This is a genomic window from Mesorhizobium sp. B3-1-7, from assembly GCF_006439385.1.
GTDB lineage: Bacteria > Pseudomonadota > Alphaproteobacteria > Rhizobiales > Rhizobiaceae > Mesorhizobium.
The window spans coordinates 1-57,671 of the sequence record NZ_VFTL01000006.1; the positions used below are offsets into that span (position 1 = coordinate 1).

The 57,671-nt window shown below is 64.7% G+C and carries 48 protein-coding genes (1 of these 48 running past the window's edge); 21 read left to right on the forward strand and 27 right to left on the reverse strand.

The window, feature by feature from the left end; translation table 11 throughout:
• A partial coding sequence (locus tag FJ417_RS06470; RefSeq protein ID WP_140782892.1) for an ISAs1 family transposase occupies nt 1-309 on the forward strand: 309 nt, incomplete at its 5' end.
• 37 nt (nt 310-346) lie between these two features.
• On the opposite strand, the gene FJ417_RS06475 is transcribed toward FJ417_RS06470, so the two are convergent.
• The 6 genes from FJ417_RS06475 to FJ417_RS06510 all read right to left on the reverse strand — a co-directional run bounded on the left by FJ417_RS06475 (nt 347) and on the right by FJ417_RS06510 (nt 9,325).
• Nucleotides 347-1,291: an ABC transporter permease gene (locus FJ417_RS06475; RefSeq protein WP_140659297.1), complete on the reverse strand. Its 945-nt coding sequence runs from the start codon at nt 1,289-1,291 to the stop codon at nt 347-349.
• Nucleotides 1,288-2,343: an ABC transporter permease gene (locus FJ417_RS06480; protein ID WP_140782893.1), complete on the reverse strand. Its 1,056-nt coding sequence runs from the start codon at nt 2,341-2,343 to the stop codon at nt 1,288-1,290. Before FJ417_RS06480 ends, FJ417_RS06475 begins: the two co-directional genes overlap by 4 nt.
• Nucleotides 2,343-3,863 (reverse strand): ABC transporter ATP-binding protein, encoded by a 1,521-nt coding sequence (locus tag FJ417_RS06485; protein ID WP_140782894.1) that lies wholly within the window; start codon nt 3,861-3,863, stop codon nt 2,343-2,345. The genes FJ417_RS06480 and FJ417_RS06485 overlap by 1 nt, the downstream gene beginning before the upstream one ends.
• A gap of 231 nt (nt 3,864-4,094) precedes the next feature.
• A complete protein-coding gene (locus FJ417_RS06495) occupies nt 4,095-5,120 on the reverse strand; it encodes a BMP family protein (protein ID WP_140782896.1) in 1,026 nt (341 codons plus the stop codon).
• A gap of 320 nt (nt 5,121-5,440) precedes the next feature.
• Nucleotides 5,441-7,516: a 3-hydroxyacyl-CoA dehydrogenase NAD-binding domain-containing protein gene (locus FJ417_RS06505; protein ID WP_140782897.1), complete on the reverse strand. Its 2,076-nt coding sequence runs from the start codon at nt 7,514-7,516 to the stop codon at nt 5,441-5,443.
• A gap of 96 nt (nt 7,517-7,612) precedes the next feature.
• Nucleotides 7,613-9,325: an MFS transporter gene (locus FJ417_RS06510; protein ID WP_140782898.1), complete on the reverse strand. Its 1,713-nt coding sequence runs from the start codon at nt 9,323-9,325 to the stop codon at nt 7,613-7,615.
• Nucleotides 9,326-9,405: 80 nt separating this feature from the next.
• Here FJ417_RS06510 and FJ417_RS06515 point away from each other — a divergent pair, with 80 nt between their 5' ends.
• Nucleotides 9,406-10,017 (forward strand): TetR/AcrR family transcriptional regulator, encoded by a 612-nt coding sequence (locus FJ417_RS06515; protein ID WP_181183161.1) that lies wholly within the window; start codon nt 9,406-9,408, stop codon nt 10,015-10,017.
• A 24-nt stretch (nt 10,018-10,041) separates the two neighbouring features.
• On the opposite strand, the gene FJ417_RS06520 is transcribed toward FJ417_RS06515, so the two are convergent.
• Together FJ417_RS06520 and FJ417_RS06525 are read right to left on the reverse strand one after the other, a co-directional pair.
• Nucleotides 10,042-10,632: a hypothetical protein gene (locus tag FJ417_RS06520; RefSeq protein WP_140782900.1), complete on the reverse strand. Its 591-nt coding sequence runs from the start codon at nt 10,630-10,632 to the stop codon at nt 10,042-10,044.
• A 44-nt stretch (nt 10,633-10,676) separates the two neighbouring features.
• On the reverse strand, nt 10,677-11,285 hold the full coding sequence (locus FJ417_RS06525; protein ID WP_140782901.1) for a TetR/AcrR family transcriptional regulator: 609 nt from the start codon (nt 11,283-11,285) through the stop codon (nt 10,677-10,679).
• Between the two features lie 78 nt (nt 11,286-11,363).
• On the opposite strand from FJ417_RS06525, the gene FJ417_RS06530 reads away from it, so the two are divergent.
• Both FJ417_RS06530 and FJ417_RS06540 read left to right on the forward strand, forming a co-directional pair.
• Entirely contained in the window at nt 11,364-12,647 is a 1,284-nt protein-coding gene (locus tag FJ417_RS06530) for an MFS transporter (RefSeq protein ID WP_140782902.1), read from the forward strand.
• A 296-nt stretch (nt 12,648-12,943) separates the two neighbouring features.
• Complete coding sequence (locus FJ417_RS06540) at nt 12,944-14,518, forward strand: alkaline phosphatase (protein ID WP_140782903.1); 1,575 nt, start codon at nt 12,944-12,946, stop codon at nt 14,516-14,518.
• 234 nt (nt 14,519-14,752) lie between these two features.
• Here FJ417_RS06540 and FJ417_RS06545 read toward each other — a convergent pair whose 3' ends face one another.
• On the reverse strand, nt 14,753-15,040 hold the full coding sequence (locus FJ417_RS06545) for a hypothetical protein (RefSeq protein WP_246687404.1): 288 nt from the start codon (nt 15,038-15,040) through the stop codon (nt 14,753-14,755).
• A gap of 195 nt (nt 15,041-15,235) precedes the next feature.
• On the opposite strand from FJ417_RS06545, the gene typA reads away from it, so the two are divergent.
• A complete protein-coding gene (gene typA, locus FJ417_RS06550; RefSeq protein ID WP_140782904.1) occupies nt 15,236-17,065 on the forward strand; it encodes a translational GTPase TypA in 1,830 nt (609 codons plus the stop codon).
• Nucleotides 17,066-17,236: 171 nt separating this feature from the next.
• Here typA and FJ417_RS06555 read toward each other — a convergent pair whose 3' ends face one another.
• Nucleotides 17,237-17,737, reverse strand: a complete 501-nt coding sequence (locus FJ417_RS06555) for a DUF1062 domain-containing protein (RefSeq protein WP_246687405.1) — start codon at nt 17,735-17,737, stop codon at nt 17,237-17,239.
• Between the two features lie 442 nt (nt 17,738-18,179).
• Here FJ417_RS06555 and FJ417_RS06560 point away from each other — a divergent pair, with 442 nt between their 5' ends.
• Entirely contained in the window at nt 18,180-18,794 is a 615-nt protein-coding gene (locus tag FJ417_RS06560; RefSeq protein ID WP_140704354.1) for a LysE family translocator, read from the forward strand.
• Nucleotides 18,795-18,857: 63 nt separating this feature from the next.
• Here the strand turns inward: FJ417_RS06560 and FJ417_RS06565 are convergent, their stop codons facing one another.
• Both FJ417_RS06565 and FJ417_RS06570 read right to left on the reverse strand, forming a co-directional pair.
• Nucleotides 18,858-19,181 carry a hypothetical protein gene (locus FJ417_RS06565; RefSeq protein ID WP_140782905.1) on the reverse strand — a complete coding sequence of 108 codons (324 nt, stop codon included), beginning with the start codon at nt 19,179-19,181 and terminating at the stop codon, nt 18,858-18,860.
• Between the two features lie 168 nt (nt 19,182-19,349).
• A complete protein-coding gene (locus FJ417_RS06570) occupies nt 19,350-19,913 on the reverse strand; it encodes a peroxidase-related enzyme (RefSeq protein WP_140647000.1) in 564 nt (187 codons plus the stop codon).
• A gap of 128 nt (nt 19,914-20,041) precedes the next feature.
• Between FJ417_RS06570 and FJ417_RS06575 the strand changes: the two genes are divergently transcribed.
• On the forward strand, nt 20,042-24,811 hold the full coding sequence (locus tag FJ417_RS06575) for an NAD-glutamate dehydrogenase (RefSeq protein ID WP_140782906.1): 4,770 nt from the start codon (nt 20,042-20,044) through the stop codon (nt 24,809-24,811).
• 415 nt (nt 24,812-25,226) lie between these two features.
• A complete protein-coding gene (locus FJ417_RS06580; protein WP_246687406.1) occupies nt 25,227-26,615 on the forward strand; it encodes an MFS transporter in 1,389 nt (462 codons plus the stop codon).
• Nucleotides 26,616-26,754: 139 nt separating this feature from the next.
• On the opposite strand, the gene purH is transcribed toward FJ417_RS06580, so the two are convergent.
• The 4 genes from purH to htpX all read right to left on the reverse strand — a co-directional run bounded on the left by purH (nt 26,755) and on the right by htpX (nt 32,764).
• On the reverse strand, nt 26,755-28,371 hold the full coding sequence (gene purH, locus FJ417_RS06585) for a bifunctional phosphoribosylaminoimidazolecarboxamide formyltransferase/IMP cyclohydrolase (RefSeq protein ID WP_140658958.1): 1,617 nt from the start codon (nt 28,369-28,371) through the stop codon (nt 26,755-26,757).
• A gap of 113 nt (nt 28,372-28,484) precedes the next feature.
• On the reverse strand, nt 28,485-30,209 hold the full coding sequence (locus FJ417_RS06590) for a heparinase II/III family protein (protein WP_140782907.1): 1,725 nt from the start codon (nt 30,207-30,209) through the stop codon (nt 28,485-28,487).
• A gap of 147 nt (nt 30,210-30,356) precedes the next feature.
• The gene (locus tag FJ417_RS06595) at nt 30,357-31,733 is read right to left on the reverse strand and encodes an RsmB/NOP family class I SAM-dependent RNA methyltransferase (protein WP_246687407.1); all 1,377 of its coding nucleotides are present in this window, start codon (nt 31,731-31,733) and stop codon (nt 30,357-30,359) included.
• Complete coding sequence (htpX, locus tag FJ417_RS06600) at nt 31,730-32,764, reverse strand: zinc metalloprotease HtpX (protein ID WP_140782909.1); 1,035 nt, start codon at nt 32,762-32,764, stop codon at nt 31,730-31,732. Before htpX ends, FJ417_RS06595 begins: the two co-directional genes overlap by 4 nt.
• A gap of 167 nt (nt 32,765-32,931) precedes the next feature.
• Between htpX and FJ417_RS06605 the strand changes: the two genes are divergently transcribed.
• Entirely contained in the window at nt 32,932-33,153 is a 222-nt protein-coding gene (locus tag FJ417_RS06605) for a DUF1674 domain-containing protein (RefSeq protein WP_140783013.1), read from the forward strand.
• Here the strand turns inward: FJ417_RS06605 and FJ417_RS06610 are convergent.
• Nucleotides 33,150-33,815 (reverse strand): HAD-IA family hydrolase, encoded by a 666-nt coding sequence (locus FJ417_RS06610; protein ID WP_140782910.1) that lies wholly within the window; start codon nt 33,813-33,815, stop codon nt 33,150-33,152. The two genes, FJ417_RS06605 and FJ417_RS06610, sit on opposite strands and share 4 nt — an antisense overlap.
• A gap of 268 nt (nt 33,816-34,083) precedes the next feature.
• Between FJ417_RS06610 and FJ417_RS06615 the strand changes: the two genes are divergently transcribed.
• The 3 genes from FJ417_RS06615 (at nt 34,084) to FJ417_RS06625 (ending at nt 38,344) form a co-directional block, all read left to right on the forward strand.
• On the forward strand, nt 34,084-34,953 hold the full coding sequence (locus tag FJ417_RS06615) for a transglutaminase family protein (protein WP_140782911.1): 870 nt from the start codon (nt 34,084-34,086) through the stop codon (nt 34,951-34,953).
• Between the two features lie 329 nt (nt 34,954-35,282).
• The gene (locus tag FJ417_RS06620; RefSeq protein ID WP_140782912.1) at nt 35,283-36,644 is read left to right on the forward strand and encodes a pilus assembly protein; all 1,362 of its coding nucleotides are present in this window, start codon (nt 35,283-35,285) and stop codon (nt 36,642-36,644) included.
• A 431-nt stretch (nt 36,645-37,075) separates the two neighbouring features.
• A complete protein-coding gene (locus FJ417_RS06625) occupies nt 37,076-38,344 on the forward strand; it encodes a cyclopropane-fatty-acyl-phospholipid synthase family protein (RefSeq protein WP_140782913.1) in 1,269 nt (422 codons plus the stop codon).
• A 12-nt stretch (nt 38,345-38,356) separates the two neighbouring features.
• Here the strand turns inward: FJ417_RS06625 and FJ417_RS06630 are convergent, their stop codons facing one another.
• Together FJ417_RS06630 and acs are read right to left on the reverse strand one after the other, a co-directional pair.
• Complete coding sequence (locus tag FJ417_RS06630) at nt 38,357-39,118, reverse strand: MOSC domain-containing protein (protein WP_140782914.1); 762 nt, start codon at nt 39,116-39,118, stop codon at nt 38,357-38,359.
• Nucleotides 39,118-41,073, reverse strand: a complete 1,956-nt coding sequence (gene acs / locus FJ417_RS06635) for an acetate--CoA ligase (RefSeq protein WP_140782915.1) — start codon at nt 41,071-41,073, stop codon at nt 39,118-39,120. Before acs ends, FJ417_RS06630 begins: the two co-directional genes overlap by 1 nt.
• Nucleotides 41,074-41,377: 304 nt before the next feature.
• On the opposite strand from acs, the gene FJ417_RS06640 reads away from it, so the two are divergent.
• Complete coding sequence (locus tag FJ417_RS06640; protein WP_140646989.1) at nt 41,378-41,650, forward strand: usg protein; 273 nt, start codon at nt 41,378-41,380, stop codon at nt 41,648-41,650.
• A gap of 298 nt (nt 41,651-41,948) precedes the next feature.
• Here the strand turns inward: FJ417_RS06640 and FJ417_RS06645 are convergent, their stop codons facing one another.
• Together FJ417_RS06645 and FJ417_RS06650 are read right to left on the reverse strand one after the other, a co-directional pair.
• Nucleotides 41,949-42,983: an aldo/keto reductase gene (locus FJ417_RS06645; protein WP_140782916.1), complete on the reverse strand. Its 1,035-nt coding sequence runs from the start codon at nt 42,981-42,983 to the stop codon at nt 41,949-41,951.
• A 40-nt stretch (nt 42,984-43,023) separates the two neighbouring features.
• Complete coding sequence (locus tag FJ417_RS06650; RefSeq protein ID WP_140782917.1) at nt 43,024-44,211, reverse strand: MFS transporter; 1,188 nt, start codon at nt 44,209-44,211, stop codon at nt 43,024-43,026.
• Between the two features lie 123 nt (nt 44,212-44,334).
• Between FJ417_RS06650 and FJ417_RS06655 the strand changes: the two genes are divergently transcribed.
• On the forward strand, nt 44,335-45,240 hold the full coding sequence (locus FJ417_RS06655) for a LysR family transcriptional regulator (RefSeq protein ID WP_140782918.1): 906 nt from the start codon (nt 44,335-44,337) through the stop codon (nt 45,238-45,240).
• Nucleotides 45,241-45,307: 67 nt separating this feature from the next.
• On the opposite strand, the gene FJ417_RS06660 is transcribed toward FJ417_RS06655, so the two are convergent.
• The 3 genes from FJ417_RS06660 to FJ417_RS06670 form a co-directional block, all read right to left on the reverse strand.
• Nucleotides 45,308-46,357, reverse strand: coding sequence for an aldo/keto reductase (locus tag FJ417_RS06660; RefSeq protein ID WP_140782919.1), 1,050 nt, complete (start codon nt 46,355-46,357; stop codon nt 45,308-45,310).
• Between the two features lie 134 nt (nt 46,358-46,491).
• A complete protein-coding gene (locus FJ417_RS06665; RefSeq protein WP_140782920.1) occupies nt 46,492-46,896 on the reverse strand; it encodes a hypothetical protein in 405 nt (134 codons plus the stop codon).
• Nucleotides 46,897-47,030: 134 nt separating this feature from the next.
• Entirely contained in the window at nt 47,031-47,693 is a 663-nt protein-coding gene (locus FJ417_RS06670; RefSeq protein ID WP_140782921.1) for a YggS family pyridoxal phosphate-dependent enzyme, read from the reverse strand.
• Nucleotides 47,694-47,983: 290 nt separating this feature from the next.
• Between FJ417_RS06670 and leuS the strand changes: the two genes are divergently transcribed.
• On the forward strand, nt 47,984-50,611 hold the full coding sequence (gene leuS, locus FJ417_RS06675) for a leucine--tRNA ligase (RefSeq protein WP_140782922.1): 2,628 nt from the start codon (nt 47,984-47,986) through the stop codon (nt 50,609-50,611).
• Nucleotides 50,598-51,179, forward strand: a complete 582-nt coding sequence (gene lptE / locus FJ417_RS06680; protein ID WP_140782923.1) for an LPS assembly lipoprotein LptE — start codon at nt 50,598-50,600, stop codon at nt 51,177-51,179. Before leuS ends, lptE begins: the two co-directional genes overlap by 14 nt.
• A 377-nt stretch (nt 51,180-51,556) precedes the next feature.
• On the opposite strand, the gene fsa is transcribed toward lptE, so the two are convergent.
• The gene (gene fsa / locus FJ417_RS06685) at nt 51,557-52,213 is read right to left on the reverse strand and encodes a fructose-6-phosphate aldolase (RefSeq protein WP_140646469.1); all 657 of its coding nucleotides are present in this window, start codon (nt 52,211-52,213) and stop codon (nt 51,557-51,559) included.
• A gap of 90 nt (nt 52,214-52,303) precedes the next feature.
• Here fsa and FJ417_RS06690 point away from each other — a divergent pair, with 90 nt between their 5' ends.
• Nucleotides 52,304-54,487 carry a primosomal protein N' gene (locus tag FJ417_RS06690; protein WP_140782924.1) on the forward strand — a complete coding sequence of 728 codons (2,184 nt, stop codon included), beginning with the start codon at nt 52,304-52,306 and terminating at the stop codon, nt 54,485-54,487.
• Between the two features lie 11 nt (nt 54,488-54,498).
• On the opposite strand, the gene FJ417_RS06695 is transcribed toward FJ417_RS06690, so the two are convergent.
• The gene (locus tag FJ417_RS06695; RefSeq protein ID WP_140782925.1) at nt 54,499-54,954 is read right to left on the reverse strand and encodes a type II toxin-antitoxin system VapC family toxin; all 456 of its coding nucleotides are present in this window, start codon (nt 54,952-54,954) and stop codon (nt 54,499-54,501) included.
• Nucleotides 54,951-55,193, reverse strand: a complete 243-nt coding sequence (locus tag FJ417_RS06700) for a type II toxin-antitoxin system Phd/YefM family antitoxin (protein ID WP_140646473.1) — start codon at nt 55,191-55,193, stop codon at nt 54,951-54,953. Before FJ417_RS06700 ends, FJ417_RS06695 begins: the two co-directional genes overlap by 4 nt.
• A gap of 65 nt (nt 55,194-55,258) precedes the next feature.
• On the opposite strand from FJ417_RS06700, the gene FJ417_RS06705 reads away from it, so the two are divergent.
• The 4 genes from FJ417_RS06705 to atpA form a co-directional block, all read left to right on the forward strand.
• Nucleotides 55,259-55,954, forward strand: a complete 696-nt coding sequence (locus FJ417_RS06705; RefSeq protein ID WP_140782926.1) for an aspartate/glutamate racemase family protein — start codon at nt 55,259-55,261, stop codon at nt 55,952-55,954.
• A 94-nt stretch (nt 55,955-56,048) separates the two neighbouring features.
• A complete protein-coding gene (locus FJ417_RS06710; RefSeq protein WP_140546140.1) occupies nt 56,049-56,444 on the forward strand; it encodes a DUF4345 family protein in 396 nt (131 codons plus the stop codon).
• A gap of 235 nt (nt 56,445-56,679) precedes the next feature.
• Nucleotides 56,680-57,240, forward strand: a complete 561-nt coding sequence (locus FJ417_RS06715) for a F0F1 ATP synthase subunit delta (protein WP_140658980.1) — start codon at nt 56,680-56,682, stop codon at nt 57,238-57,240.
• On the forward strand, nt 57,240-57,671 hold the 5' portion of the coding sequence (gene atpA, locus FJ417_RS06720; protein WP_140646477.1) for a F0F1 ATP synthase subunit alpha. Its footprint extends 1,098 nt past the window's final position; the window shows 432 of its 1,530 coding nt (coding positions 1-432); it begins with the start codon at nt 57,240-57,242; its stop codon lies off the right edge, out of view. Before FJ417_RS06715 ends, atpA begins: the two co-directional genes overlap by 1 nt.

Genomic DNA, 57,671 nt, shown 5'->3' on the forward strand with positions numbered 1-57,671 from the left:
GATCAGGCCAAGCCGTTGATGCGCCTGTTCATGGCCTCCACGCTCATGTCGCCTCAGCAGGCGCTCGACCTCACTAGAGCTCATTGGCAGATCGAGAACGGCCTGCATTGGATGCTCGATGTCCATCTTGATGAGGATCTCAGCCGTGCCCGCAAGGACAATGCTCCCGCCAACACAGCCCTTCTCAATCGCCTCGCTAGAAACATCCTTCAGGCCGCCGATGCTGCCAAAGTCCCCATCAGCCATCGCATCAAGAAATGCGCCTGGAACGACGACTATCTCATCAATGCGATCACTCATATGCGATAGCCCTGCTCCGGAGGGAGAGGAAAGGACGCCTGCTCCTCTACCGCTCTTCCCTCCGAAACGGCTTCAGCAGCGCCGATGGCGCCACGGCGTTGCGCGACATGACGGCCATGGCGACGATGGTGAAGATGAAGGGCAGCATCAGGAACGCTTCGTAGGGGACGTGGCCGAGGCCGCTCGCTTGCATCCTGAGCTGCAGCGCGTCGACGAATGCGAAGAGCAGCGCGGCGCCCGCCGAGCGCCAGGGATCCCAGCGGCCGAACACGACCAGCGCGATCGCCACCCAGCCACGGCCGGAGACGACGCCGAAGGTGAAGGCGTTGAACTGCGCCATGGTGAGGAAGGCGCCGGCAAGGCCCATCAGCGCGCCGCCGAGGATCACCGCCTGAAAGCGCGTGGCGATCACGCTGACGCCGGCCGAGTCCGCCGCGCGAGGGTTCTCGCCGACCATGCGCACGGAAAGCCCCCATGGCGTGCGGTAGAGCACGAAGGCAGCGAGCGGGACGGCGATGATGGCGAGATAAACGAGCGTGAACTGGTTGAACACCGCCGGGCCTAGAACCGGAATGTCGGAGAGCAGCGGGATAGCCACCGGCTTGAAGCCGGTAATGCTCGGCGGCACCGATTGCTGGCCGAAGATCAGCCGGTAGAGGAAATAGGCAAGGCCGGATGAGAACAATGTCACGCCGATGCCGCAGACATGTTGGCTGAGGCCCAATGCCACCGTGAACAGCGCATGCAGCGCGCCCATCAGCATGCCGGTCAACACCGCGACAAGCACGCCCAGCCACAGGCTGCCGCTCAGGCTGGCGGCGGTGAATCCCGCCATCGCCGACAGCAGCATGATGCCCTCGATGCCGAGATTGAGCACGCCGGCGCGCTCGGAAAACATTTCGCCGAGCGTAGCGAAGGCAAGCGGCGTGGCGATGCGGATGATGGCGGCGAGGAAGCCGACCTGGAAAATCTGCTCGAACACCGCGCTCATGTTTGCGCTCCCACGCGGCGGATGCGGTAGGCGGTGAAGAGCAGCGCCACAAGCATGGCAAGCAGCGCCGTGCCCTGGATGACGTCGCTGAGGAATGCGGGCACGCCGGTCGCGCGCGACATCGCCTCGGCGCCGGTCATGACAGCGGCAAGGAAGATCGCCGCCGGCACCACGCCGAGCGGATTGAGCCGGGCGAGCATCGCAACGACGATGCCCGAATAGCCATAACCCGGCGAGATGTCGCTCATCACCTGGAAGTGCACGCCGCCGACCTCGCCGACGCCGGCGAGCCCGGCGAGCGCGCCCGACAGCAGCGCCGTCGAGAGCAACACGCGCTGTACGTTGATGCCGCCATAGCGCGCGGCTTCCGGGTTTTCGCCGGTGACGCGGATGCGGAAGCCGAGCGTGGTGCGCGCGATCAGGAACCAGCACAGCGGTGCGGCGATCAACGCCACGACGACGCCGAGATGCAGGCGCGTGCCTTCGATCAGCACCGGAAAATTGGCCGCGTCCTCGATCGGCGGCGAGATCGGGTAGCCGCTGAACGTGTCCTTCCACGGTCCCTCGATCAGCGCCATCAGCGCGTAATAGATGACCGAGTTGAGCAGGAGCGAGCTCACCACGTCGTCGACCTTGAATCTTACGCGCAAAGTGGCGGGGACCAGCGCGACGAGCGCGCCTGCCGCGGCGCCCGCCAGCGCCATCAACAGCATGGCGAGATAGCCCGGCATCGGGATGGCGCCGACGAAGCAGCTTGCCACCGCGCCGGCGAGCAATTGGCCCTCGGCGCCGATGTTCCAGAATTTGGCGCGGAAGGCGATGGCCACGGCAAGGCCGGTGAAGATCATGGGTGCGGCGCGCACCAGGGTTTCCGTGATGGCGTAGCTGTCGCCGAGCGAGGCGGACAGCATGACGCCATAGGCTTCGACCACGCCGGCTCCGGCGATGGCAATCAGGCCGCTGCACAGGATGAGCGTCGCGGCGATGGCCAACAGCGGCAGCGCGAGATTGAACCAGGCGGGTGTCGAGGTGCGGGCTTCGAGGCGAAACATCAGGCCGCCTCCTCGGTGTGCCCGGCGCCGGTCATCATCAGGCCGAGCCTTGCGACGGTGGCATGCGCGCTGGGAAGCGTGCCGGCGATGCGGCCCTCATACATCACCGCGATGCGATCCGAGAGCATCAGCAATTCCTCGAGGTCCTCGCCGATGACGATGATGCCGCAGCCCTTGGCGCGCATGGCCAGGAACTTCTCGTGGATGAAGCGGGCGGCGCCGATATCGAGCCCGCGCGTCGGCTGCGAGACGATCAGCACTTTCGGGTCGAAGGCGAGCTCGCGGGCCAGCAGCGCCTTCTGCAGATTGCCGCCGGACAGCGCGCCGGCGCGCACCATCGGGCCGGGGCAGCGAATATCGTAGGCCTTGATCTGCGCTTCGGCGAAGGCACGGATCGCAGTTGGATTGAGCAGCCCCCTGCGGCTGAAGGCCTCGGTGCCGATGCGCGGCAGCACCATGGAATCGGCGAGTGGGAGGTTGGTGACGAGGCCGGTCGTCATCCGGTCTTCCGGTATGCGGCCGAGGCCGAGCGCCTGCAGCTCGCGCGGCGAAAACTGCGCAACCGTTTTGCCGGCTATCGTCATCGCTCCGGCCTTGGGCGCCAGCATGCCGGAAATCACATCGGCAAGCGCCCGCTGGCCGTTGCCGGAGACGCCGGCGATGCCCAGGATCTCGCCCGCGCGGACGAAAAGCGAGACGTCGCGCAGCGGCGTGCCGGCATGGCCGGAGGTGAAAATGCCGTCGAGCGTCAGCGCGGCGGCGCCGGGCGTCGAAGCCTCCTTGACCGGCGGCACGATTTCGTGGCCGCACATCAGCTTCGCCATTTCTGCCGATGTGGTGCTTGCCGGATGGTCGACGCGGCCGGCGACCTTGCCGTGGCGCAGCACCACGCAGCGATGGGTGAGGGCGCGAACTTCATTCAGCTTATGCGAGATGAAGATGATGCCGAGCCCTTGCGCCGCCATCGAGCGCAGGGCGGCGAACAGGCCATCGACCTCAGAAGGCGCCAGCACCGCCGTCGGTTCGTCGAGGATCAAAAGCCTGGCGCCGCGAAACAGTGCCTTGATGATCTCCAGCCGCTGCTGCTCGCCGACCGACAGCGCCGAGACCGGCAGGCTTGGGTCGAGGCTCAGCCCATACTGCCGGCTGATCTCTTCCAGGCGGGCAAGCCCGCGCGCACGGTCGATGCGGCCGGATTTGCCGGGAATGCCGATCAGGAGGTTTTCCAGCACCGTCAGCCGCGGCGCGAGGTGGAAATGCTGGTGCACCATGCCGATGCCGGCGGCGAGCGCATCGGCCGAATTGTGGATGGCGACGGGCCTGCCTTCGACCAGGATCTCGCCGGCGTCCGGCGCATAGGCGCCGAACAGCACGTTCATCAGCGTCGTCTTGCCGGCGCCGTTCTCGCCAAGCAGGCCGAGGATCTCGCCCGGCGCCACGCTGAGGTCGACGGCCTCGTTCGCCTTGACGGCGCCGAAGCTCTTGGTGATGCCGCGCATTTCGATGAGTGGGGCGGACAAGGGTGCTCCTGGATTTGCGATCCGGCCAACCATGGAGGGCAGCGCTGCACCCCCTCTCTGGCCGGCCGGCAATCTTCCCCTCACGGGGGAGATCAGATGTCACGGCGGCCTTCGCCAACTTTCAATGTTGAAAGATCGAGCGCCGTCGAGGGAACTGCCAATCTCCCCGCTCGAGGGGGAGATGTCCGGCAGGACAGAGAGGGGGGCCTAGCGCCGCCCCTCAACCAGGCATCAATCCGAAACCGGCGTGTTCTCGTCGACGTCGACGCGGAAATTGCCTTCGAGGATCTCGGCCTTCTTCTTCTCGACCAGGTCCTTCACCTCTGCCGGCAGCGTCTTGTCGAACTTGTGGAAGGGCGCGAGATAGGAGCCGCCCTTGGCCATGCGCGAGAAATCGCCATAGTCCTGCGCGGTGAAGACGCCGGCCTTGACCAGCTTGATCGCCTGCTCGACCGTCGGGTACATATCCCAAACCGGGCCGGTGATGACCGTATCCGGTCCGAGGCTCGACTGGTCGGACATGTTGGAGATGGCGAAAATCTTCTTCTCGACCGCCGCCTCGATGACGCCGAAGCGCTCGGCATAGATGACGTCGACGCCGGCATCGATCTGCGCCACGGCCGCTTCCTTGGCCTTGGGCGGATCGAAGAACGAGCCGATGAAAGCGACCTTCTTCTTGACGTTCGGATTGACCTCCTTGGCGCCGGCGAAGAAGGCGTTGACCAGCCGGTTGACTTCCGGAATGCCCATGGCCGCGACGGCGCCGACCGTGCCTGACTTCGACATTTTCCCGGCGATCATGCCGGAGAGATAGGCCGGTTCGTGGATCCAGTTGTCGAAGACGCCGAAATTGGGTTCGGCGGGCCCAGCGCCCGAGCCGAACAGCCACGCCGTCTTCGGGAATTGTTTTGCCGTGCGGCGCGATTCACGCTCGGCGGCGAAAGCGTCGCCCAGCACCAGCTGATAGCCGCCCTGCGCATATTCGCGCATCACGCGGCTGAAGTCGGCGGTCTGCACCTTTTCCGACCATTTGTATTCGATGCCCAGTTCCTTCTCGGCCTTCTGCAGGGCGACATGGATCTGATTATCCCACGGCTCCTCGATCGGCGTGGCGAAGATCGCCGCCACCTTCAGCTTCTTGTCCTTGGCGAAGGCCGCGCCGGGCAGCACGGTCGCCGCGAGGCCGAGCGCGCCGAGTTCCAGCACGTTGCGCCGCGACAGGCCGGCGCGTTGCGTCTTGCTACGTTCGTTTTCCATTGAAGTGCCCCTCTGTTCGACAGCCGTGTCGAGCCGGCCGTTCAAAAAAATGTCAGACGAGAGACTATGGAACGGTGGTTGAGATTTGTCCACATGGTCAAATTTGGCATGTCGCCCCCGCGTTCGTCATCCACGGGCGAAGCAAGGAGCGTAGCGACGCAGCGCCGACCCGAGGATCCATGCCGGAACGTTCGAGAGCCGCGACGGTGCAGAACAATCGACGGCTGTGCCACCGCCTGTTCTGGACCGTCGCATTCTTTGTCTGATGGAACGGCATGGATTCCAGGGTCTACGCTTCGCTTCGCCCTGGAATGACGAAGTTATGGGGCGTCGCCCGCACCTTCCCAAGCCCCCGTCTCGGCAAACTTTCTCAGCACCGGCGCCGGCTCGAAGATCGCCCTGCCGGTCCGCCCATGCCAATGCTCCAACCGCTCGACGATCTTCGCCGCGCCTTCAAGTCCGGCCCAGAACATCGGTCCGCCCTTGCCGATCGGGAAGCCGTAGCCGTTGACCCAGACGACATCGATATCGGACGCCCGCGCGGCGATGCCTTCCTCGAGGATCTTCGCGCCTTCGTTGACCAGCGGGTAAAGCGTGCGCTCGATGATCTCGTCGGCGCCGATCTGGCGCCGCGCTATGCTCAGTTCTTCCGCCTTGGCGCGGATCAACGCCTCGACCTCCGGATCGGCAACCGGCTCCCGCGCGCCGCTCTTATAGCGGTACCAGCCACGCCCGGTCTTCTGGCCGAAATGGCTCTGCTCGCACAGCGTATCGGCGATCACCGCCGTCTGGCCGCGCGCCTTGCGGTTGCGCCAGCCGATGTCGAGGCCGGCGAGGTCGCCCATCTGGAACGGCCCCATCGGCCAGCCGAAATCGGTGAACGCCTTGTCGACCTGAGCGGGCGTTGCACCTTCGAGCAACAGCGCTTCGTTCTCCGCGCCGCGCGCGGCCAGCATGCGGTTGCCGACAAAACCATGGCAGACGCCGACGACCACCGCCACCTTGCCGATGCGCCGGGCGAGATCGGTGACCGTCGCCAGCACGTCGGGCGCGGTCTTTTCGGCCCGCACGATCTCCAGGAGCTTCATGACGTTTGCCGGCGAAAAGAAATGCATGCCGAGCATGTCCCCTGGACGCGAGGTCGAGGCGGCGATTTCGTTCACGTCGAGATAGGAGGTGTTGGTGGCGAGGATGGCGCCGGGCCTGGCGATGGCGTCAAGCCTGCCGAACACCTCCTTCTTCACCGCCATATCCTCGAACACGGCCTCGATGATCAGATCGCAATGGGCAAGGTCGGCATAGTCGGTGCTGCCCTTGAACAGTCCGAGTCGCTTCTGCTTGGCCTCGTCCGTCAACGAGCCGCGGCTGACCGAAACGGCATAGTTCTTGTCGATCGTCGCCAGCCCGCGCCGCAGCGCTTCCTCGCTGGTCTCGACCAAAGTCACCGGAAGACCGCCATTGGCGAAAGCCATGGCAATTCCGCCGCCCATGGTGCCGGCGCCGATAATGCCGACGCGTTCGATCCGGCGCTTCCGCAGATCCTTGCCGGGAATCTTGGCCGCCTCGCGCTCGGCGAAGAACAGATGCCGCTGCGCCCGCGACTGGTCGCCGGAAACGAGTTTCAGGAATAGTTGCCGCTCGGCCGCAAGCGCCTCGTCGAACGGCAAGGTGATCGCGTTGCGCACGGCTTCGGCGCAGGCAAGCGGCGCTTCAAGCCCGCGGGCCTTCCTGGCCAGTTCCGCCCTCTGGGCGTCGAAGGCGGCGAGATCGGTCCCGGCAAGGCGGTCGTTGCGGTCGCGCACCGGTGTGAACGGGCCGCCCCACTCGACCATTTCGCCGGCGAAACGAATGGCCTGAACAATCAGATCGCCATCGAAAGCCGCATCCACCAATCCGGTGGCCTTGGCTTCGTCGGCCGAAACCGGCGTTCCGGAAACGATCATGCCAAGCGCTTTCACAGCACCCACAAGTCGTGGGAGTCGTACGGTGCCGCCGCCGCCCGGCAAAAGGCCGAGCTTCACTTCGGGCAGGCCGAGCTTGGCGCCCTTGTCGGCGACGCGGAAATGGCAGCCCAATGCCAGTTCCAGCCCGCCGCCGAGCGCGGTGCCGTGGATCGCAGCGACCGTCGGCTTGGCGATGGTTTCAAGCAAGGCGATGATGGCGCGTAGTTCCGGCTGCTGGACCGGCTTGCCGAATTCGGTGATGTCGGCGCCGGCGACAAAGGTGCGCCCGGCGCAGGCGATGACGATCGCGCTTGCGGCGGGATCGTCGCGCAAAGCGGCGAGTGCCTCGTGGAGCGGCTTGCGGACGTGAAAGCTCAGCGCATTGACCGGCGGGTTGTCGATGGTGACCACCGCCACGCCGTTTTCGTTCGCGACGCTGACAAAACTGGACAAGCGGAACCTCCCGAGGCCTGCTGCAATCGCGCAAGGGTTTACTAGGCAGCGACCCGAATGGAAACCCGATGCAGCGCTGGCCTAACGCTTGACCGTTTAACGTCGACTTGCTGCCTCGGCGGCCAGATTCTCTGAAAATTCCGCCTCGGCGCCGCGGCCGCCGCGCCAGGAGGCGATGGCGGCGACCAGATAGAGGATCGCCGAGAAGGTGAAGGCGAAGACCAGCCCGTGCTTGAACGGCCCCGACATCAGCTCGGGGAAGAACTGATTGCCGGTCAGTGTCGCGGCGTTGGCCGGCGGCAAAGCGTGGAGCACGTCGGCCGGGATCAGTTCGCCCATCGGGTTGTAGCCGAGGAAGGCGGCGAACAGGCTGGCGACCGGCGGCATGTTGGCGACCTGGTGCGCGATCGCCTCCGGCACATGTTGCGCCAGAAGGCCGGCTTCCATCGTCGCCGGCAGGCTGGCGGCGAGGCCGGCCAGCATCAGGCTGAAGAACAGGCCGATCGACAGCACCTGCCCGGCATTGGTGGTGGTGGCGCGCATGCCCGACGCCTGGCCGCGCTCGCGCGCCGGCACCGAATTCATGATCTGCGTCGAGTTCGGCGCCACGAAAAGGCCGGAGCCGAGGCCGTTGAGGAAGAGCAGGCCGGCAAAGGCGGTGTAGGAGAAGTCGGCGGGCAGCAGCATCAGCGCGACGAAGCTGGCCGCGCCCGCGACCATGCCGCCAACGGCGAAAGGCACGCCGCCGATGCGGTCGGAGAAATAGCCCGAGATCGGCCCGGCGATCAGGAAACCGATTGTGAGCGGCAGCATGAAGATCGCCGACCAGAGCGGGGTCTGCTCGAAGGAATAGCCGTGCAGCGGCAGCCAGATGCCTTGCAGCCAGACGATCAGCATGAATTGCAGGCCGCCTCGCGCGATGCCCGACGCAAGATTGGCGACGTTGCCATAGGCGAAGCCCGGAATGCGGAACAGCGACAGGTCGAGCATCGGCTTGGCGACACGGCTCTCGATGACGACGAAAGCGATCAGCGAAGCGATGCCGACGGCAAAGAGCGTCAGCACTTTCGGGCTGGTCCAGGCCATCACCTGGTCGCCATAGGGCTGCAGGCCATAGGTGATGGCGGTGAGGATCATGACCAGGCCGAGGCCGAAGCTGATATTGCCGAGCCAATCGATTGTGTGGCTGGAGCGGTTCGGCGCGTCGTGCAGCTTGAGATAGGCCCAGATGGTGCCGACAAGCCCGAACGGCACGTTGATCCAGAACACCAGCCGCCAGTCGGTGTCGGCGAGCAGTCCGCCGATCAAAAGGCCGATGAACTGGCCGCCGATCGCCGCCACGACATTGATGCCGAGCGCGAAGCCGCGTTCGTTCTCGGGGAAGGCGTCGGTGAGCAGCGCCGTGGAATTGGCCATGATCAGCGCGCCGCCGATGCCCTGGACGATGCGGACGCCGATCAGATACATGGCGGCGAAATCGCCTTGTCCCGGCAGCAGGCTGAGCGCGATGGAGGCGGCGGTGAAGATGGCGAAGCCGAGATTGTACATCTTCGCCCGGCCGAACTGATCGCCCAGCCGGCCGAAGGCGACGACCAGCACGGCGGTGGCGATCATGTAGCCGATGATCGCCCAGAGCAGGTAATTGATGTTGCCGGGGTCGAGCGCCTTGAGGCCGATGCCGCGAAACACCGCCGGCAGGCTTATCAAAAGGATCGAGCCATTGATGGCTGCGGCCAGCATGCCGAGCGTGGTGTTGCTCAGAACCATCCATTTGTGGCTCTGTGGGCGGTCCTGCCTTGCGATGGTCATGGCGTTCAGATCCGGCGCTGCTGGCGCGTCGAGGGCCGGCAGGCTATATATGAGGATAGTCTCAGGTTTGGAATATGAGGATGGCCTCGGAAAAATCAAGCGTAACTGTGCCGCAGCCGCGCGCCCCGCAGCAAAAAAGAGGCCGTGACCGCGTCGCCGCGCTGATGGCGGCGGCCTCGGAGCTGTTCGTCGAGAAGGGTTTCGACGCGACGACCATGACCGAGATCGCCGCCAAGGCGGGCGCCGCCATCGGCACGCTCTATCTTTTCTTCCCGACCAAGCAGGCGGTGGCGCAGGCAATCCTCGCCCAGAATGCCGAGGCGCTTTCGGCCGAACTCGACGACCTGCGCGACCGGACGCAGGGGATGAGCGCGGCGGCGATCGCCGACCAGCTGTTCGCGCGGCTCGGGAACTTCATGGCCGGGCATCCGGCCTATTCGGCGCTGCTCGACCTGCCGGGTGACGACGGCTGGCGGCGCGCCATGCGAGGGCACCGTCGCAGCCAGATCGCGACGCTGTTCGCCGCGGCCGATCCGCCGCTGCCGGCAGGACAGGCCGAAAGGCTGGCGGTGATCGTGCCGCAGCTGATGCGCATTCCGCTGACGCTGATCGGCGAGAAGCGGCTGCGCGATGGCGTGCTGGAGGAATTGCGGCTGATGCTGAGCCGGCATCTGGAGGTCGGGAAAGGCTGACCAAGCCCTCAGCCCGAGTTGGGGTCAGTTGTCCACCCGGCCGAACGCGGGCACGTCGCCGATCACTTCGCGCTTGTCCTTGCGGCAGGCGAAGGTCTTCGCCTTGTCGTCGGCGAGCTTGCGCGCCTGGTCGTTGGCCTGCGGGTTGCCGGTGGCTAGAACCAGGCCGACGGTGCAGCCCTGATGTTCTTCCGGTTGCGCCACCTTGGCGACGACCAGCACGTCGGTCGATTTCTTCTCGTCCTGCGGGTCGCTGATCGAACGGCGGTGGATGGCGGCGAAGGGAATGGCGACATCGCCATTGGTTTCGATGCGCCACTCGACCTTCGGGCCCGAGCCGTTGAAGGCGGTGAAGCTCTCCCAGACCGCGGTCATGTCGTCGGATGGAAAGCCGTAATAGAGAGACTCTCGCGCGTCGTCGTAGCCGATCAGCACCGGGTAGCCGCGATAGCCCGAGCAGACGAGGCTCGCCCAGTCGCCGTCGCCTTCCGCGGCCTGGGCATAGGTCACGCAGTCCTTCTTCCAGTCGAGATCGGTGTAGGCGCTGGAGATTTCGCCGGCCTGGACCGTTTGGCAGAAACCGGCGAGGGCAAGCGGGATCAGAAGAGCACGCATGGCTGACAACTCCGTTCGAGTTGCCGAAAGCGTAGCTTCAATTGCTATTTCTTCAAGCTGGCTTCGATCAGGAGGTCGGCGTTGCGGGCGACGGCGGCCGCCGGTCCGCCCAGGCCAAACAGCTGGCCGCTGATATAGGCGCCCTCGATGAGGAGCAGCAGCCCGTCGCCCAGCGTATCGGAATCGGGCGCGCCCATCGCGGCCGCCATGGCACGCAGGCGCCGGCGCAACTCCATTTTGTTGTTCTCGCTCACCACCCGCGCGGGATGCCCGCGCTCGGGATATTCGACCGCCGCGTTGGTCATGCCGCAGCCGCGATAATCCGGCTTTTGGGTGCGTTTGCCGACCCGGGTCAGGAAAGCGATGATCTGCGCGCGCGGCTTGCCTGGATGCGCGTCGACGGCCTCGTCGAAGCGCTCCCAGAACTCAAGGTCGTATTTGCGCAGATAGGAGGCGGCAAGCTCGTCCTTGGACGGGAAGCTGCGGTAGAGGCTCGGCTTGGTGACGCCGGCGCGCTTGACGATCTCGTCGACGCCGATCGCCCGGATGCCCTCGCGATAAAACAGGTCGCGCGCGACGTCCAGGATCTTGTCCGCCGCCCTGGGAGCGGGGGCATCGCTCAACGACGCTTCAATTTTATTGTCCGATGGCATGCAAACAACTCGCTTGACAATGTTACTGACCGGTACGTATTTATGGCTTCATCCCATTGCAACGTACCGGTCAGTAACATGATAGCCCAGTCCCGCCCGTTTGGCCAGCGCTACGCTTTCGTCGTCGTTGCCGTCATCTTCTTCTGCCTTTTGATCGCGGCCGGGCTTCGCTCCGCGCCGTCGGTGATGATGGTGCCGCTGGAAGAAAGCTTCGGCTGGCGCCGTGACGTGACCTCCTGGGCCGCCAGCGTCGGCATCCTGCTCTACGGCCTGACCGGGCCGTTCGCCGCGGCGCTGATGGAGCGCATTGGGCTGCGCCGCACGCTGCTCGGCGCGCTAGTGGTGATGTCCGGATCGACCGCGCTCAGCCTGTTGATGACTGAGCCCTGGCATCTTTTCCTCACCTGGGGCGTGTTTTCCGGCATCGGTTCGGGCGCGGTGGCGAGCGTGCTGGGCGCCACCATCGTCAACCGCTGGTTCAAGACCAATCGCGGCCTGATGATGGGGCTGATGTCGGCCTCCAGCGCTACCGGCATGCTTATCTTCCTTCCGGTGATCGCCTCGCTGGCGCAGAGCGGCGGCTGGAAGCCGGTGGCGATCGCCGTGGCGATCGCGACGGCGGCGCTGATCCCGTTCGTCCTGCTGCTGGTGCCCGAGCGCCCCGCTTCGATCGGCCAGGTGCGCTACGGCGCCGATGCCGATGACGTGCCGCCGGTGTCGCCCGCATCGCAAGGCAATTTCCTGGCGCATACGCTGAACACGCTGCGCCGGGCTGCCGGCACCCGGGTGTTCTGGTATCTGTTCGCCACCTTCTTCGTTTGCGGTTTCACCACCAACGGCCTCGTCGGCACGCATCTCATCGCCTTCTGCGGCGACATGGGCATCGGCGAGGTGCAGGCTGCCGGACTGCTGTCGATGATGGGCATTTTCGACCTGATCGGCACGACGCTGTCCGGCTGGCTCACCGATCGCTTCGATCCGCGCAAGCTGCTCGGCGTCTATTACGCGGTGCGCGGGCTGTCGCTGATCTACCTGCCTTATTCGGGCTTCTCGGCGACCAGCCTGGTCATCTTCGCCGTGCTCTACGGGCTCGACTGGATCGCCACCGTGCCGCCGACGCTGAGGCTTGCGAACGAGGCGTTCGGCGATCGCAGCGGACCGATCGTGTTCGGCTGGATTGTCGCCGGCCACCAGGTGGGCGCCGCGGCGGCCGCCGCCTTTGGCGGCACGATGCGCGAGCTGCAGGGCAATTACGAGCTGGCGTTCCTGATTGCCGGCATGACCGGCATTGCGGCGGCGTGCATCTCGTTGCTGATCAACACCGACAGGCCGGCTTTCGAGCCAGAGGCGCAGATGGTCTAAGCTGCCAATCTCCCCCCTTGTGGGGGAGATGCCCGGCAGGGCAGAGGGGGGCGCTGTCCCGCCGAGCTATCCAGTTGAAATCATGTCCAATTAGGCCGTTGGGTATAGGCTCAGCGAGTAAACGCTGAGAAGTTGGCGATCCTTCGCGCCCCCCTCTGGCCTGCCGGCCATCTCCCCCACGAGGGGGGAGATCAGCAGTTCTGTTCACTGTTATCAAAACTTCATGGTTCCGAAATGCGCCTGAAACATTGAGGCGAGAGCTTGGCGGTCCCGTTCAACGCCATCCGGAGACAGCCATGAACAAGCTTTCGTTGACCCGCCGCGCTTTCGTCACCTCGGCCAGCGCCTTCGGCCTTGTCGGCGCCTCCGGTCTCGCGCTGCCTTATTATTCCCGCGCCAGCCAGCGCCCGGCCTTCACGCATGGCGTCCAGTCCGGCGACGTCGACGCCACCTCCGGCATGGTGTGGACCCGCACCGACCGTCCGGCGCGCGTCATGTATGAGGTGTCGACCACCGAAAGCTTCGCCAATGCGACCCGGCTCGCGCCGCTTGATACCTCGCCGGCCAGCGATTTCACGGTGAAGCGGCTGCTCACCGATCTCGCCTCCGACCAGGATATCTTCTATCGCATGACTGCTGCCGACCTCTCCGACATCAATGCCGTCTCCGAGCCGATCGTCGGTCGCTTCCGCACCGCGCCGTCTTCTAAGCGCGATGTGCGCTTCGCCTGGTCGGGCGACACGGCCGGCCAGGGCTGGGGCATCGACGAGACCGGCATGAAGACCTATTCGACCATCGCCAAGCACACGCCGGACTTCTTCCTGCATTCCGGCGATACGATCTATGCCGACGGTGCCTTGAAGGACGAGGTCGACCTGCCCGGCGGCGGCAAGTGGAAGAACGTCGTCATGCTCGACGGCAAGCGCAAGGTCGCCGAGACGCTGGACGAGTACCGCGACCAGTGGAAATACAACATGATGGACAAGCATGTGCTTGGCCTGTCGGCCATCTGTCCGACCTTCTACCAGTGGGACGACCACGAGGTGCTCAACAACTGGTCGGATTCGAAGGACCTGACCGCCGACGACCGTTACAAGGAAAAGTCGATCCATGTGCTGGCGGCCCGGGCGGCGCGTGCCTTCCATGAGATGACGACCATCCGCTACGAGCCGTCGGAGCCAGGCCGCGTCTACCGCAAGATCTCGCATGGGCCGCTGCTCGACGTGTTCTTCCTCGACATGCGCTCCTATCGCGGCCCGAACGGCCCCGACATGGAAGAAACGCTGACGCCGAAGTCGCGCATGATCGGCGAGGAGCAGTCCAAGTGGCTGAAGCGCGAGCTGGCCAATTCCAGGGCGACCTGGAAGGTCATCGCCGCCGACATGCCGCTCAGCCTCGTCGTCTGGGACGATGCGGCCAAGAAGGTCGGTTTCGAGGCCGTCAGCAATAACGACAATGGCGCGCCGAAGGGCCGCGAGCTCGAATTCGCCGACGTGCTGCGCTTCATCAAGAATGCCGGCATCACCAACACGGTGTGGCTGACCGCGGACGTGCATTACACCGCGGCGCATTACTACAACCCCGACAAGGCGCAGTTCCAGGATTTCAATCCGTTCTGGGAATTCGTCTCCGGCCCGATCCATGCCGGCACCTTCGGCCCCAACGACCTCGACATGACCTTCGGGCCGGAGTTGAAATTCATCAAGGCGCCGACCGCCGAACAGGGCCAGAACCTGCCGCCGTCGGCCGGGCTGCAGTTCTTCGGCCTGGTCGATATTTCGGGCGCGACCGAACAGCTCACCGTGCGGCTGATGGATCGCGACGACAACGAGCTTTACAAGGTGACGCTCGATCCGGTGCGGTCCGCGTAAGGTCCTGGAGAAAATTGGTAAGGTTGGCGGGACAGCGCCCCCCTCTGCCCTACCGGGCATCTCCCCCACAAGGGGGGAGATTGGCCGTCACCTCGACCTTCGCCAATCTCCAACGTTGCAGGAATGAGCGAGGCGCCGAAGCTGCTAATCTCCCCCCTTGTGGGGGAGATGGCCGGCAGGCCAGAGGGGGGCGCGAAGGATCGCGACGTTAGCCGCGTTATGGCAAAGGCGAAATCAATCCGGATAGCAAGCCCGCGGAACGTTCGGCCAGACCGCGGTGTCGCAGTTGGCATCCTTCTGGCGCTGCTTGAAGGCGGCGCTGACCGGGCCGGTGACGATCGGGTCGACGCCGTCGGGAGCGTCGGCGAACATCTGCTGTACGGTCCTGGCGTCGGGCGGGGCGATCGGGTCGGCTTCCTGCAGGGCGGCCGCCGACTGCGCGGCGCCTGCCGCTACAAGCACGCCAAGCGCCGCCCACACAAAAACCGGACGCAATCTGGGCATATGATCGGTCATGAACATCGAACTGTCCGGCCCCTCAAAGGTTCCGCCTTGGTTAACAGAATCATTTGACACCAAGACGTTTAAGAATCAGTGACCATCTATTTGGGGTCGTGCCTCCCCTTTCGCAATTGCGAAAAACCTTGTATGAGCCGCGCAACCGAAAAAGGCGGCGCTTTTGGGCCTGCTGCCTGCAACGTTCCCGAGACCAGAAAAATGAACCTCCGCAATATCGCGATCATCGCGCACGTCGACCATGGCAAGACCACGCTGGTCGACCAGCTTCTGAAACAGTCCGGCGCCTTCCGCGACAACCAGCGCGTCGCCGAGCGCGCCATGGATTCCAACGACCTCGAAAAGGAACGCGGCATCACCATCCTGGCCAAGGCGACCTCGGTCGACTGGCACGGCACCCGCATCAACATTGTCGACACGCCCGGACACGCCGATTTTGGCGGCGAGGTCGAGCGCATCCTGTCGATGGTGGATTCGGCGATCGTGCTCGTCGACGCCGCCGAAGGCCCGATGCCGCAGACCAAGTTCGTGGTCGGCAAGGCGCTCAAGGTGGGCCTGCGACCGATCGTCGTCATCAACAAGATCGACCGTCCGGACGCCCGCCACATCGAAGTGGTCAACGAGGTGTTCGACCTGTTCGCGGCCCTCGACGCCACCGACGAGCAGCTCGATTTCCCAATCCTCTATGGTTCCGGCCGTGACGGCTGGGTTTCGGAAAATCCCGAGGGCCCGAAGGACCTGGGTCTCGCCCCGCTGTTCGACCTGGTCGTCAAGCATGTGCCGGCGCCGACCGTTCATCCCGGCCCGTTCCGCATGATCGGCACCATCCTCGAAGCCAACCCGTTCCTCGGCCGCATCATCACCGGCCGCATCGAGTCCGGCACGCTGAAGGCCAACCAGGCGGTCAAGGTGCTGCACCATGACGGCACGCAGATCGAGACCGGCCGCGTCTCCAAGATCCTCGCCTTCCGCGGTCTCGAGCGCCAGCCGATTGACGAAGCCCAAGCGGGCGACATCGTGGCCATCGCCGGCCTGTCGAAGGGCACCGTCGCCGACACTTTCTGCGACCCGGCGGTGAGCGAGCCGCTGCATGCGCAGCCGATCGACCCGCCGACCGTCACCATGTCCTTCCTCGTCAATGACTCGCCGCTTGCCGGCACCGAGGGCGACAAGGTGACCAGCCGCGTCATCCGCGACCGCCTGCTGCGCGAGGCCGAGGGCAATGTCGCGCTGAAGATCGAGGAATCGGCGGAGAAGGACTCCTTCTTCGTCTCCGGCCGCGGCGAATTGCAGCTCGCCGTGCTGATCGAGACGATGCGCCGCGAAGGTTTCGAGCTTGCCGTGTCGCGTCCGCGCGTCGTCATGCAGAAAGGCGACGACGGCCAGCTGCTGGAGCCGGTCGAGGAAGTCGTCATCGACGTCGACGAGGAGCATGCCGGCGTCGTCGTGCAGAAGATGTCGGAACGCAAGGCCGAAATGGTCGAGCTGCGCCCGTCCGGCGGCAACCGCCAGCGCCTTGTCTTCCACGCACCGACGCGCGGCCTGATCGGCTACCAGTCCGAATTGTTGACCGACACGCGCGGCACCGCCGTGATGAACCGCCTGTTCTTCGCCTATGAGCCTTACAAGGGCGAGCTGCCCGGCCGCACCAACGGCGTGCTGATCTCCAACGAGCAGGGCGAATCGGTCGCCTATGCGATGTGGAACCTCGAAGACCGCGGCCCGATGATCATCGATCCGGGCGTCAAGGTCTACCAGGGCATGATCATCGGCGTCCATTCGCGCGACAACGACCTCGAAGTGAACGTGCTCAAGGGCAAGAAGCTCACCAACATCCGCGCCGCCGGCAAGGACGAGGCGGTGAAGCTGACGCCACCGATCCGCATGACGCTGGAGCGGGCGCTGGCCTGGATCCAGGACGACGAGCTGGTCGAGGTGACGCCGAAGACCATTCGCCTGCGCAAGCTCTATCTCGACCCGAACGAGCGCAAGCGTTTCGAAAAGGCCGCCAAGGTGATGGGCGCGGCGTAAGCTTCCAGATGAAGTTCAAAGAGGGACCCGGTGCTCCCTCTTTTCGTTTCAGCGGCACGCGGCAGACAAGATAGCGCTGCAATCCGCCTCTCCAGCCAGATCGATGCGCACCGCCAAGCCGTCGCGAACCGGCTTGCGCAAGGCTTTGGCGCCATCCGGTTCGATGGTCAGTCACCTTCGGTCGTCCAGGGCCTGAAGCCTTGACCGCGAAAGGCCGAGTTCGCCGGCAAGCAGGCGGTCAAGCCGCAAAGGTGTCGTGCCATCGAGACGAAGGTCGAGCGCGAGCGCGACCGCGCGTTCCGGCTCACCGTCCAGAAATTCCTTTCGGACCGTGACATCGGGAGATTCCTCGATCCGGCCGGCTCTGTCGCGCAGCGTGGCGGCATCGAAAGCAAAGCGGCGCACAAGCGCTGGATCGTTGCTTTCGAGCGCCGCAAGCCGCGCCGGCTCGATCTCGCGGCGGTTTTGCCGCTCCAAGATGGTGAAGTTCCAGGCGTTGTCGCAGTCGACGCAGCGATAAATCAGCCAGACGTCGATGCGCTTGCCGTTGGCGTTGACGCGGAATTTTTCGCCGCATCGATACGGTTTGACGCCACCGCAGCGATTGCAGTTGATCAGAGGTCGAGGTGCGATTGCGGGCGCGATCGTCCAGTGGACACGCAAGGTAGACATGCCGGCAGGCCCTTCCCGTCGGGAAGTCCGTCAGGCCGGCAATGTCCGAGATGCCCCTTTTTGTTGAGCATGATCTTTTCCGAAAACCGGGTACCATTTTTCGGCATCATGCTCATGCGGGCACGGCGTGGCGAAGGCTGCGTGCGTTGGAAGTCAGGCGTCGGCGTGGGTCACACGCGGCGGCTCAGCAATGCCAAACCGGTCTCGAACCGCCGCCTGAAGAACACGTGAGATGAAGCAGACGCGCCAATGACCGCGCCTACGGTGCATTCAGAGGAGTTGGCGAGACCGGCGGTTACTGAGGCAAAGTGATGCTCGAAAATGGCTATCGGGGTGGGTCTTCTAACCGCATGGCGTCCAGCCGGCAAGCCGTCCGACTTTCGCCATCCCGGCGGTTGCGCTAGTCTCGTGGGCTCAAGTTCTTCACCACAAGAGGTCCGCCATGCATCTCGCCTCGCTGCTGATCTTCGCCGCCGCTTTGTTCGTCGCCGCCGGCTCGCCCGGACCGTCGATCGCAGCACTCGTGGCGCGGGTGGTCTCGAAGGGGTTCCGCGATGTCTTCCCGTTCCTGCTGGCGATGTGGATCGGTGAAGCCGTCTGGCTGTCGCTGGCGGTGTTCGGGCTCGCCGTCGTGGCGCAGACCTTCCACTACGCTTTCGTCGTCGTGAAATGGGTGGGCGTCGCCTATCTCGCCTATCTGGCGTTCAAGATGTGGACGGCGCCGGTCGAGGCGAAGGAAGGCGAGATGCCGCGCGAGGACTCGCCCTTGAAACTGTTCTTTGCCGGCATGGCGGTGACGCTCGGCAACCCGAAGATCATGATGTTCTATCTGGCGCTGCTGCCGACCATCATCGATCTCGCCTCGGTCAGCGTTGTCGGCTGGGTCGAGCTGACGCTGACCATGGCTATCGTGCTGGTGGTCATCGACCTCGCCTGGGTGCTTGCCGCTTCGCAGGCGCGCCGGCTCCTGAAGAGCAAGCGCGCCATGAAGATCGCCAACCGCGTCAGCGCCACCACCATGGCGGGCGCGGCCGCGGCAATCGCGGCGCGTTCCTAATGCATGTCGCCCAAAAGTGCACCGCGGTTTTGGGATAACGACATGCATCAAAACGCTTAAGCGCTACATCATCTCGATGATCGGCGCGACCTCGACGCTGAAGCCAGGATCCATCAGGATCGGGCAGTCCTTGGCTTTGGCGACGGCATCGTCGATGTTCTTGGCTTCGACGATTGTGTAGCCGGCAGTCGGATTGCTGCCGCCATTGTTCTCGATCTTGCCGCTCGGCAGCACCGTCTTCGACATGCCGACCGGATTGCCGCCGTCGACCACGGCCGTGCCGAGCTTGTCGTACCAGCCGGTCCAGGCATCCATAGCCGCTTTGCGTTCGGCTTCGTCGGTCGGCATCTTGCCGGAGCCGTGATAGACATAGAGAAATTTCGCCATGTTCTCCTCCCTTGTCGGCGGCGTCGAACCGGCATGCGGCCACGCCGCTTGCAATATGCGGCTGCGCCGCAGTCCTGGATATGCGGCTACGCCGCAATCCTGATCATCGGACCAAATGGCGGGATGGGCAACGAAAAATTCGATATTGCTAATGTAAAGCCGCGGCCGCTACCGCGCCATGGCGTGGTATTCGGGGTTGGGCCGCATGTCGACCGCGGCGGCCACCCGGTTCGACATGTTGAAGAAAGCGGCGGTCGAGGCGATGTCCCAGATATCGCGATCGGTGAAGCCGGCCTGGCGCAAGGCCGCGCGGTCGGCCTCGACGATCGTGGCCGGCTCCTCGGTCAGCTTGACCGCGAATTCGAGCATCGCTGTCTGTTTCGGCGACAGCTCGGCGGCGCGGAAATTCATCACCATCATCTCGCCGAGCGCCGGTTCGCCCGACAGCTGGCGCACTGCCGCGCCATGCGCGGTCAGGCAATAGAAGCAGTGGTTGATTGAGGAGACGACCACGGCGATCATCTCGCGCTCCAGCTTCGAAAGACCGGAATCGCCCAGCATCAGATCGTTGTACATGTCGGTGAAGGCGCGCAGCTTCTTCTCGTCGAAGGCGTAGGCGGTGAGCACGTTGGGTACGAGGCCGAGCTTCTCCCGGCATTTGTCGAAATAGGCTTTCGTGGCCTCGCTGAGCTCCGCCTGGACAAGGTCGAGCGCGGTTATTTTGCCGGTCATGGTCGTTCTCCTCGCGCGGCGATGGCGTCGGTTCGAATTTTTTAAAGCGTCGTCAAACCTTTGTCGCCAAACCGCAGTCATCTGGCTACCATAGTCGCAAAAGCATGCCACGGGAGGCAATAAGCGTCATGGCCAGCGTGAAATTCAAGCCGAAGAAGAAAGCCGCCGCCGCGAAAGCGGAAGAGAAACCCGCACGGCTTGCCGACTATCTGCTGGCACGGGCGCCCGCCGAGGACATCGCGTCCTATGACGTGACCGACCTCGAACGCGCCGGCGAGCTCGCCGCGCAAGCGGTCGCCAGCCACCGGAAAGGCGAAAGCGTCGTCGCCGTCGAGGCCGATTCGGGCGTCGCCTGCGATGGCCGGCCGGTCACGGTGATCACCGTCGTCAACGACAACATGCCGTTCCTGTTCGATTCCATCCTCGGCGAGATCACCGAGATCAGCGGCGAGCCGACGTTGGTTACCCATCCGATCGTCACCGTCCGCCACGGCAAGGATGGTGTGGTCGAGGTGCTTGGCGATGGCGGCAAGGAGGATGACGACAGGCTGAGTGTCGTCCATGTCCACATTCCAAGGCTGAACGCCGAGCAGGCCAAGAGCCTCACCGAGCGGCTGCGCAAGATGCTTTCGCAGGTCCGGGCGGCCGTCGCCGACTGGAAGCGCATGCTCGCCCGCCTCGACCAGGCGATTTCCGAATTCCGCTATTCGGCGGTGCCGCTCGATAAGAAGAGCGTCGCCGAGGCGATCGCCTTCCTCGAATGGCTGCGCGACGACAATTTCACCTTCCTCGGCATGCGCGAGTTCAAATATACCGGCGGCGAGGAAAGCGGCTCGCTGGAGCGCGCCGAAAAGCCTGGGCTCGGCATCCTTTCGGATCCCGATGTGCTGGTGTTGAGGCGCGGCACCGAGGCGGTGACGACGACGCCGGAGATCCGCGCCTTCCTGCACGGGCCGGAGCCGCTGATCGTCACCAAGGCCAACGCCAAGTCGTCGGTGCATCGCCGCATCTATCTCGATTACATCGGCATCAAGACCTACACGGCGAAAGGCGCGCTCGCGGGCGAGCTGCGCATCGTCGGCCTGTTCACCTCGACCGCCTACACGCGCTCGGTGATGAAGATCCCCTATCTGCGCTCCAAGGCCGAGACCGTGATCTCGAAATCCGGTTTCGATCCGCACGATCATTCCGGCAAGGCGCTGATCAACATCCTGGAAAGCTATCCGCGCGACGAGCTGTTCCAGGTTCCCATTCCCATCCTGCGCAAGCACGCGGTCGCCATACTCGGGCTGATCGAGCGGCCGCGCGTGCGGGCGCTGGTGCGCGTCGACCAGTTCGATCGCTTCGTCTCGATCATCGTTTTCGTGCCGCGCGACCGCTACGACAGCGTCGTGCGCGAGAAGGTCGGCACCTATCTCAAGACGGCGTTCGAAGGCCGGTTGTCGGCCTATTACCCGGCCTTTCCGGAAGGCGGACTGGCGCGCGTGCATTTCATCATCGGCCGTTCCGGCGGCAAGACGCCGAAGGTCGAGCAGTCGACGATCGAGGCGGCGATCCGCGACATCGTGCGCACCTGGGAGGACGCGCTCTCCGAAGCCGCGGAAGCGGCCGGCAGCGATCCGGCGCTGAAGGCGATCGCGGCGCGGTTCCCCGAAAGCTATCGCGACTCCTTCTCGGCCGCCGTGGCGTTGGCCGATGCCGGGCGCATTGCGAAGATCAGCGCCGTCAATCCGATCGCCATCGATTATTACCGCCATGCCGACCAGAAGCCGCAACAGGCGGCTTTGAAAATCTATCATTTCGGCAGCCCGGTGGCGCTGTCGCGGCGCGTGCCGGTGCTGGAAAACATCGGCTTCCGCGTCATCAGCGAGCGCACTTTCGAGGTCGGCGACGATCCGGCCGACCGGGTGTTCATCCACGACATGGAGCTGGAGAACAGCTACGGCGCGCGAATAGACCTTGCCGATGGCGGCGCGCTGTTCGAGGACGCGTTCCTGTCGGTCTGGCGCGGCGATGTCGACAATGACGGCTATAACGGCTTGGCCCAGACCGCCGGCCTGTGGTCGGGCGAGATTACCATCCTGCGCGCCTATGGCCGCTATCTGCAGCAGGCCGGTATTCCGCAGAGCCAGGATTTCATCGCCGCAGCACTCAACCGCTATCCGGAGATCGCGCGCGGCCTGCATGCGCTGTTCGTCGCACGGCTCGGGCCGGCGGCGGAGGGCGATGGCGCGGTCGCCGCCAAGCACCTCAAGGCCAAGATCAAGGACGCGCTGGAAGAGGTGCCCAATATCGATGACGACACGATCATCCGCCGCTATCTGAACCTCATCGAAGCCTCGCTGCGCACCAATCATTTCGTAGCCGATACGAAAGAGAAAGGGCAGTCGCTGGCGATCAAGCTCGACTCCCAGGCGGTCGAGGGCCTGCCGGCGCCGCGGCCATGGCGCGAAATCTTCGTCTACGGCTCCGAGGTCGAGGGCGTGCATCTGCGCTTCGGTCCGGTGGCGCGGGGCGGCCTGCGCTGGTCGGACCGCGCCCAGGATTACCGCACCGAGGTGCTGGGCCTGGTGAAGGCGCAGCAGGTGAAGAACGCGGTCATCGTGCCGGTCGGCGCCAAGGGCGGCTTCTACCCGAAGAAGCTGCCGATGAGCGCCGGGCGCGACGCGATCTTCGAGGCCGGGACCTCGGCCTACAAGAATTTCGTCTCCAGCCTGCTCTCGATCACCGACAATATCGGCGTCGACGGCGTCATCCCGCCGGCCGGCGTGGTGCGGCGCGATGCAGACGATCCCTATTTCGTCGTCGCCGCCGACAAGGGCACGGCGACCTTCTCCGACACCGCCAACGCCATTTCCGAAAAACACCATTTCTGGTTGGACGACGCTTTCGCCAGCGGCGGTTCGGCCGGCTACGACCACAAGAAGATGGGCATCACCGCCAAGGGGGCCTGGGAAGCGGTGAAGCGGCATTTCCGCGAGATCAACCGCGACATCCAGACCTCGCCCTTCACCGTGGTGGGCGTCGGCGACATGTCGGGCGACGTGTTCGGCAACGGCATGCTGTTGTCGCCGCAGACTAGGCTGATCGCCGCTTTCGACCATCGCGACATCTTCATCGACCCCGATCCGGACATGGCCGCATCGATGGCCGAGCGGGTGCGCATGTTCGCGCTGCCGCGCTCGTCGTGGCAGGACTACGACAAGTCGAAGCTGTCGGAAGGCGGCGTCATCGTCTCGCGCAACCAGAAATCGATCACGCTGCCGCCGGCGGCGGCTGCCGCGATCGGCCTCGCCAAGACGACGGCGACGCCGGTCGAGATCATGAACGCCATCCTCAAGGCGCCGGTCGACCTTCTGTGGTTCGGCGGCATCGGCACTTATGTGCGGGCTTCAGGCGAGAGCAACCAAGATGTCGGCGACCGGGCAAACGACGCTGTCCGCGTCACCGCGCTCGATGTCCGGGCGAAAGTCATCGGCGAGGGCGCCAATCTCGGCGTCACGCAGCGGGCGCGCATCGAGTTCGGCATGAATGGCGGCCGCTGCAATTCGGACGCCATCGACAATTCGGGCGGCGTCAACTGCTCTGACGTCGAGGTCAACATCAAGATCGCGCTGGCTTCCGCCATGCGCAAGGGCTCGCTGACGCGGCCGGCGCGCAACAAGCTGCTCGCCGAGATGACCGACGAGGTGGGCGCGCTGGTGCTCTCCAACAACTACCAGCAGACGCTGGCGCTCTCGCTGGCGCGCAAGCGCGGCCTCGCCGACATCGCGCACCAGGCCCGTTTCATGACGGCGCTGGAATCGCGCGGCCTGCTCGACCGCGCGGTCGAGACGCTGCCTTCGCCGGCGGCGCTTGCCGAACGCGAGGCGCGTGGCGAGCCACTGACCAGGGCCGAACTCGGCGTGCTGCTCGCCTATGCCAAGATCGTGCTGTTCTCCGACATCGTCGCCAGCGACGTGCCGGACGAGCAACATTTCGACCGCGACCTGATGGGCTATTTCCCGGAACGCATGGCGAAGAAATTCGCTGGCGAGATCCGCGACCACAGGCTGCGGCGCGAGATCATCGCGCGCGTCGTCGCCAACGATCTGGTCAATCGCGGCGGGCCGTCCTTCGTCAACCGGCTGCAGGAAGCGACCGGCCGCACGGCGGCCGATGTCGTGCGCACCTTCGCGGTGATCCGCGACGGCTTCGCGCTGCCGGCGCTCTACAAGGAGATCGACGCGCTCGATAACCAGATCGACGGCCAGATCCAGCTCGATCTCTATCAGTCGGTCAGCCGGCTTATCTTTGTGACCAGCGGCTGGTCCCTGAAGAACGAAGTGGGCTCCGCGCCGCTGGGGCAGCGCATCGCCGAATTGCAGGACGCGCGCAAGGCGCTCGAACCGAAGCTGGCGTCGCTGCTGCCGGCCTTCTCGCGCGAGCGTATCGAGGAGCGGGGACATGGCCTGTTCAAGGGCGGCGCGCCGGAAAAACTCGCCGGGCAGCTCGCCCTGGCCGAAGTGGCCGAACTGATCCCGGATGTCGCGCTCACCGCGCGCACGGCCAATGCCGACATCGTCAGCGCGGCCAAGGCGTTCTTCGCCGTCAGCGATGCCTTCCGCATCCCGCGCGTCGAGGAGGCCGCGCGCTCGATCATGCCGCCCGACTATTACGACCAGCTGGCGCTGTCGCGCGCGACCGACACGATCGGCGTGGCGCGGCGCGGCATCGCGGTGGCGGCGCTTACCGCGCACGGCACGGCGGCGGATCCGGTCGGGGCGTGGCTCGAGGCCGGCGGCGAACGCGTCGCGCGCATCCGCGAGCGGCTGCAGGCGCTGACCGAAGGCGGCGACATCACCGTGTCGCGGCTCTCGGTGGCGTCCGGCCTGATGAGCGACCTGACGGGGATGTGAAGTTCCTCGCCCCTGCCAAAGCGGCTGGTCTTTGGCGATAGCGCGCATGGCAGCTTGGCGCTTGCGTTATCCTATGCTGCGCTGGTCGAGCCCCACTCCGTCTCGGCTTCGCCGAGCCACCTCTCCCCCGATCGACGGGGTAGAGGAAGGCGCCAAGCTTTTTGCCGTCAATGCTCGTCCAGCAACGCTCCCTTCCTTTCCCTCCGGAGGGGGGAAATGTGGCGCTGCGAAGCAGCGACGGATTGGGGGAACCACCTGGCAATCAAGCCTCGGCCCGATCGGTCACGCCAGAAGAGGCGTGCATCGCGTAGCCGCCTTCGTGGGGCGAGGAATTGGCGCCTGCTTGTTCATTTGCATCACTGCCTGAAAACATGCAGACATGGCGCCCGACGCGAGCGGTGCCAGGGGAATCAGCATGGTGGCGGTAGAGACAGTGCAGCGGGCATCGGGGCGCGGCATCTGGGGCTGGATGTTCTTCGACTGGGCGGCGCAGCCTTTCTTCACTGTCGTCACCACCTTCATCTTCGGGCCCTATTTCGTCTCGCGCATGGCGAGCGATCCGACCGCCGGTCAGGCTGCCTGGGGCTATGGCATTGCCGCCGCGGGCTTGGTCATCGCGGTGCTCTCCCCGGTGCTCGGCTCGATCGCCGACCAGACCGGGCCGCGCAAGCCGTGGATCGCCTTCTTCGCGACGATCAAGATCGTCAGCCTCAGCCTGCTGTGGTTCGCCGCACCCGGCTCGAATCTTTTCCTGGTCGTGCTCTTGTTCTCGCTGGCCTCGGTGGCGGCCGAATTCTCCACCGTGTTCAACGATTCCATGATGCCGCGGCTGGTGCCGAAGCAAGAGATCGGCCGGATATCCAACATGGCCTGGGGGCTCGGCTATCTCGGCGGCATGATCGCGCTGATCTTCGTGGTGCTGTTCCTGGCGGGCAATCTCGAAACCGGCAAGACGCTCATCGGCCTCGATCCATTGTTCGGACTCGATCCGAAACTCGGGGAGGACGCGCGCTTCACCGGGCCGATGTCCGCCGGCTGGTATTTCCTGTTCATACTGCCGATGTTCTTCTTCACGCCGGACGCCAGCAAGGGAATCCCGATCGGCCCGGCGGTGCGCGAGGGCCTGTCCGAGTTGAAGTCTACTCTGGTGGAAGTGCGCCAGCGCAGCGGCATCCTGCGCTTCCTGCTGGCGCGCATGATCTATCAGGACGGCGTCAATGCGCTGCTGGCGCTCGGCGGCACCTTCGCGGCCGGCATGTTCCACTGGTCGATTACCGAGATCGGCCTGTTCGGCATCATCCTCAACGTCGTCGCCATCTTCGGCTGCTGGATCGCCGCGCGGCTCGATACCGCGCTCGGCTCGAAGCACGTGGTGATGATCGCGCTGGTGATGCTGTCGGTCGCCACGATCGGCGTCGTCTCGACCGGTCCGGGCTTCACGCTGCTTGGCCTGATCCCGCTGTCGACCGCCGATTCCGGCGGCCTGTTCGGCACCGCGGCCGAAAAGGCCTATATCCTCTATGGGCTGCTGATCGGGCTCGCTTTCGGGCCGGTGCAAGCCTCGTCGCGTTCCTACATGGCGCGCAGCGTGACTGCCGCCGAGTCGGGCCGCTATTTCGGCATCTACGCGCTGGCGGGACGCGCGACCAGCTTCCTGGCGCCGTTCATGGTGGCGACCATCACCACGATGAGCGATTCACCACGGCTCGGCATGGCGGCGATCATCCTGTTCCTCGGCATCGGCATGGCGATCCTGGTGGGGACACCCTATCCGGCGGACAAGCCGAAAGAGATGCTTCGATAATTCTACTCCGCTGGCCGCTTGCCGCGGTTTTCTGCGCTTCCGGTGCTCACGGACCTGAATGTCCGCTCCGCTCCGGTTCTCGAAAACCGCACCAATCGACTCAGCGGAGCGAATTCTTGAAGCATCTCCGCGCCGAGCATCAATGCCGGAAGTGCCGCACGCCCGTGAACACCATGGCGATGCCGTGCTCGTCGGCGGCGGCGATGACGTCCTCGTCGCGCATCGAGCCGCCGGGCTGGATGACGGCCGTGGCGCCGGCCTCGATCGCCGAGAGAAGGCCGTCGGCGAAGGGGAAGAAGGCGTCGGAGGCGACGACCGAGCCTTTGGTCAGTGGCTCGGCGAGGCCCGCAGCCTCCGCCGCGTCCAGCGCCTTGCGGGCGGCGATGCGCGAGGAATCGACGCGGCTCATCTGGCCAGCACCGATGCCGACCGTGGCGCCGTCCTTGGCATAAACGATGGCGTTCGACTTGACGTGCTTGGCGACGCGGAAGGCGAATTTGAGGTCGGCCAGTTCGGCCGGCGTCGGCGCGCGTTTCGTCACCACCTTCAGCTCGAGGTCGTCGACCACGGCGTTGTCGCGACTCTGCACCAGCAGCCCGCCGGCGACCGATTTCGCCGTTGTGCCGGCAGCGCGCGGGTCGGGCAGGCCGCCGGTGACCAGCAGGCGCAGGTTCTTCTTCGCGGCGACGATCGCGGCTGCCTCGTCGGTCGCGTTGGGCGCGATGATGACCTCGGTGAAGGTTTTCACGATCTCCTGCGCCGCCTCGGCGTCGAGGATGCGGTTCATGGCGACGATGCCGCCAAAGGCCGAGACTGGATCGCAGGCCAGCGCCTTGGCATAGGCCGCCTTGAGCGTTTCACCCTCCGCAACGCCGCAAGGGTTGGCATGCTTGATGATGGCGATCGCCGCCGAGCGGGCGGGATCGAACTCGCCGACCAGCTCGAAGGCCGCGTCGGTGTCGTTGATGTTGTTGTAGGAGAGCTGCTTGCCCTGCAGCTGCTTTGCCGTCGCCACACCCGGCCGTTTGTCGCCCGACAGGTAGAAGCCGGCGTTCTGATGCGGGTTCTCGCCATAGCGCATCACCTGGTCGAGATGGCCGCCGAAGGCGCGCCAGGTCGGATGCTCGATCTGCAGCGCCTCGGCGAACCAGCCGGAGATCGCGGCGTCATAGGTGGCGGTGCGGGCAAAGGCCTTGGCCGCAAGCATCTTGCGGAAGTCGAGCGACAGCGAGCCAAGATTCATCTCCAGCGCGTTGACGACGGGCGCATAGTCGGCCGGATCGGTGACGATGGCGACATAGGCGTGGTTCTTGGCCGAGGCGCGGATCATCGCCGGTCCACCGATGTCGATGTTCTCGACGATCGAGGCATAGCCGGCGCCGGAGTGGCGGACCTCTTCAAACGGGTAGAGGTTGGAGACGACAAGATCGATCGGCTCGATGCGATGGTCACGCATGGCCTTGGCATGCTCGGCATCGTCGCGGATGCCGAGCAGCGCGCCATGCACCGACGGATGCAAGGTCTTCACCCGGCCGTCCATGATCTCGGGAAAGCCGGTGAGCTCGGAAACGTCGCGCACAGCCAGGCCCGCCTCGGCGATGGCCTTCGCCGTGCCGCCCGTCGAAACCAGCTCGACGCCGGCTGCGGCGAGCGCTTTGGCGAAATCGACCAGGCCGGTCTTGTCGAAGACGGAAAGCAGCGCCCGGCGCACCGGAACGAGATCGGGCGCCGGAATGTTTTTCGTGGGCACGGCCATGGGCGGGCGGCCTTTCAGAGCTGTTGGACGGGACGTTGGCCGGCCCTAGCATATGAGCCCCGGAAATCAAGTGAGTCTCGGAAATCAAGCGCGCGGCCGGATTTGTCGGGAATTCAGTTGTTCTCGGGATGGCCGGCAATGCCGGTGCGGGTCAGCTGCCAGTGGACTTCGGCAACCTCCGAGGCCTTGAAGGAGAGCACGATCTGCCGACTGCGGCGCGGGCCGCTCAATCCGGCGAAATAGATCGATTCCTCGACCTCCGGCACCACTTCGGCGCAGGTGAAGACCCAGGTGTCGCCCTGCGCGGCGGCGAGCGTCAGGCGGTCGTGGTCGTCCTGCAGCAGGCTGATGTCGGGGTGGACATGGAAGCGCACCGTGACGAAGTCGCGGCCGTTGTTGCGGATCACGGCATTGCCCGGGCGCAGGAAACGGTCGCGGCCGGCAAGCACGTTGCCGTTCGTGGTCAGCTTCAGCTCGCGCTCATGCAGGAAACCGAATTGCTGGACATAGCCGTCGTGGCGCGCGACGAAGCCGTGCACGCCCTTCTGGTCGAGGCGCTTGCAGGGCACGTGCTGCGGGCCGCCGATCAGCGGCGAGCCCAGCAGGTCGCTGACGCGCAGCGAATGGCTGAAGCGCGCCGACGAGGTGTCGTTGAGCGTAGCGGTCGAATGCGCGGCGGTGGCGCGCGCCAGCGGCCGGAATTCCGGGGCGCCGTAGGTGTCGATGCCGGCATTGACGATGAAGTGCTGGCGCCCGGAGGAGAGTTCGAAGGCGAGGCAGCCGGCGTGCGCGGCGTTGGAGACGTCGACCGGCGGCGGCAGGCCGGTGTCGGCGATCACCGTCACGCCGCCCATCGACAGGCGCTCGTAGCCGGAGTGCGGCGCGTGCAGCAGCGGCGCGCCCACCGTGTCGTCATGGCGCATGATGGTGGCGATGCGGTCGTGGATGGTGGCGCCCATGCCGTTGAAGCGGGCGAGGCTGCCGTCCTGGTGGCGAAAGAAACGCAGCGCCGGCAACATGCGGTCGATGGCGCCGATCAGGGCCGACGGCGGCGCCTCGGCCTGGTTGGCATAGGTCTGGCGCAACGGCAGAAGGTCGGCCAGCAGCTCCAGCACCGCCATCGGCTTGCGCGAGATATGGCCGCCATCGGGCAGGATCTGATGTTCCAGCTCCTCGGCCAGGTTGCGTGTCGCGGCGCGCAGCGCCGAGGCCGGCGCCGGCAGAGACAGCGCGGCGAAGGCGAGCGCGATGCGGGCGCGCAGCCTGGCCTCGCCATCCGGCATCTCGCGCGCCATCGAGCGGAGATAGCGGATCTGCACGGCGAGCGATTTCAGGAAGGCGCGATAGAAGGGGAATTCGGCGCCTTGCAGCACCACCGAGGAATGCTGCAGCCAGGCGATCACCCGTTTGGCCGTCGTGCCCGGCTCCCAGGCGATGCCGGAGATCTGGTTGCCGTGCATGGCGATCCAGTCGGTGACGAGCGCCCTGGCGTTGGCGGCGGCAAGCTCGGTGCCGGTGGCGCGCATGTGGCGCAGCCAGCGGAAGCCATGCAGCGATTTCTGCCAGCCGCGATTGGGCACGTCGAGCTGGAAGGGCGATGTGCCGCCGGTCTCGACCAGATGGCCGGACAGCGGGTAGCGGCCGTAATAGATCTCCAGCGCGATCTGCGGATCGGCGAGCCGCAGGTCCGGCGGCGCGATCAGGACACGTTCGGGCGTGCGGCCGGAATAGCGCCAGCGATAGACCGGGCCGGCGCGGAGGTGCCGGCGCGTTTTGCGCCAGAACTCCCTCGCGACAAGCGTCCATAGACGCGTCGTGCTGCCGGCAACAAGTGCCAATAGCCCTCCTGATGTCCCCATAACCCGAGCACAAGCTTATGCGATTCAAGAACTTATGCGAAGGCGGATTTCGCCGAAGTGAACCAATTCACGCGGCCGCGGCCGGGTCTTCCCTAAAAAAGTCAGCAAGTTTTATGAGATAACGTTTCAATCGGTCCGTCTCATCCGCGCGGCAAAGAAGCCGTCCAAGCCTGAAATCCCGGGCGATTCCAGCGCGAGGTCGGCCGGCGTGGTGCGCAGAGTGCCCTCTGGCGTCAGGAATGGGTCGATATCGGCAATTTCGCCAGGCCGGATCGGATCGGCGCCCACGCCGGGGTTCCCGGCGAGGAAATCGCGATAGAGCTCCTCGCCTTCGATCGGGTCGAGCGAGCAGTTGGAAAAGACGATGCGGCCGCCGGGCCTGACGAGACCGACGGCATGGGCAAGCAGCCGGCGCTGGAGATCGGCGAGCTTTTCGACATCCGCCATGGTCTTGGTCCAGGGCACGTCGGGATGGCGGCGCACCGTGCCGGTCGAGGAGCAGGGCGCGTCGAGCAGCACGGCGTCGAACAATTGCGCCGGCCGGTAATCCAGAAGGTCGGTCTGGACGAGTTCGGCGGTCAGGCCGAGGCGCCCGAGATTCTGACTGAGCCGCGCCAGCCGGTTCTTCGAGGTGTCGACCGCGGTCACCTCGGCGCCGGCCAGGATAAGCTGCGCCGTCTTGCCGCCGGGCGCGGCGCACAGGTCGGCGACGCGCTGTCCGCGGATGTCTCCGAACAGGCGCGCCGGCAGGCTTGCCGCGGTATCCTGCACCCACCATGCACCGTCGGCGAAACCGGGCAGGTCGATGACATTGGCGGAGAGCTTTTCGACACGCACCGTGCCGGTCGGCAGCACGATGCCGCCCAGTCGCTCGGCCCAGAGCGCAGAATCGGCCTTGATCGTGAAATCGACCGGCGCCTCGTGGCGATGCGCGGTAAGAATGGCGCGCGCCCTGTCGGCTCCGTAGGCGGCGGTCAGCCGCTGCGAAAACCATTGCGGCGCCTCGCTGGTTGCAGCGAGCGCCGGGGCAAGCTCGGCCTCCTTGGCGCGCGCCAGCGAGCGCAGCACCCCGTTGACGAGGCCGGAGAAGCGCAGTGTTCGCGGATCGGACTTGGCGTGGGTCACGGCTAGGTCGACGGCGGCGCTGTCGGGAACATCGAGGAACAGGATCTGCGCGGCGGCGACGTTGAGGATATGCGAGAGCGCGGTGGCGTTGGCCGGTAGCGGCTTTTCCAGCCGCCTGGCCAGCAGCCCGGCAATGGTCATGCGATAGCGCAGCGCGGTGACCAGGATGGCGCGCACCAGCGCCCGGTCGCGGCCGTCCAGCGCCCTGTATTGCGGGTGGCCGTGCTCGTTGTCGGTCAGGCCATCGAGCGGCGTATGCGCGTCGATGACGGCGGCAAGCAGGCGCGCGGCCGCCTTGCGCGCAGCAAGACCGGCGACGTTCTCGTCGCCATTCTTGTGTTGCGGATTGGCTGGCTGTCCGCGCCTCGGCGGCGTCACGACCAGGGACCCTTCTGCCGGACATTGCGCGGTCCGGTCGGGTTGCGGCCCCAGGGATTGGGCTTCGGCGGTGCCGGCTCAGCCTCTGGGGCCGCGTCTGCCGGCTTGCCCCATGGCCCCGCCGACGGCTCCTCGGGCTGCATGGGTGGCGCGGAAGCCTTGCGCCGATTGGCCGGCGCGGCGCCACCCATCGCGCGCGCCATCTCCTGCAGGGCAGCGATGCGGTTCTCCGTGTTCGGATGGGTCGAGAACAGATTGTCCATGCGCTCGCCGTGAAGCGGGTTGATGATGAAAAGATGCGCCATAGCCGGGTTGCGCTCGGCGTCCGGATTGGGAATCTGTTCGGCACCGCGTGCGATCTTGTTGAGCGCCGAAGCAAGCCATAGCGGGTGACCGCAGATCTCGGCGCCGCGCCGGTCGGCTTCGTATTCGCGCGTGCGGCTCACCGCCATCTGCACGATCATGGCGGCGAAGGGCGCGACGATCATCGCCACAAGCACGCCGACGAAGCCGAACGGGTTGTTGTTCTCCCGGCTGCCGCCGAGGAAGAAGGCGAAATTGCCGAGCATCGAGATGGCGCCGGCGAGCGTCGCCACGATCGTCATCGTCAGGGTGTCGCGGTGCTGCACATGGGCAAGCTCGTGCGCCATCACCGCTGCGACCTCTTCGTGGGAGAGCCGCTCGAGCAGGCCCGTGGACGCCGCCACCGCGGCATTCTCGGGGTTGCGGCCGGTGGCGAAGGCGTTGGGCTGCGGGTTGTCGATCAGATAGGTCTTCGGCATGGGCAGCCCGGCCTGCTTGGCCAGCGCCTGGACGATCGCGTAATATTCCGGCGCGTTCTTCTCGTCGACCTCGACGGCGCGGTTCATCGACAGCACCATCTTGTCGGCGTTCCAATAGCTGAACAGATTGGTGCCGGCGGCGATCAGAAGCGCGATGACCATGCCGCCCGAGCCGCCGATCAGATAGCCGACGCCCATGAACAGCGCCGTCATCGCGGCAAGAAGCATGGTGGTGCGAAGCGTGTTCATCGTTTCATCCGTCTGACGTGGTGTCGGAGGGGGCCAGAGCATCGGACCGAAAAGTGGAATCCGGTTTTCGGAGTATTTCGATGCTCACCAATAGGGGTCGATCCTTCTGGTATCATGGCTATATGATGGGAGAGGCCGGTCTTCGTTTCAATCGGCGGGAGTATCGCATGACCGAAGAGCCAAGCAAAACCGAAGCAGTTGCAACGACCGCAGAGCTGCGAAAAGCGCTGACGCCCGAAGCACAGCGGGCGTTAGCAGAGGCTGAAGCGCGTCGTCAAAAGTATCGAGCGGCGGAAGCGCAGTTGCCGAAGGAAATCGGCGGCCGCGGCGGCAAGGAACCTGGCCGCTACGGCGACTGGGAAGTCAAGGGTCTCACCAGCGACTTTTAAGCAACGGCACGCTCGGGCGCGAAGGCGATCCAGCCATTGTCGTCCGTCGCGATGACGATTTCGTCGTAGGAACGGATTGTCGGGTGCGACGTGACGAGCGGGCGGACATGCGTGGCGCTGATCACCATCACCGAGGCGCCGGAAGCCTCGCCCGCCGCTATGCCCGCCGGCGCATCCTCGAAGACCAGGCAGTCGCGCGCCTCGACGCCGAGACGCCTTGCCGCCAGAAGGAAGCAGTCCGGCGCCGGCTTGCCATGGGTGACGTCTTCGGCGGTCACCATCATGGCGGGAACCGGGATGCCGGCCGCCTTGATGCGCAGCAGCGCCAGCTCGCGCGGCGCCGAGGTGACGATCGCCCAGCGCTCTGGCGGCAGCGATTGCAAAAACGCAACGGCGCCGGGGATCGGGACGATGCCTTCGAGGTCATCCGCCTCGGCCTTGAGCAGCAAATCCGCCTCCGCCAGCGGATCGACACCCGGAAGCCTCAGCGCGGCGATCGTCTCGCGCGCGCGCCTGCCATGGATCGTGGGCAGGAAAGCCGCCACATCGAGGCCATGCCTGTTTGCCCATGCCGTCCACACCCGTTCCGCCGCGGCGATCGAGTTGAGCACCGTGCCGTCCATGTCGAACAGAAAGGCGGCGAATTTTGAGCCTGCAAACATCGGATGTCCTGGAGAATCGTTTTGGGGGAGGGGCGAAACGCAAAGCGCAGTTTAGACTGGGCAGGACCGCCTGAGAAGGGAGCAGGTCAGCGTTGATAGAACGCTGACCTGCTCCCACTCCTTGTTTTTACGCAATTGCGGACGGAAGACCCCTGCGCACTTTTCCTGAATTGCTCCAGACGCCGCCATTTCGACTCGGCGCCGGAACCAGCCCCGGCTCGCGGCGTTGAACAGGCAGTCTTTCCAAAATCACGAAGGGGGGCATGCGATGCTGATCCGGCTCGGCTATGAACTCGCCATCGAATGCGCGGCGGTGACGCCGATCATCTCGCTTCTCGACATTCATGCCGAACGGCATGCCGACATCAAGCGGCAGACGCGGGTTCTGACCTCGCCCTCGGTGCCGACCCGGACCTATCGCGACCGCCACGGCAATATCTGCCGTCGCTTCACGGCGCCCGCCGGAAGCTTCCGCATCCTCTACGATGCGGCGATCGAGGACAGTGGCGAGACCGACGAAGTCAATACATTGGCGCGCGAAACGCCGGTCGCGGAACTGCCCGACGACGTGCTGGTCTATCTGCTCGGCAGCCGCTACTGCGAGACCGACCACCTCAGCGACATCGCCTGGCAGCTTTTCGGCCATTTGCCGCCTGGCTGGGCGCGGGTGCAGGCGATCGTCGATTATGTCAACAGTAGGCTTTCCTTCGGCTACGGCTATGCGCGCGCCACGCGCACGGCGGCCCAGGCGCATGAGGAGCGCGTCGGCGTGTGCCGCGACTTCGCGCATCTGGCGATCGCGCTTTGCCGATGCATCAACATTCCGGCCCGCTACGTGAACGGCTATCTCGGCGATATCGGCGTGCCGGCCGATCCGGCACCGATGGACTTCTCGGCTTGGATGGAAGTTTTTCTCGACGGCAAATGGTACACGTTCGATCCGCGCCACAACTGTCCGCGCATCGGCCGCGTCGTCATTGCGCGCGGCCGCGACGCCACCGACGTGCCGCTGCTGCACAGTTTCGGTCCGCACCAGCTCAGCCTGTTCAAGGTCTGGACCTACGAGCAGGAAGGCAACCGCTTCAATCCTCCGCATCATGGCATCGATCGGACGGTCAGCGCGCAGATGCTCCTTTGATATTCATACCGGCCTGATCTCTATCTCAACAGACCCTGCGCTGCGCCTGTTTCATGGCTGCCGCTGACCCGCTTCGGCACAGTTCGATTGTGCCGAAGAGAGAACGACCGCGACAGCCTTCGAGATCATGGTAAGCACTTCATGAAGGTCGCTTGGCCAGCGTATTTTCGTTTACTTCCCGTTCACTCTAGTATTTGCCGAAACCCAGCAAAAACAATGGATTAACCTGCCGTTAAGCGTCTTTCGGCGGCCGACGGCCGGGTCTGGCCGAAATCCTGCAACACCCTTGTCGTGCGGCACGGGTGCCGCAAACAGTGGAGGCGGAAGAGATGCGGCAGTTCAGAGGTGTCGTTCGTGGGGTGGACGGCTTTACCCGCAATCGCGAAGGCAATTTCGCGGTTCTGTTCGGAGCTGCCGCATCGGTCCTCGCGCTGGGGGTGGGATTCGCGGTCAATATCTCGCAGCTCTACAATGCGAGATCGAGCCTGCAGGGCGTCGTCGACGCCGCTGTGACCTCGACGGCCCGCGATCTCACCCTCGGCGTCATCACCGAAGCCGACGCCAACAAGACGGTGCAGGCGTTCCTCGACGCCAACAGCGCGGCCGGCATCCTGCAGGCCAACCGGATCGTGCTGGACAAACTCACCGTCGACAGGACGGCCAGCACGGTGAAGGCGGATGTGCACACCGATCTCAGCCTCTATTTCCCCCTGTTCAGCATCGGCGACATGCAACGGGTGACGTCCTCGACCACGGCGCTCTATTCGGACAAGACGGTCGAGGTGGCGATGATGCTCGACGTCACCGGTTCGATGGCGGGCCAGAAGATCAAGGACCTGAGAACCGCGGCGAGCAACGCGGTCAATTCCTTCCTCACCGGCCAGAACGCCGCCAATCCGCGGGTGCGGGTGGCGATCGTGCCTTATGCCAATTCGGTCAATGTCGGCTCGCTCGCCGCAAGCACGGTCTTTGTCGAGACCAAGGCCAGCGAGCGCAAGCAGGCGCCCGGCAATGACGATCCGAAGTATGTCTCGGCGTCGACGCGGCCGGACAACTGCGCCACCGAGCGCAAGGGCGCCTACCAGTATTCCGATGCCGGGCCCGATGTCAGCATGGTCAACCGCGACCTCTACCTGTCCGACTTCGCCAAGCAGTCCCGCACACGAGCCTGTCCGGTCGCGTCAATACAGCCGCTGACCACGGATGCCTCGGCTCTGAACAACGTCATCAAGGACCTCGATGCCTCCGGCGGCACGGCGGGCCATATCGGCGTCCAGTGGGCCTGGTACATGCTCTCCGAAAACTGGGGCAGCGTGATGAAGGCCTCGGAACGGCCGGCGAAGATGGATCCGAAGAAGGTCGCAAAATACGTGATCCTGATGACGGATGGCGAATTCAACCTGTCCTATTTCGACGCCGACGGCCCGGATCAGGTTTATAACGACGCCGGCAAGGTTGAGACACGCACGGCTGCGACGACGCTCTGCGCGGCGATGCGCGACCAAGGCATCGAGATATTCACCATCGGCTTTGCCCTTACGGAGAAGAACGCCAAGTCGACGCTGCAATCCTGCGCCAGCCCCGATAGCGGCAACAACAAGCATTTCTATCAGGCGGCCAACGGTACCGAGCTCGACCAGGCGTTTCAGGATATCGTGCGCAACATCGACAATCTCTCAATCACCAAATAGCGGGCGCCATGTAGCGCCAGGTAGGTGGAAGCCTCCGCTCGATGCTCCAAACGGAAAAGGCCGCCGCTTCTTGACGAAGCCGGCGGCCTTCCGTGTTTCCGTCCATGACGCGGCTTCTGGCGGCAACCCCATCGGGCTACCCGCCGCGCGTCTCGCGCCTTAACGGGAAGAGTGCTTCCCGGAAGTGCAATCCGCAGAGCTCACGTTATGGAAAACGAAATCACTCGACATCGGATCACCTCCTTTCAGTTCGTTGAACACAGTCAGATGATGGGGTGTGTCGCGGCAAAAGACAAGATGACGCCACGGAATGGTCGTGCCACGAGCCGGGAAACTGCTCTTGCGGTGCTTTTGCGCAACAGATCGGGATTGCGGTCTACAGGCCGGTGGACGACAGTGCGGCTTTGGGGGCGACATAGCGGGAGGTGGGAATGGACGCCCCCGACAGAGCCGCGCGGATCGTACGCAAGGTCGTCGAAACGCTGAAGCCGGGTTTTGCGGTCCGGCTGTGGACCGGCGAGCGGATCGGACCCGCCAGCGGTCCGGTGCTTGCCATCAACGATCAGGACATCGTCTGGCAACTGGTTCGCCGGCCGACCTTCTCGACGCTGGTGGAGATGTGGATTTCCAAGACCGTCGATATCGAAGAGGGCACGCTGTTCGATTTCTATGCCCTGCCTTCGCAAGGCAAGCTCAAGACGAGGCTCAAATCCCTGCCCAAGCTGGCGATCCTGCGCGACCTGCCGGCTGTGCTGTTTTCGCGCAAGCAGATGACGGCGCGCAGCGACCTTTCCGGCCGCAAGCCTTTCGTCAGCGGATCGAACAAGGAGGCGATCCAGCACCATTACGACATTTCGAATGATTTCTACCGACTCTTCCTCGACGAGCGCATGGTCTACAGTTGCGGCTATTTCCACGATTTCGCCAATGGCATCGACCAGGCGCAAGTCGACAAGCTCGACCACATCTGCCGCAAGCTCAGGCTCGAGCCCGGCGAAAGGCTGCTCGACATCGGCTGCGGCTGGGGCGCAATGCTTATCCATGCGGCGAAGAATTACGGCGTCTTCGGCCATGGCGTCTCGCTGTCGCAAGCCCAGACCGACCTTGCCCGCGAGCGCATTCGCGCCGAGGGGCTGGAGGATCGCATCACCATCGAGATAAAATCCTATGCCGAACTCTCAGGCACGTTCGACAAGATATCGTCGATCGGCATGTTCGAGCATCTGGGGCTCGCCAATCACGACGCCTACTTCTCGACCGTCCATCGCCTGCTGAAACCCGGCGGGATCTATCTGCATCACGCCATCACCAGGCGCAGCAAGGGCGACATCCGCAAGACGCTGCGCAAGGGGCCGGAATACAAGGCCCTGATCAAATACATCTTTCCTGGCGGCGAGCTCGATACGATCGGCATGACGCTCGGCAATCTCGAGGCGCACGGCTTCCTCGTCTATGACGTGGAGAACCTGCGCGAGCATTATGCGCAAACCTGCCGCCTGTGGGCGGAGCGTCTGCATGCGCGCTTCGACGAAGCGGTCGCCGAGGTCGGCGAGCCCAAGGCGCGGCTGTGGCTGCTCTATCTGACGGGTTGCTCGATCACCTTCCAGCGCGCCTCGGCGCAGATTTTTCAGACCGTCGCCACCAGGCGCGCCCGCGGTCCGAGCGGCCTGCCACCGACACGGGCGGATTTGTACAGGTAGACCCGGCCCGTTTCAGTCCATCAAGCGCATCGGCGCGCCGACTTCGAGCCGCGCCGGCTGGTCGACGGTGCAGTAGACGCCGAGATTGTGGGCGTTGTGGCGCACCAGGTTGCGCAGGATGCCGGGATCGGTGTCGAAACCGTCCTGGGCGATGATGGTGAAGCCGCAGCGGCGGCAGGGCTCGGAGACGGTGAGCTCGAGATCGCCGACCGCGAGTTTCCTGCCGATCCACTCCGTTTCCGGAAAGGCGCCTTCGACCGGGTCCATATTGACGACGATGTTGGGGCGGAAGCGGCGCGGATCGGGTGTGCCCTCGGGATGCAGCGCCTTCAACCGGGACAGCGAGGCGGTGGTGAGCAGATGGATCGGCGCCTTGGCGTAGCGGGCCTCGGTCAGCGGACCGGCATAGGAGGGCGCCGCGTTCTGCGCGCCGAACGGTCGGATCGCGGCCTCGAAGCCGAGGAAGGCGGACACCGCGCGATCGCTTTCCGGATCGGGCGCGGGCAGCCAGCCGCCGCCGGGCACGGCGATTTCGAGCCGCCATTCCTTGCTCATCGGGTCCTCGCTCAACCGGGTGCGGATCAGCGGCACCTTGTGCCATCTGGCCTCGCGGTCGGGCCTGGCGATCTCGCCGTCGGATGCATCGACCAGTCCGAACAGCCGGTCGCCGTCGACGGTTTTCAGCCCGACGGAGATGGCATCGAGCCGTTCGCCGGCGAGCGAACTCGCCGGGTAGCGCCAGAGCTGGCTGACGGTGCCGAGATCGCCGGTCATCAGCCCTTCTTGTTCTGCCGGTTGGCGACGAGGTCGTCGACCACGGCGGGATCGGCGAGCGTCGAGGTGTCGCCCAGCGCGCCGAAATCGTCCTCGGCGATCTTGCGCAGAATGCGGCGCATGATCTTGCCGGAACGGGTCTTCGGCAGGCCGGGCGCGAACTGGATCTTGTCGGGCGAAGCAATGGCGCCGATCTCCTTGCGGACATGCGCGATCAGTTCCTTGCGCAGCTCCTCGCTCGGCTCCATGCCCTTCATCAGGGTGACGTAGCTGTAGATGCCCTGGCCCTTGATGTCGTGCGGGTAGCCGACGACGGCGGCTTCCGACACTTTCTCGTGGCTCACCAGCGCCGATTCGACTTCCGCCGTGCCCATACGGTGGCCGGAGACGTTGATGACGTCGTCGACGCGGCCGGTGATCCAGTAGTAGCCGTCCTCGTCGCGGCGGCAGCCGTCGCCGGTGAAGTACTTGCCCTTGTAGGTCGAGAAATAGGTCTGCACGAAGCGGTCGTGGTCACCATAGACGGTGCGCATCTGACCGGGCCAGGAATCGGTGATGCAGAGATTGCCGTCGGCGGCTCCTTCGAGCACCTTGCCCTCACCGTCGACCAGTTCCGGCTTGACGCCGAAGAAGGGCCGAGTCGCCGAGCCTGCCTTGAGGTCGGTGGCGCCGGGCAGCGGCGTGATCAGGATGCCGCCGGTCTCGGTCTGCCACCATGTGTCGACGATCGGCACCTTGCCGTTGCCGACGACGTTGAAATACCACTCCCAGGCTTCCGGATTGATCGGCTCTCCGACCGAGCCGAGTACGCGCAGCGATTTGCGCGAGGTCTTCTTCACATGGCTGTCGCCGGCGCCCATCAGCGCGCGCAACGCCGTCGGCGCGGTGTAGAAGATGTTGACCTTGTGCTTGTCGATGACTTCCCAGAAGCGCGACTGCGAGGGATAGTTCGGCACGCCTTCGAACATCAGCGTCGTGGCGCCGTTGGCCAAGGGCCCGTAGACGATATAGCTGTGGCCCGTCACCCAGCCGACATCGGCCGTGCACCAGTAGATGTCGCCGTCATGGTAGTCGAAGACATATTGGTGCGTCATCGAGGCATAGACGAGATAGCCGGCCGTGGTGTGCAGCACGCCCTTCGGCTTGCCGGTCGAGCCGGAGGTGTAGAGGATGAAAAGCGGGTCTTCCGCCTTCATCTTCTCCGGCTTGCAGTCGGCCTTCACCGTGGCGATCTCGTCGTGGTACCAGACGTCGCGGCCGGGCGCCCAGCCGACCTTGCCGCCGGTGCGGCGTACGACGACCACGTTCTTCACCCGCACATGATGCTTGGCGGCGATTTCGATCGCCTTGTCGGTGTTCTCTTTCAGCGGGATCGGCTTGCCGCCGCGCAGGCCCTCGTCGGCGGTGATGACGAAGGTCGATTCGCAGTCGACGATGCGGCCGGCCAGCGCGTCCGGCGAGAAGCCGCCGAAGACGATCGAATGGATGGCGCCGATGCGCGTGCAGGCAAGCATCGCATAGGCCGCCTCGGGGATCATCGGCATGTAGATGGTGACGCGGTCGCCTTTCTTGACGCCGTGCTTCTTCATCACATTGGCGAGCCTGCAGACATGCGCGTGGAGCTCGTTGTAGCTGATCTTCTTGTCGTCGTAGGGGTTGTCGCCTTCCCAGATGATGGCGGTCTGGTCGCCGCGCTTCTTCAGGTGGCGGTCGATGCAATTGTAGGAGACGTTGGTCAGCCCGTCCTCGAACCACTTGATCGAGACCTTGCCGTCGAAGGAGGTGTTCTTGACCTTGGTGAAAGGCTTGAACCAGTCGATGCGCTTGCCGTGCTTGCCCCAGAACTTGTCCGGATTTTTCACACTGTCGGCATACCATTTGAGATAGGTATCGTTGTCGATCAACGCGTTCTTCTTCCACGCCGGCTGGACGCGGTGGACATGCACATCGGACATTTTTCAGCTTTCCTCCCGAACCATTCCACCGGCTTGGGCCGCCGGCGGCATCGCGTCGAAGCGGCCGCGAATTTGCGGGCATTATTAACAGTTCCGCCGTGACGGCAATATTAGACGTTGGATTCGCGCGGCGGGATGACGCATGGTCAAGCGCAAAGCCCTGTCAGCACTCTCGCTTTACGGCTGCTAACCGCCTGTTTTAATGGCAAAAATTTTGAAAAAGCTCGAAAAAATCCATAGACAGTTAAGCAACCGTGCGCACAATTCAGCGTTGGGAGGAAGGAGAATCAACCAAGGAAACGCAATGCGCGACAATTCCGAAATGGACCTGATGCTCAAGGGGTATGGGCTGACCACGGCCAAGATCCTTTACCACTACCCGGACCACCCGCACCTGCTGCAAAGCTTTGTCTGGCAGGACTACGACATAGCTCCGAAATTCCCGGTGCTGATCCGCTTCATCGAATTCTGGAAGACCAAGCTCGACGGCCCGCTGCACTCGGTCACCTACACGCATCACAAGCTGATCGCGCCGAATGAATGGCGGAAGGTGGATGGGGAGTTCCTGGTACATTAGGTGCAGGTTTTATCGATCGTCAGTGATTGGCGGAAATGCCCGTCGCTTCGTCATCCACGGGCGAAGCAAGGAGCGAAGCGACGCGGCGCAGACCCGAGGATCCATTCCGTGACTTCGAAGCGTTGCGGCGATCCAGAATTCTGCTCCGCCGCGCTCTGCGATCAAGGTAACGGCATGGATCCTCGGGTCTTCGCGACGCCGCTTCGCGGCTGCTTCGCCCGTGGATGACGAAGCTCGGAGGGCGGCAGCTAATCGCAAACGTTCACGCTCGCCCTAATAGGGACGGGTCGACACGTGGTCAAACCGCTGGCGGGTTTAGCCGGGCGAAGCCTTCCTGGCGCCGATAGGGGAAGTAGGGATAGGGCGCGGTCACGGCGCTCGCTTCATCGAGCGCCTTGATCTGCTCAGGCGTCAGCGCCCAGCCGACGGCGCCGAGATTCTGCCGCAACTGCTCCTCGTTGCGCGCGCCGATGATGACCGACGACACGGTCGGCCGCCGCAAGAGCCAGTTGATGGCGACCTGCGGCACGGTCTTGCCGGTCTCGGCGGCGACCGCTTCCAGCACATCGACCACCTTGAAAAGATGCTCGTCCTCGACCGGCGGGCCGAAGCTGGCGGTGTCGTGCAGCCGGCTCTTTTCCGGCAAGGGCTGTCCGCGGCGGATCTTGCCGGTGAGCCGGCCCCAGCCGAGCGGGCTCCATACCAGCGCGCCGACGCCCTGGTCGAGGCCGAGCGGCATCAGCTCCCACTCATAGTCGCGCCCGACCAGCGAATAGTAGACCTGATGCGCGATGTAGCGCGGGTAGCCGTGCTTTTCCGCCAGGCCGAGCGATTTCATCAGCTGCCAGCCGGAGAAGTTTGAGACGCCGACATAGCGCAGCTTACCTTGGCGCACGAGATCGTCCAGCGCCGACAGCACCTCCTCGACCGGCGTCGAGGCGTCGAAGGCATGAAGCTGCAGCAGGTCGATATAATCGGTGCCGAGGCGCTTCAGCGCCGCGTCGACGGAGCGGATCAGGCGCGAGCGCGACGAACCCCAGTCGGCCGGGCCGTCGCCCATCGGCAGGGACGTCTTGGTCGAGATCAGCACCGCGTCGCGGCGACCCTTGATGGCCTCGCCAAGCACCTCTTCCGAGGCGCCGTTCGAATAGACATCGGCCGTGTCGAAGAGATTGACGCCCGCCTCCAGGCAGATGTCGACCAGCCGGCGCGCCTCCTTGGCGTCGCTGTTGCCCCAGTGGCCGAAGAGCGGGCCGGAGCCGCCGAAGGTACCGGCGCCGAAGGAAAGCGCCGGCACTTTCAGGCCGGAGGCGCCGAGAGGTCGATAGTCCATGATTTTTCTCCTTGGGATGTCGAAGGCGGAATTCGGCCGCTCAGCACTGCGCCGTGACCGGCTTGCCGATGGCGCGGCCGCGTTCGAGGCGCAGCGCCACGAGCACCACGCCGAGCGCGGCGAGCGGCACCAGGCCGGCAACGAGAGGGACGGCGCCGAGGCCGGGGCCGTGATCGATGACGAAGCCGCCGAGCCAGGCGCCGATGGCGTTGCCGAGATTGAAGGCGGCGATGTTGAAGGAAGACGCAAGGCCCTGGCCGGCGCCCTCGGCCTTCTCCAGCACCCACATCTGCAGCGGCGCGACGGTGGCGAAGGCGGCAGCGCCCAGCAGCCCGACGGCGACGATCGCCATGATCGGCTGATGGATCGCCGCCGTCATAACGAACAGCACCGCCGACAGCGCGACCAGCGTGCCAATAACCGTCGGCACCAGATGCCGGTCGGCGAGGCGTCCACCGAGCAGGTTGCCCGCGACCAATCCGCCGCCGAAGACGAGCAGGATCGGCGACACGGACGCTTCGGAAAAGCCGCTGACGCGGGTGAGGATCGGCGCCAGATAGGTGAAGGCGGCAAAGACGCCGACCCAGCTCAGCACCGTGGTCAAAAGGCCGAGCAGCACCGGCCGGCGGCCGAGTACGGCGAGCGTGCCTTCGGCGCTTTCCGCCTCGTCCGCGGCGGCCGGCTCGTCGCGCGGCACCAGCAATGCGATCACGGCAAAGGCAACGACGCCCACAAGTGTGACGGCGAGGAAGGTGGAGCGCCAGCCATAGGCCTGGCCGAGCCAGGTGCCGAAGGGCACGCCGAGGATGTTGGCGACGGTGAGGCCGGTGAACATCAGCGCGATGGCCGAGGCTTTCCTGTTGGGCGCGACGAGGCTGGTCGCGACGACGGAGCCGACGCCGAAGAAGGAAGCGTGGGCGAAGGCTGTCAGCACACGCGCCGCCATCAGCGTCCAGTAGTCGGGCGCCAGCGCACAGGCGAGGTTGCCGACGGTGAAGACCACCATCAGGGCAAGCAGCAGGGTCTTGCGCGGCAGACGGCCGGTCAAGGCGCCAAGCAGCGGCGCACCGACGACGACGCCCAGCGCATAGCCGGAAATAAGCAGGCCTGCTGCCGAGATCGAGACGCCGAGATCGGCGCTGACATCGAGCAGCAGGCCCATGATGACGAATTCGGTGACGCCGATGCCGAAGGCGCCGGCGGTGAGGGCATAAAGAGCAAGAGGCATGGCTGCGGTCCGGTTGATCAGGAAGGGACGCCCAAAGTCCCGCGCCCCGGGCGGAAGATCGTGATCCGCCAAGCTGTGAACCAGCCTTGCGTCCGGCATATTTTCTGTGAAATAGATTCACGAATGGCGAGACCCGACATCAACCGCTCCGGCGAGATCGAAGTGTTCGTCCGCATCGTCGAGGCGGGCAGCTTCTCGGCCGCGGCGCGGGCGCTGCGGATGACGCCGTCGGCGGTGAGCAAGCTGATCGCGCGGCTTGAGGCGCGGCTTGGCGCACGGCTCATCAGCCGCTCGACACGCAAGCTGCAGCTGACGCCGGAAGGGGTTGCCTTCCATGACAACGGCCTGCGCATCCTCGCCGATCTCGACTCGGCCGAGCGCGAAGCGGCGGCGGGTGCAGCGCCGCGAGGCCGGCTCAGGGTCAATTCCTATGTGCCGTTCGGCCAGCACCGGCTGATGCCGTTGTTGCCGCGCTTCCTGGAGAATTATCCCGAGATTTTCGTCGAAGCCATGCTGACCGACAGTGTGATCGATCTTCTGGAAGAGCGCGCCGATGTCGCTATCCGCGCCGGGCCGCTACGCGAGTCACGCCTGGTTGCGCGCAAGCTTGGCCAGAGCCGGATGGTCCTGGTCGCGTCGCCTGCGTATCTTGAAGCACGCGGCACGCCACGCGCATTGTCCGACCTCGCTCGCCACAACATGCTGGCCTTCGGCTTCGCCAGGCATATCGAGGGCTGGCCCTTTGTCGATGCGACAGGCAAATCGATCATCATGCCTATTGTCGGAAACATGTCGCTCACCGACGGCGAAGCGATGCGGCGAACGACGCTGGCAGGAGCCGGCATAGCGCGGCTGGCGCGCTGGCATGTCGAGCCCGACATTGCCGCCGGACTGCTCGTGCCGTTGCTCGAGGAGTTCAATCCTGGCGACGAGGAGCCGACACATGCTGTCTATGTCGGTCATGGCAAGCATCTGCCGGCGCGGGTGCGGGCTTTCCTCGACTTTCTCGCGGAGACCGTTCGTCTCTGAAACGGAAAAGCCGCGCGTCCAAGGACACGCGGCTCCCGAAGGACGTCGGCTTGCTTGCGAAGACGGATTACGCCTTCGGCACGAACGGCGCCGGGCGCCGGCCGGCGCCTTGCCGCTCCAGCATCCAGCCGGGATATTCGGCAGGCAGGGCGCTCACCTCATCGAGCCTGGCGAGGTCGTCGGTGTCGAGCTTCAGACCTGTCGCGGCAAGATTTTGCTCGAGTTGGTCCATGCGGCTGGCGCCGATGATGACGCTCATCACGAAAGGCTTTGCCAGGACATAGCCAAGCGCCACGGTGGCGACGCTGACGTCGTGCTTTTTGGCAACCTCGCGCATGCCGGCGACCGCCGCCCAGGCGCGGTCCTCGTTGACCGGCGGGAAGTTGAACGAAGCGCGGCGGCCCTCGCCATTGCCCGGCGCGCCGGGACCGTATTTGCCGGAGAGCAGCCCGCCCGCCATCGGCGACCAGACCATCAGGCCAAGCTTCTCTTCGTTGATGAGCGGCACGATCTCGCGTTCGAGATCGCGGCCGGCAATCGAGTAATAGGATTGGATCGTCTCGAAACGGGCAAGGCCCTTGCGCTCGGCAATGCCCAGCGCCTTGGCGATGCGCCAGGCCTGCCAGTTGGAGACGCCGACATAGCGGACCTTGCCGCTGGCGACGAGATCGTCGAGCGCGCGCAGCGTCTCGTCGATCGGCGTCACCGTGTCGGTGCCATGCAGCTGGTAGAGGTCGATATGATCGGTCTGCAGCCGCTCCAGGCTGCGGTCGACCGAATCCATGATGTGGCCGCGCGAGGAGCCGCGCTCGTTGGGCCCGTTGCCCATGGCGCCATGCACCTTGGTGGCGATGATAACGTCCGAACGTTTCACGCCGAGGTCCTTGAGCGACTGTCCCAGCAGCTGCTCGGACTGGCCGAAGGAATAGACGTCGGCTGTGTCGAAGAAATTGACGCCGGCGGCGATCGAGCGGCCGACAATTTCATTGACGCCCTTCTGGTCGAGGCTGGCGATCAGGCCCCATTGGGCATTCTGGCCGGCGGCGCCGAAGGTCATTGTGCCGAGGCAGAGTTCGGAAACGAACAGGCCGGTGTTGCCAAGCTGGTTATAGCGCATGGTGAGCTTTCCCCGAGAAAAGGATTAAATGACATCGGGGAAATAGGAACGGACCGTTTCGTTTCAAGCGCGGGCGCAAAGAATATCGTCCGGTTGGCGGGTCGGTAACGAGATCGTGACGATTGCCAGGGCGCTCAGCTTTCCACCAAAGCGAGGATCGCGAAGGCAGTCATGCCGAATGCGACGGCGGCAAGCGGCAGCAGGATTTCGATCGTCGCCGTGCTGGCCTTCACGGGATGATCGCCAGTGTCGAAATCGCCTGCCAACCAGTCGGCGAGCGTCGTGGGTCTGCCGGCAGCGCTGATCCGGTGATGACGCCAGACACGGCCGGCGATCGCCGGCAGCACGACCGACATGACGATGAATCCAGTTACGACGAACAGCAAATAGTCGTCGGCGCCGCTGCCCGCGAAGCCGATCCAGGCCGACAACGCATAGCAGGCCGCAAGTCCAATCATGGCGAAATAGACCCAGCGGTGCAGTCCGCGGGAGACTTGCCGGTTTTGCATGGTGTGCTGGCTGTGGCGTGTGGCGGTCATAGGGACCTCCTTTGCTATGAAAGGAGCCACTTGCTTTCTGTGGACGGAGCTAGCGCCAGGATTCTAGGCGACAATGCGGTGGTGTGACGCGGCCGGCCCAAGGAAAGGCCTACGCTTCCTTGAGGCGCTCCTTGCTACCGGCTGCCGAAGATCGCCGAGCCGACCCTGACGCTGGTCGCGCCGAAGGCGACGGCTGTTTCGTAGTCGCCGGACATGCCCATCGAAAGCTTCGCGACACCCGCTTCGCGAGCGAGCTTCTCCAGCAACGCGAAATGCGGGCCAGGATTCTCATCGGCCGGCGGGATGCACATCAGGCCTTCGATGGCGAGGCCGTGCACGTCGCGGCAGCGCTTGACGAAGGCGACCGCGTCGCGCGGCTCGATGCCGGCCTTTTGTGGCTCGGAGCCGGTATTGACCTGGACGTATAGCTTCGGCGCGCGGCCTTGCCTGGCGATCTCCTTGGCAAGCTCCGCGGCGATCTTCTCGCGATCGACGGTCTCGATGGCGTCGAAGAGAGCGACGGCTTCCTTGGCCTTGTTGGACTGCAGCGGGCCGATCAGATGCAGCTCCAGATCGGCAAATGCCTCTCTCAGCGCCGGCCATTTTCCCTGCGCCTCCTGCACGCGGTTCTCGCCGAAGACCCGGTGGCCTGCCTCGATGACGGGGCGGATGTCCTCGGCCGCGAAGGTCTTCGACACCGCCACAAGCGTGACGGCGCCGGGCGGACGCTTCGCCTCGCGTTCGGCGCTCGCGATCCTCGCCTTGACCGCGTGAAGCTGCTCTACGGCGCTCGTCATGCCACTATCCTGCCCATAGTTTTAAAGCTCGCGCCGGCTCGCCGCAGTTGACGGGTCCGGCAATCCATGGTGAACACCGCGACGACATAGTCTCGGCTGCCGGCCTAGGCGTGTCGATATTCAGGTGATGCCGGCCTGCAAATGCCGGTTTCCTGCGCTTCCGGTGCTCACGTACTTTAAGTACGCTCCGCTCCGGTTCTCGGAACCCGCCATTTTCGGCTCGGCCTGATCTGAATATCAACACGCCTTGATCCAGCACCGCGCACCTGCTTTTAAGTGAAAAACATCCGATGGCAACCGAACGATACAATCCGCGCACCTCAGAGCCCAAATGGCAGAAGGCCTGGGCCGAAAAGAAGCTGTTCGAGGCCCGCAACGACGACCCGAAGCCGAAATATTACGTGCTCGAGATGTTCCCCTATCCGTCGGGCAAGATCCATATCGGCCACACCCGCAACTACACGATGGGCGACGTGGTGGCGCGCTACAAGCGCGCCAAGGGTTTCAACGTGCTGCACCCGATGGGCTGGGATGCGTTCGGCATGCCGGCCGAAAACGCCGCAATGCAGAACAAGGTCCACCCCAAGGACTGGACCTATGAAAACATCGCCGTCATGCGCGAGCAGCTCAAGATGATGGGCCTGTCGCTCGACTGGGCACGCGAGTTCGCGACCTGCGATGTCGACTATTACCACCGTCAGCAGATGCTGTTCCTCGACTTCGTCGAGAAGGGGCTGGTGACGCGCAAATCCTCCAAGGTCAACTGGGATCCGGAGGACATGACGGTGCTCGCCAACGAGCAGGTCATCGACGGCCGCGGCTGGCGCTCGGGCGCGCTGGTCGAGCAGCGCGAGCTGACGCAGTGGTTCTTCAAGATCACCGACTTCGCGCAGGACCTGCTGGACTCGCTCAACGGGCTCGAAGAGTGGCCGGAAAAGGTCAAGCTGATGCAGCACAACTGGATCGGCCGCTCGGAAGGGCTGCTGATCCGGTGGCCGCTGGCGGCGCCGGTCGGCGACACGAACGAACTGGAAGTCTACACGACCCGGCCCGACACCATCTTCGGCGCCTCCTTCATGGCGGTCGCCGCCGACCATCCGCTGGCGAGAAAAGCCGCCGAGACCAATGTCGAGCTGGCCAAGTTCATCGACGAGGTCCGCCACATGGGCACCTCGGTAGCGGCGCTTGAGACGGCCGAGAAGAAGGGCTTCGACACCGGCATTCGCGTCGTCCATCCGTTCGACGAGAACTGGACGCTGCCGGTCTATGTCGCCAATTTCGTGCTGATGGAATACGGCACGGGCGCCATTTTCGGCTGCCCGTCGGGCGACCAGCGCGATCTCGATTTCGCCAACAAATACGGCCTGCCGGTGATCCCGGTGGTGATGCCGGAAGACGCCGACGCAAAGACCTTCCAGATCATCGAGGAGGCCTATGTCGACGACGGCGTGATGATCAATTCGCGCTTCCTCGACGGCATGAAGCCCGAGAGGGCTTTCAACGAAGTCGCGAAGCTGTTGGAAGAAAAGACGATCGGCGGCCGGCCGATGGCGGAGCGCAAGGTGAATTTCCGCCTGCGCGACTGGGGCATCTCGCGCCAGCGCTACTGGGGCTGTCCGATCCCGATGATCCATTGCGAGCATTGCGGCGTCGTGCCGGTGCCGAAGGCCGACCTGCCGGTGAAGCTGCCCGACGACATCGAGTTCGACCGTCCGGGCAATCCGCTCGACCGGCACCCGACCTGGCGGCATGTGAAATGTCCGCAATGCGGACGCGATGCGCGGCGCGAGACCGACACGATGGATACCTTCGTCGATTCGTCCTGGTATTTCGCGCGCTTCACCGCGCCCTGGGCGAACGAGCCGACCGAGCCGAAAGCGGCCGACGAATGGCTAGCGGTCGACCAGTATATCGGCGGCATCGAGCACGCGATCCTGCATCTGCTCTATTCGCGCTTCTTCACCCGCGCCATGCGCGAGACCGGTCACCTCGATCTGGCCGAGCCGTTCAAGGGCCTGTTCACGCAAGGCATGGTCGTGCACGAGACCTACCGCGTCGGCGGCCCGTCCAACAACGGACGCTGGCTGTCGCCAAGCGAGGTCAGGCTCGAGGACGTGGGCGGCAAGCGCCGCGCCGTCGAGATCGCCACCGGCGAGGAGGCGACGGTCGGCGCGCTGGAGAAGATGTCGAAGTCGAAGAAGAACACGGTGAGCCCCGAAGAGATCACCGACGGCTACGGCGCCGACACCGCGCGCTGGTTCATGCTGTCGGACTCGCCGCCGGAGCGCGACGTCGAATGGACCGACGACGGCGCGGCCGGCGCGCACCGCTTCGTGCAGCGCGTCTGGCGCCTGGTGCAGATCGCGGCCGAGCAGCTTGCCAGTGTGAAACCGGCGGCGGCGACGGATGGCGAGGCGGGCGCCGTGTCCAAGGCCGCGCACAAGATCCTGAAGGCGGTCGGCGAGGATATCGAGAAGCTCGGCTTCAATCGGGCGATCGCGCGTATCTACGAGCTGGCCAACGCGCTGGCGACGCCGCTCGCCGACGTTGCCGAGGGCAAGGCCGATGCCGCCCTGAAAGGCGCCTGCCGCGAGGCGGTGGAGATCCTGGTGCACATCGTCGCGCCCGTCATGCCGCATCTGGCGGAAGAGTGCTGGCAGGAGCTCGGCGGCGCCGAGATGGTCGCCGAACGGCCCTGGCCGGTCTACGATCCTGCTCTGGTCGTCGACAACGAGATCGTGCTGCCGGTACAGGTCAACGGCAAGAAGCGGGGGGATTTGACAATTGCGCGCGACGCGGATCAAGGTGCCGTCGAAAAAGCGGTGCTGGCTCTCGACTTCGTGCAAAAAGCACTGGAAGGTAAGGCCCCGCGCAAGGTGATCATCGTGCCGCAGAGAATCGTCAATGTCGTTGCCTGATCCGGTGAAGTCAGAAGCGGCCCGCCTGCGCGGCCGCTTGGCGGTCTGCGGCATGGTCGCCGCGCTCGCGCTGGTCTCGGCCTGCACCGTGCGGCCGCTCTATTCCAACCAGCCGCTATCGCCCGGATCGCGGCTCAGCGCGTCCGCCGAGCTCGGCTCGATCTCGATCAAGCCGGTCAATACCCGCTACGCTCAGCAGGTGCGCAACAATCTGATCTTCGCCTTCGGGCAAGGCTCGGGCGAGCCGGCCTCGCCGGCCTACACGCTCGATCTCGGCGTCACCGAGCTCGTCGAATCGGCGGCCATCGTGCAGGTGCAGACCCAGGAAGACGAGCCGACGGCGGGCACGGTCACGCTGACCGCCAATTACGTGCTGCGGGACACCGCGACCAACACGGTGGTTGCCGTCGGCAAGCGCTCCATCCCGTCGTCCTTCGACCGGCCGCGCCAGGAATTCGCAGCCTACCGCGCGCAGATCGACGCGGAGAACCGCGCCGCGCGCGAATTGGCCGACCTTCTGCGGCTGTCGATCGCGCAGGACCTAGCCAAGCACGGCAAAAGGGCCTAGTTCCTCGCCGGGGATTGGCTGAAGCCTTCCGAACTTCGTCATCCTGGGGCGGAGCAGCCGCGAAGCGGCGTCGCGTAGACCCTAGGATCCATTCCGTTACCTCGGCCCGAACGTGCAGCGGAGCAGAATTTCTGCACCGTTGCGACGCTAGTATGTCACGGAATGGATCCTCGGGTCTGCGCGCGTCGCTTCGCTCCTTGCTCCGCCCGTGGATGACGATCGCGATAGGCGTCCCGGCCAATCGCCAAGGCATGTGACTTGCCAAGGCATAGACACTTTGCCACGAAAAAGGCCGGTTGCCCGGCCTTCTTCGCTACTTTTTGCCTTGCGCAATTCCCAGACGGAAAATCGTTACTTTTCCTGGAACTGTTCCGGCCTCAGCCGATCTTCTGGCCGGTCTTGGCCCAATCGGCGAGGAAGGCGGCGAGGCCCTTGTCGGTCAGCGGGTGATTGACCAACGCCTTCAGCGTCGCCGGCGGCGCGGTGACGATATCGGCGCCGATCAGGGCGGCCTGCTTGACGTGGTTCACCGTGCGCACCGAGGCGGTCAGGATCTCGGTCTTGAAATCGTAATTGTCGTAGATGGTGCGGATTTCCGAGATCAGCTCCATGCCGTCCGAGCCGGTGTCGTCGATGCGGCCGACGAAGGGCGAGATGAAGGAGGCGCCGGCCTTGGCGGCCAGCAACGCCTGGTTGGCCGAGAAGCAGAGCGTCACGTTGACCATGCGGTTCATCTCGGTGCGGATGGTCTTGCAGGCCTTCAGGCCGTCGAGCGTCAGCGGTACCTTGATGGCGATATTCGGCGCGATCTTGGCCAGCACCTTGGCTTCCGCCATCATGTCCTCGTACTCGGTCGCCACGACCTCGGCCGAGACCGGGCCCTCGACGATGTCGCAGATCTGCTTGGTGACGTCGATGATCTTGCCACCCGATTTCAGGATCAGCGACGGGTTGGTGGTGACGCCGTCGAGCAGCCCAAGATCGTTGAGCTCCTTGATTTCCTTGATGTCAGCGGTGTCGACAAAAAATTTCATGGCGGTCTCCTTGGGGATTGCCGGGCGCCAGCCAGGCGGATGCGAGGGTCCCCTTTGATCTAGACCAAAGTCAGGGCAAGGTCACGCCTGATGATGGAAGATTCGCCCTTTGTCGCAGCCGCGCCCGTGCTGGTGCCGATGCCGGCCGAACGGCCCTACACCTATGCCGTGCCGCCGGGCATGCGCGTGGTGCCGGGCTCGATCGTGCGCGTGCCGCTCGGGCCGCGCCAAGTCGCGGGCATCGTCTGGGATGGCGCCGTCGAAACCGTCGATGCGAAGAAACTGCGGCCGATCGAGGAGGTGTTCGACTGCCCGCCGATCGATGGGGCGATGCGCCGCTTCGTCGACTGGATCGCGCAATACACGCTGTCGGCTCCCGGCATGGTGGCGCGCATGCTGCTCAGGGCCCCCGAGGCTTTCGACCCGGAGCAGTGGATCGAAGGGCTGCAGCGCACGCTGGCCGAACCGGACCGGTTGACGGATGCGCGCCGGCGCGTGCTGGAGACGGCCGAAGGCGGCCTGGCCTGGACGCGCTCCGGGCTGGCGCATGCCGCGGGCGTGTCCTCGACCGTCATCGACGGGTTGCGGGCACAGGGCGTGTTCGAGACGGTGATGATCCCGCCGCGTCCGGTGGTGGCGGCGCCTGACACCAGCCATGCCGTGCCGGAGCTGATGCCGGACCAAAATGTTGCGGCGGAGAAGCTGCGCGCGGCAATCGCGGCCGATACTTTCAATGTCACCCTTCTCGACGGCGTCACGGGATCGGGCAAGACGGAAGTCTATTTCGAGGCGGTGGCGGCTGCGCTCGACAAGGGCAGGCAGGTGCTGATCCTTTTGCCGGAAATCGCGCTGACGCATGCCTTCCTCGAACGTTTCCAGGACCGGTTCGGCGCCAAGCCGGCGGAGTGGCACTCCGACCTGCCGCCCCGGATGCGCGAACGCGTCTGGCGGCAGGTTGCGGAGGGCGGCGTGCGCGTCGTCGCCGGGGCGCGCTCGTCGCTGTTCCTGCCGTTCAAGGAACTCGGCCTGGTCGTCGTCGACGAGGAGCACGATCCCGCCTACAAGCAGGAGGACCGCGTCTTCTACAATGCGCGCGACATGGCGGTGGTGCGCGGCCATATCGGTGCTTTCCCGGTCGTGCTCGCCTCGGCGACGCCGTCGGTGGAAAGCCGGGTCAACGCCGGCCAGGGCCGCTACGGCCGGGCGGTGCTGTCGTCGCGCTTCGCCGAGGCGGCGCTCCCCGACCTGAAGTCGATCGACATGCGGCGCTCGCCGCCGGCGCGCGGTGGTTTCCTGTCGCCGGTCTTGCTGGAGCAGATGCAGCGCACGCTGGAGAGGAAGGAGCAGTCGCTGCTCTTCCTCAACCGGCGCGGCTATGCGCCGCTGACGCTCTGCCGGGTCTGCGGCCATCGCTTCGGCTGCCCGGTCTGCTCGGCGTGGCTCGTCGAGCACCGGTTTCGCGGCCAGCTCGTCTGCCATCATTGCGGCCATAATGAGCGGCGGCCGGAGGCCTGCCCGGAATGCGGCACGCTCGACCATCTGGTGGCCTGCGGCCCCGGCGTCGAGCGCATCGCCGAGGAGGTGGTGGCGCATTTCCCCGAAGCCCGCACCATTGTGCTTTCGTCCGACCTTCTGGGCGGCGTGCGCCGTCTGCGGCTCGAACTCGAGGCCGTCGCCAATGGCGAGGCCGACATCGTCATCGGCACGCAACTCGTCGCCAAGGGTCACAATTTCCCCGGCATGACGCTGGTCGGGGTGGTCGACGCCGATCTCGGGCTCGCCAATGGCGATCCGCGCGCCGCCGAGCGCACTTTCCAGCTGCTCAGCCAGGTGACGGGGCGCGCCGGCCGCACCGGCAAGAAGAGCCTTGGCCTCTTACAGACCTACCAGCCGGACCATCCGGTGATGCGGGCGATCGTCTCCGGCGATTCGGAAGCTTTTTACGAGCGCGAGATCGCCGAGCGCGAACGGGCGGCGCTGCCGCCCTTCGGACGGCTCGCCGGCATCATCGTCAGCGCCGCGACACGGGGCGAGGCGGAAAGCCATGCGCGGGGGTTAAGGCGCGCGGCGCCGCAGGCTTCCGACCTCTTCGTGCTCGGGCCGGCCGAAGCGCCGTTGTCGCTGATCGGCGGGCGTCACCGTTTCCGCCTGCTGATTCAGGGCGAGCGGCGCGCCGACATGCAAGGCTTCATCCGCGCCATGCTGGCCGAGGGGCCGAAGCCGCGCGGCTCGGTCAGGGTGCAGGTCGACATCGACCCGCAGAGCTTTTTGTAAGAATGGGGTGACTAATCGTCGCTCGGCGGGTCTTGCAGTATATTCCAACACCAAACACCAAGCGCCTCAAAATGCCTGATGTTTGCAGTTATCACGGTGAGCTCGTTGGTTGCCGCCGTGGCCGCGATCAATATGTCTGCTAGACCGGGATTCTTCCCTTGTGCAGAGGCTGCCTCCTCCATTTGACCCGCCCTTCGCGCTATATCGGCATTGACCTCTAGAATCTGATCAGCGAAGTCTTCAATGGTTTCATTGAGCCAGGCAGTGAGACCCTCGGCGCGTTTTGTGGCCCCGGCGCGGGCCATCTTGCATATGCCTTTCTCGATTTCAGTGATCGCTATAACCGGTATGAAGAGTGCCTGCTTTGCACCTTGGGTCACGATCCAGGTGGCGACGTCTTTTGCAAGCGGCGGCCTTCCAGGCGCGAATGCCGATAAGATGGGAGTATCCACAAGATAGCCGCTCAAAGGTCGATATCCCGCGACGGCGACTCATTCCTTTCAAACTCGATTCCTCCCGGATAGGTCAGAAGGAATTCCCCGAAATTTCGACGCTCGACCGGATAAAGCTTTTGCAAGTCTTCGACCGAAACGATGGCGGCTGCTGGCTTACCATGCTTTGTGATGATGGTGGGCTCGCCGCCCTCCGCGGCCTCGACGAGCGCCGAGAACCCTGCCTTGGCTTCCCGAACTTGCATTGTTTTCACAGCAACCTCCTTGTGGTCTCATGTAGTCATAATATAGGAATTGCTGAGGAAAGGACAGCGCGATCATGAAAACCCTCGGCCTCATCGGTGGCATGAGCTGGGAATCGACCGCGATCTATTACCGCCTGCTCAACGAGATCGTGCGTGAGCGGCTCGGCTGCCTGCACTCGGCGAAGCTGCTCCTGTGGTCGTTCGATTTCGCCGAGATCGCCGAACGGCAGCATGCCGGCGACTGGGAAGGCGCAGGCGCTCTTCTGGTGGAAGCCGCGCGCAGGCTGGAGGCGGGCGGTGCCGAGGGCCTGCTGATCTGCACCAACACCATGCACAAGCTCGCCGACGCGGTGCAGGCGGCCATATCGATCCCGCTTATCCATATCGCCGACGCCACGGCGCATGCCGTCGTCGATGCCGGCGTGAAGCGGCCGGCGCTGCTCGCGACGCGCTTCACCATGGAGCAGAATTTCTACAAGGGTCGGCTTGCCGACAAATACGGCCTCCAGCCGGTGGTGCCGGACCAGGCCGGCCGCGACATGGTTCACCAGGTGATCTATGACGAGCTTTGCCAGGGCGTTGTCAAAGGCGAATCGAAATCCGCCTATCTCGACGAAGTCGGCCGGATGCGGCACGCCGACGACGTGGACGGCGTCATCATGGGCTGCACCGAGATCACCATGTTGATCGGCCAGGGCGATTTCGACGTTCCGGTGTTCGATACGACGCGGATCCATGCCGAGGCCGCAGTCGATTTCGCGCTCGCTTGATGCGCTGTACCTAATGTGCCCGCCATCCTCTGGCGCGGTTTCATTCCCTCGCTAGAATGCCTGTGTTTCAGAACAAGAAATACGAGGGGGATTTATGGACTTCGCGTTTCCGTGGCCCGCGAGCCAGGGTGAATGGCTGGCCTGGTCGAGCGCCGTCGTGACCCTGGCCCTCGGCCTGTTCCTGTTCCTGGCGCCGGGGCTTGCCTTTCGCGCGCTGCGCCTGCAGCCAAGGCCGGAGAAAGCGGCGGCGATCGCCGAAGGACGCGGCCGCATGTCGGGCTTCTATCTCGGCGTCAGCCTGTGCTGCATCCTCCTGGCGCAGCCGCTGCTTTACATGGCGCTGGGCTTCTCCTGGCTGTTCACCGCCTTCGGCCGGCTTCTGTCGATGATGTCGGACGGCGCCAACACCCCTTTCAACTGGGTTTCGATCGTGGTTGAATTGGCATTGGCGGCGCTGCCGCTGGCCTTTGCCTTCGGCTTCGTTCCGTGAATTCGACGCTTGAGCTTGGCCTTCGCCGCCTGATGCGACAAAAGTGCCTGAAAACCATGCCGGACGATGCATTGCGGTCTTAAAAAGCCTGTGCTAGACGGCAATCGACTTTCGACCGGGGATAGCGGAAGCCGCGCCTCCGTGCTTGGAAAAATGCAGTAAGGTCAAAGATTTAGCCAGAGTTTTCGCTCGCGCCAACAATCTGCGGCCTGTCAGACAAGAGAAAAGACGGTCCGTGGCCCAATCGTCATCGCCAATCTCAGCTGTCGCCGAACGCTATGCAGGCTCGCTGTTCGAGCTCGCGCTGCAGGACAATTCCGTCGCCAAGGTCGAGGCCGACCTCGGCGGCTTCGAGGCAATGCTCAATGACAGCGACGATCTCTCGCGGCTGATCAACAGCCCGGTGTTTTCCAGCGAGGACCAGGCAAAGGCCATCGCCGCCATCGCCGACAAGGCCAAGATCACCGGCCTGGTCGGCAATTTCCTGCGCGTCGTGGCCAAGAACCGCCGCCTGTTCGCGGTGCCCGGCATGATCAAGGCGTTCCGCCAGATCGCGGCCGACCATCGCGGCGAGGCGTCCGCCGAGGTCACCTCGGCGCATGCGCTGACGACCGCGCAGCAGGATGAACTCAAGGCGACGCTGAAGGGCATCGCCGGCAAGGACGTGGCCATCGCCATGACCGTCGATCCGTCGCTGCTCGGCGGGCTGATCGTCAAGATGGGCTCGCGCCAGATCGATACGTCGCTCAAAACCAAACTCAATTCGCTCAAGCTTGCACTGAAAGAGGTCGGCTGATGGACATCCGCGCTGCGGAAATTTCCGCAATTCTGAAAGACCAGATCAAGAATTTCGGCAAGGAGGCCGAGGTCTCCGAAGTCGGTCAGGTTCTGTCCGTCGGTGACGGCATCGCCCGCGTCTACGGCCTCGACAACGTCCAGGCCGGCGAGATGGTCGAGTTCCCGGGCGGCATCCGCGGCATGGCGCTTAACCTCGAAGCCGACAATGTCGGCGTCGTCATCTTCGGTGCCGACCGCGACATCAAGGAAGGCGACACCGTCAAACGCACCGGCGCCATCGTCGACGCGCCTGTCGGCATGGGCCTGCTCGGCCGCGTCGTCGACGCACTTGGCAATCCGATCGACGGCAAGGGCCCGATCAAGGCAACCGAACGCAAGCGTGTCGACGTCAAGGCGCCCGGCATCATCCCGCGCAAGTCGGTGCATGAG

Bases quoted from the DNA above. Each gene is read 5' to 3' on its own strand.
- FJ417_RS06540 (WP_140782903.1), top strand. From the start codon at position 12,944: ATGAACAAGCTTTCGTTGACCCGCCGCGCTTTCGTCACCTCGGCCAGC.
- FJ417_RS06480 (WP_140782893.1), bottom strand. From the start codon at position 2,343: ATGTTTCGCCTCGAAGCCCGCACCTCGACACCCGCCTGGTTCAATCTC.
- FJ417_RS06710 (WP_140546140.1), top strand. From the start codon at position 56,049: ATGGACTTCGCGTTTCCGTGGCCCGCGAGCCAGGGTGAATGGCTGGCC.
- FJ417_RS06615 (WP_140782911.1), top strand. From the start codon at position 34,084: ATGCTGATCCGGCTCGGCTATGAACTCGCCATCGAATGCGCGGCGGTG.
- FJ417_RS06575 (WP_140782906.1), top strand. From the start codon at position 20,042: ATGGCCAGCGTGAAATTCAAGCCGAAGAAGAAAGCCGCCGCCGCGAAA.
- FJ417_RS06475 (WP_140659297.1), bottom strand. From the start codon at position 1,291: ATGAGCGCGGTGTTCGAGCAGATTTTCCAGGTCGGCTTCCTCGCCGCC.
- FJ417_RS06655 (WP_140782918.1), top strand. From the start codon at position 44,335: ATGGCGAGACCCGACATCAACCGCTCCGGCGAGATCGAAGTGTTCGTC.
- FJ417_RS06560 (WP_140704354.1), top strand. From the start codon at position 18,180: ATGCATCTCGCCTCGCTGCTGATCTTCGCCGCCGCTTTGTTCGTCGCC.
- FJ417_RS06565 (WP_140782905.1), bottom strand. From the start codon at position 19,181: ATGGCGAAATTTCTCTATGTCTATCACGGCTCCGGCAAGATGCCGACC.
- FJ417_RS06555 (WP_246687405.1), bottom strand. From the start codon at position 17,737: ATGTCTACCTTGCGTGTCCACTGGACGATCGCGCCCGCAATCGCACCT.
- FJ417_RS06515 (WP_181183161.1), top strand. From the start codon at position 9,406: ATGGCCTCGGAAAAATCAAGCGTAACTGTGCCGCAGCCGCGCGCCCCG.
- fsa (WP_140646469.1), bottom strand. From the start codon at position 52,213: ATGAAATTTTTTGTCGACACCGCTGACATCAAGGAAATCAAGGAGCTC.
- FJ417_RS06545 (WP_246687404.1), bottom strand. From the start codon at position 15,040: ATGTTCATGACCGATCATATGCCCAGATTGCGTCCGGTTTTTGTGTGG.
- FJ417_RS06705 (WP_140782926.1), top strand. From the start codon at position 55,259: ATGAAAACCCTCGGCCTCATCGGTGGCATGAGCTGGGAATCGACCGCG.
- FJ417_RS06650 (WP_140782917.1), bottom strand. From the start codon at position 44,211: ATGCCTCTTGCTCTTTATGCCCTCACCGCCGGCGCCTTCGGCATCGGC.
- FJ417_RS06660 (WP_140782919.1), bottom strand. From the start codon at position 46,357: ATGCGCTATAACCAGCTTGGCAACACCGGCCTGTTCGTTTCCGAACTC.
- FJ417_RS06625 (WP_140782913.1), top strand. From the start codon at position 37,076: ATGGACGCCCCCGACAGAGCCGCGCGGATCGTACGCAAGGTCGTCGAA.
- FJ417_RS06640 (WP_140646989.1), top strand. From the start codon at position 41,378: ATGCGCGACAATTCCGAAATGGACCTGATGCTCAAGGGGTATGGGCTG.
- FJ417_RS06670 (WP_140782921.1), bottom strand. From the start codon at position 47,693: ATGACGAGCGCCGTAGAGCAGCTTCACGCGGTCAAGGCGAGGATCGCG.
- FJ417_RS06645 (WP_140782916.1), bottom strand. From the start codon at position 42,983: ATGGACTATCGACCTCTCGGCGCCTCCGGCCTGAAAGTGCCGGCGCTT.
- FJ417_RS06665 (WP_140782920.1), bottom strand. From the start codon at position 46,896: ATGACCGCCACACGCCACAGCCAGCACACCATGCAAAACCGGCAAGTC.
- FJ417_RS06610 (WP_140782910.1), bottom strand. From the start codon at position 33,815: ATGTTTGCAGGCTCAAAATTCGCCGCCTTTCTGTTCGACATGGACGGC.
- FJ417_RS06690 (WP_140782924.1), top strand. From the start codon at position 52,304: ATGATGGAAGATTCGCCCTTTGTCGCAGCCGCGCCCGTGCTGGTGCCG.
- FJ417_RS06525 (WP_140782901.1), bottom strand. From the start codon at position 11,285: ATGCCATCGGACAATAAAATTGAAGCGTCGTTGAGCGATGCCCCCGCT.
- lptE (WP_140782923.1), top strand. From the start codon at position 50,598: ATGTCGTTGCCTGATCCGGTGAAGTCAGAAGCGGCCCGCCTGCGCGGC.
- FJ417_RS06530 (WP_140782902.1), top strand. From the start codon at position 11,364: ATGATAGCCCAGTCCCGCCCGTTTGGCCAGCGCTACGCTTTCGTCGTC.
- acs (WP_140782915.1), bottom strand. From the start codon at position 41,073: ATGTCCGATGTGCATGTCCACCGCGTCCAGCCGGCGTGGAAGAAGAAC.
- typA (WP_140782904.1), top strand. From the start codon at position 15,236: ATGAACCTCCGCAATATCGCGATCATCGCGCACGTCGACCATGGCAAG.
- FJ417_RS06580 (WP_246687406.1), top strand. From the start codon at position 25,227: ATGGTGGCGGTAGAGACAGTGCAGCGGGCATCGGGGCGCGGCATCTGG.
- leuS (WP_140782922.1), top strand. From the start codon at position 47,984: ATGGCAACCGAACGATACAATCCGCGCACCTCAGAGCCCAAATGGCAG.
- FJ417_RS06510 (WP_140782898.1), bottom strand. From the start codon at position 9,325: ATGACCATCGCAAGGCAGGACCGCCCACAGAGCCACAAATGGATGGTT.
- FJ417_RS06605 (WP_140783013.1), top strand. From the start codon at position 32,932: ATGACCGAAGAGCCAAGCAAAACCGAAGCAGTTGCAACGACCGCAGAG.
- FJ417_RS06495 (WP_140782896.1), bottom strand. From the start codon at position 5,120: ATGGAAAACGAACGTAGCAAGACGCAACGCGCCGGCCTGTCGCGGCGC.
- FJ417_RS06520 (WP_140782900.1), bottom strand. From the start codon at position 10,632: ATGCGTGCTCTTCTGATCCCGCTTGCCCTCGCCGGTTTCTGCCAAACG.
- htpX (WP_140782909.1), bottom strand. From the start codon at position 32,764: ATGAACACGCTTCGCACCACCATGCTTCTTGCCGCGATGACGGCGCTG.
- FJ417_RS06570 (WP_140647000.1), bottom strand. From the start codon at position 19,913: ATGACCGGCAAAATAACCGCGCTCGACCTTGTCCAGGCGGAGCTCAGC.
- purH (WP_140658958.1), bottom strand. From the start codon at position 28,371: ATGGCCGTGCCCACGAAAAACATTCCGGCGCCCGATCTCGTTCCGGTG.
- FJ417_RS06620 (WP_140782912.1), top strand. From the start codon at position 35,283: ATGCGGCAGTTCAGAGGTGTCGTTCGTGGGGTGGACGGCTTTACCCGC.
- FJ417_RS06630 (WP_140782914.1), bottom strand. From the start codon at position 39,118: ATGACCGGCGATCTCGGCACCGTCAGCCAGCTCTGGCGCTACCCGGCG.